The organism is Streptomyces mexicanus (assembly GCF_902506575.1).
GTDB lineage: Bacteria > Actinomycetota > Actinomycetes > Streptomycetales > Streptomycetaceae > Streptomyces > Streptomyces mexicanus.
Genome location: NZ_LR732544.1, coordinates 776,332 through 829,194, shown reverse-complemented (window position 1 = coordinate 829,194; position 52,863 = coordinate 776,332). Strand labels below are relative to the sequence as shown.

40 protein-coding genes, 1 tRNA gene and 1 pseudogene are annotated in these 52,863 nt (G+C 73.4%); 22 read left to right on the top strand and 20 right to left on the bottom strand.

The features are described from left to right. The 6 genes from GV126_RS03780 to GV126_RS03755 form a co-directional block, all read right to left on the bottom strand. Positions 1-606: TerD family protein (locus tag GV126_RS03780; protein ID WP_236569867.1), on the bottom strand; the 606-nt coding region annotated here is incomplete at its 3' end. Between the two features lie 93 nt (positions 607-699). Further along, complete coding sequence (locus GV126_RS03775; RefSeq protein ID WP_159662656.1) at positions 700-1,689, bottom strand: zinc-dependent alcohol dehydrogenase family protein; 990 nt, start codon at positions 1,687-1,689, stop codon at positions 700-702. Further along, a complete protein-coding gene (locus GV126_RS03770; protein ID WP_159662655.1) occupies positions 1,686-2,522 on the bottom strand; it encodes a carbohydrate ABC transporter permease in 837 nt (278 codons plus the stop codon). Before GV126_RS03770 ends, GV126_RS03775 begins: the two co-directional genes overlap by 4 nt. Continuing rightward, positions 2,519-3,454, bottom strand: a complete 936-nt coding sequence (locus tag GV126_RS03765; protein WP_159662653.1) for a carbohydrate ABC transporter permease — start codon at positions 3,452-3,454, stop codon at positions 2,519-2,521. Before GV126_RS03765 ends, GV126_RS03770 begins: the two co-directional genes overlap by 4 nt. After that, positions 3,451-4,824, bottom strand: coding sequence for an ABC transporter substrate-binding protein (locus GV126_RS03760; RefSeq protein WP_159662651.1), 1,374 nt, complete (start codon positions 4,822-4,824; stop codon positions 3,451-3,453). The genes GV126_RS03765 and GV126_RS03760 overlap by 4 nt, the downstream gene beginning before the upstream one ends. A gap of 105 nt (positions 4,825-4,929) precedes the next feature. Next, positions 4,930-5,700: a DeoR/GlpR family DNA-binding transcription regulator gene (locus tag GV126_RS03755; RefSeq protein ID WP_028422678.1), complete on the bottom strand. Its 771-nt coding sequence runs from the start codon at positions 5,698-5,700 to the stop codon at positions 4,930-4,932. Positions 5,701-6,234: 534 nt separating this feature from the next. Between GV126_RS03755 and GV126_RS03750 the strand changes: the two genes are divergently transcribed. After that, positions 6,235-8,046, top strand: a complete 1,812-nt coding sequence (locus GV126_RS03750; protein WP_159662649.1) for an FG-GAP-like repeat-containing protein — start codon at positions 6,235-6,237, stop codon at positions 8,044-8,046. A gap of 280 nt (positions 8,047-8,326) precedes the next feature. Here the strand turns inward: GV126_RS03750 and GV126_RS03745 are convergent. After that, a pseudogene (locus tag GV126_RS03745) lies at positions 8,327-8,767 on the bottom strand (NAD-dependent epimerase/dehydratase family protein); the annotation flags it as partial. 441 nt (positions 8,768-9,208) lie between these two features. Between GV126_RS03745 and GV126_RS03740 the strand changes: the two are divergent. From GV126_RS03740 to GV126_RS03710, 7 genes are all read left to right on the top strand, one after another. Next, the gene (locus GV126_RS03740) at positions 9,209-10,330 is read left to right on the top strand and encodes a PQQ-dependent sugar dehydrogenase (RefSeq protein ID WP_159662647.1); all 1,122 of its coding nucleotides are present in this window, start codon (positions 9,209-9,211) and stop codon (positions 10,328-10,330) included. Between the two features lie 71 nt (positions 10,331-10,401). Then, positions 10,402-10,542, top strand: coding sequence for a pyrroloquinoline quinone precursor peptide PqqA (gene pqqA / locus GV126_RS03735; protein ID WP_159662645.1), 141 nt, complete (start codon positions 10,402-10,404; stop codon positions 10,540-10,542). 9 nt (positions 10,543-10,551) lie between these two features. After that, the gene (gene pqqB, locus GV126_RS03730) at positions 10,552-11,466 is read left to right on the top strand and encodes a pyrroloquinoline quinone biosynthesis protein PqqB (protein ID WP_159662643.1); all 915 of its coding nucleotides are present in this window, start codon (positions 10,552-10,554) and stop codon (positions 11,464-11,466) included. Continuing rightward, positions 11,463-12,251 (top strand): pyrroloquinoline-quinone synthase PqqC, encoded by a 789-nt coding sequence (pqqC, locus tag GV126_RS03725; protein ID WP_236569865.1) that lies wholly within the window; start codon positions 11,463-11,465, stop codon positions 12,249-12,251. Before pqqB ends, pqqC begins: the two co-directional genes overlap by 4 nt. After that, positions 12,251-12,520, top strand: a complete 270-nt coding sequence (gene pqqD / locus GV126_RS03720; RefSeq protein WP_185946907.1) for a pyrroloquinoline quinone biosynthesis peptide chaperone PqqD — start codon at positions 12,251-12,253, stop codon at positions 12,518-12,520. The genes pqqC and pqqD overlap by 1 nt, the downstream gene beginning before the upstream one ends. After that, positions 12,517-13,686, top strand: coding sequence for a pyrroloquinoline quinone biosynthesis protein PqqE (pqqE, locus tag GV126_RS03715; RefSeq protein ID WP_159662639.1), 1,170 nt, complete (start codon positions 12,517-12,519; stop codon positions 13,684-13,686). Before pqqD ends, pqqE begins: the two co-directional genes overlap by 4 nt. Before the next feature lie 114 nt (positions 13,687-13,800). After that, a complete protein-coding gene (locus GV126_RS03710; protein ID WP_201299796.1) occupies positions 13,801-14,268 on the top strand; it encodes a winged helix DNA-binding protein in 468 nt (155 codons plus the stop codon). Between the two features lie 114 nt (positions 14,269-14,382). Here the strand turns inward: GV126_RS03710 and GV126_RS03705 are convergent, their stop codons facing one another. Together GV126_RS03705 and GV126_RS03700 are read right to left on the bottom strand one after the other, a co-directional pair. Continuing rightward, positions 14,383-15,597, bottom strand: coding sequence for a carboxylesterase family protein (locus GV126_RS03705; protein ID WP_159662635.1), 1,215 nt, complete (start codon positions 15,595-15,597; stop codon positions 14,383-14,385). Between the two features lie 5 nt (positions 15,598-15,602). Continuing rightward, positions 15,603-17,096, bottom strand: coding sequence for a Gfo/Idh/MocA family protein (locus GV126_RS03700; RefSeq protein WP_159662633.1), 1,494 nt, complete (start codon positions 17,094-17,096; stop codon positions 15,603-15,605). Between the two features lie 360 nt (positions 17,097-17,456). Here GV126_RS03700 and GV126_RS03695 point away from each other — a divergent pair, with 360 nt between their 5' ends. The 9 genes from GV126_RS03695 to GV126_RS03660 all read left to right on the top strand — a co-directional run bounded on the left by GV126_RS03695 (position 17,457) and on the right by GV126_RS03660 (position 30,064). Further along, positions 17,457-20,453, top strand: a complete 2,997-nt coding sequence (locus GV126_RS03695) for a beta-galactosidase (protein WP_159662631.1) — start codon at positions 17,457-17,459, stop codon at positions 20,451-20,453. Between the two features lie 133 nt (positions 20,454-20,586). Beyond that, on the top strand, positions 20,587-21,114 hold the full coding sequence (locus tag GV126_RS03690; RefSeq protein ID WP_159662629.1) for a MarR family winged helix-turn-helix transcriptional regulator: 528 nt from the start codon (positions 20,587-20,589) through the stop codon (positions 21,112-21,114). A 68-nt stretch (positions 21,115-21,182) separates the two neighbouring features. Next, a tRNA-Pro gene (locus tag GV126_RS03685) sits at positions 21,183-21,256 on the top strand. Between the two features lie 456 nt (positions 21,257-21,712). Further along, positions 21,713-23,947, top strand: a complete 2,235-nt coding sequence (locus GV126_RS03680) for a penicillin acylase family protein (RefSeq protein ID WP_159662627.1) — start codon at positions 21,713-21,715, stop codon at positions 23,945-23,947. A gap of 314 nt (positions 23,948-24,261) precedes the next feature. Next, positions 24,262-24,384, top strand: coding sequence for a hypothetical protein (locus tag GV126_RS37105; protein WP_268977394.1), 123 nt, complete (start codon positions 24,262-24,264; stop codon positions 24,382-24,384). Positions 24,385-24,480: 96 nt separating this feature from the next. After that, the gene (locus GV126_RS03675; RefSeq protein WP_159662625.1) at positions 24,481-25,365 is read left to right on the top strand and encodes a glutathione S-transferase C-terminal domain-containing protein; all 885 of its coding nucleotides are present in this window, start codon (positions 24,481-24,483) and stop codon (positions 25,363-25,365) included. Positions 25,366-25,537: 172 nt separating this feature from the next. Next, the gene (locus tag GV126_RS03670; RefSeq protein ID WP_159662623.1) at positions 25,538-25,687 is read left to right on the top strand and encodes a hypothetical protein; all 150 of its coding nucleotides are present in this window, start codon (positions 25,538-25,540) and stop codon (positions 25,685-25,687) included. A gap of 352 nt (positions 25,688-26,039) precedes the next feature. After that, positions 26,040-27,260 (top strand): GDSL-type esterase/lipase family protein, encoded by a 1,221-nt coding sequence (locus tag GV126_RS03665; protein ID WP_159662621.1) that lies wholly within the window; start codon positions 26,040-26,042, stop codon positions 27,258-27,260. A gap of 113 nt (positions 27,261-27,373) precedes the next feature. Then, positions 27,374-30,064, top strand: a complete 2,691-nt coding sequence (locus GV126_RS03660) for a SpoIIE family protein phosphatase (protein ID WP_236569864.1) — start codon at positions 27,374-27,376, stop codon at positions 30,062-30,064. Positions 30,065-30,309: 245 nt separating this feature from the next. Here GV126_RS03660 and GV126_RS03655 read toward each other — a convergent pair whose 3' ends face one another. The 4 genes from GV126_RS03655 to mdlC form a co-directional block, all read right to left on the bottom strand. Beyond that, positions 30,310-31,740, bottom strand: coding sequence for a condensation domain-containing protein (locus GV126_RS03655; protein WP_159662617.1), 1,431 nt, complete (start codon positions 31,738-31,740; stop codon positions 30,310-30,312). A 209-nt stretch (positions 31,741-31,949) separates the two neighbouring features. Then, positions 31,950-33,191, bottom strand: coding sequence for an MFS transporter (locus GV126_RS03650; RefSeq protein WP_159662615.1), 1,242 nt, complete (start codon positions 33,189-33,191; stop codon positions 31,950-31,952). A 53-nt stretch (positions 33,192-33,244) separates the two neighbouring features. After that, the gene (locus tag GV126_RS03645; protein ID WP_159662613.1) at positions 33,245-34,699 is read right to left on the bottom strand and encodes a benzaldehyde dehydrogenase; all 1,455 of its coding nucleotides are present in this window, start codon (positions 34,697-34,699) and stop codon (positions 33,245-33,247) included. 75 nt (positions 34,700-34,774) lie between these two features. Then, the gene (gene mdlC / locus GV126_RS03640) at positions 34,775-36,355 is read right to left on the bottom strand and encodes a benzoylformate decarboxylase (RefSeq protein ID WP_159662611.1); all 1,581 of its coding nucleotides are present in this window, start codon (positions 36,353-36,355) and stop codon (positions 34,775-34,777) included. A 94-nt stretch (positions 36,356-36,449) separates the two neighbouring features. On the opposite strand from mdlC, the gene GV126_RS03635 reads away from it, so the two are divergent. From GV126_RS03635 to GV126_RS03625, 3 genes are all read left to right on the top strand, one after another. After that, positions 36,450-37,403: a LysR family transcriptional regulator gene (locus tag GV126_RS03635; RefSeq protein ID WP_159662609.1), complete on the top strand. Its 954-nt coding sequence runs from the start codon at positions 36,450-36,452 to the stop codon at positions 37,401-37,403. Between the two features lie 191 nt (positions 37,404-37,594). Then, positions 37,595-39,277 carry an aa3-type cytochrome oxidase subunit I gene (gene ctaD / locus GV126_RS03630; RefSeq protein WP_159662607.1) on the top strand — a complete coding sequence of 561 codons (1,683 nt, stop codon included), beginning with the start codon at positions 37,595-37,597 and terminating at the stop codon, positions 39,275-39,277. Beyond that, the gene (locus GV126_RS03625) at positions 39,274-39,642 is read left to right on the top strand and encodes a cytochrome C oxidase subunit I (RefSeq protein WP_159662605.1); all 369 of its coding nucleotides are present in this window, start codon (positions 39,274-39,276) and stop codon (positions 39,640-39,642) included. The genes ctaD and GV126_RS03625 overlap by 4 nt, the downstream gene beginning before the upstream one ends. Positions 39,643-39,766: 124 nt before the next feature. On the opposite strand, the gene GV126_RS03620 is transcribed toward GV126_RS03625, so the two are convergent. From GV126_RS03620 to GV126_RS03590, 7 genes are all read right to left on the bottom strand, one after another. Further along, entirely contained in the window at positions 39,767-40,369 is a 603-nt protein-coding gene (locus GV126_RS03620) for a GTP-binding protein (protein WP_159662603.1), read from the bottom strand. Further along, entirely contained in the window at positions 40,350-40,721 is a 372-nt protein-coding gene (locus GV126_RS03615; RefSeq protein WP_159662601.1) for a DUF742 domain-containing protein, read from the bottom strand. Before GV126_RS03615 ends, GV126_RS03620 begins: the two co-directional genes overlap by 20 nt. Further along, positions 40,714-41,139 (bottom strand): roadblock/LC7 domain-containing protein, encoded by a 426-nt coding sequence (locus GV126_RS03610; RefSeq protein WP_159662599.1) that lies wholly within the window; start codon positions 41,137-41,139, stop codon positions 40,714-40,716. Before GV126_RS03610 ends, GV126_RS03615 begins: the two co-directional genes overlap by 8 nt. A gap of 12 nt (positions 41,140-41,151) precedes the next feature. Continuing rightward, positions 41,152-43,878: a sensor histidine kinase gene (locus GV126_RS03605; RefSeq protein WP_159662597.1), complete on the bottom strand. Its 2,727-nt coding sequence runs from the start codon at positions 43,876-43,878 to the stop codon at positions 41,152-41,154. A gap of 260 nt (positions 43,879-44,138) precedes the next feature. After that, the gene (locus GV126_RS03600; RefSeq protein ID WP_236569863.1) at positions 44,139-45,329 is read right to left on the bottom strand and encodes an FAD-dependent oxidoreductase; all 1,191 of its coding nucleotides are present in this window, start codon (positions 45,327-45,329) and stop codon (positions 44,139-44,141) included. A gap of 65 nt (positions 45,330-45,394) precedes the next feature. Beyond that, the gene (locus GV126_RS03595) at positions 45,395-46,960 is read right to left on the bottom strand and encodes an amino acid adenylation domain-containing protein (RefSeq protein WP_159662593.1); all 1,566 of its coding nucleotides are present in this window, start codon (positions 46,958-46,960) and stop codon (positions 45,395-45,397) included. After that, positions 46,957-48,909, bottom strand: a complete 1,953-nt coding sequence (locus tag GV126_RS03590) for a polyketide synthase (RefSeq protein ID WP_236569862.1) — start codon at positions 48,907-48,909, stop codon at positions 46,957-46,959. Before GV126_RS03590 ends, GV126_RS03595 begins: the two co-directional genes overlap by 4 nt. A gap of 753 nt (positions 48,910-49,662) precedes the next feature. On the opposite strand from GV126_RS03590, the gene GV126_RS03585 reads away from it, so the two are divergent. Together GV126_RS03585 and pgm are read left to right on the top strand one after the other, a co-directional pair. Further along, positions 49,663-50,709: a GAF domain-containing protein gene (locus tag GV126_RS03585; RefSeq protein WP_159662589.1), complete on the top strand. Its 1,047-nt coding sequence runs from the start codon at positions 49,663-49,665 to the stop codon at positions 50,707-50,709. Between the two features lie 240 nt (positions 50,710-50,949). After that, positions 50,950-52,590, top strand: coding sequence for a phosphoglucomutase (alpha-D-glucose-1,6-bisphosphate-dependent) (gene pgm, locus GV126_RS03580; protein WP_159662587.1), 1,641 nt, complete (start codon positions 50,950-50,952; stop codon positions 52,588-52,590). Positions 52,591-52,863 lie beyond the last annotated feature (273 nt).

The window sequence follows — 52,863 nt, the reverse complement described above, 5'->3', positions numbered from 1 at the left end:
CGGGGTGACCTGGGGCTGCATCGCGGGCGGCGGGGTCACCGGCTGCGACGGGGTGCCCGGGTGCGGCGGGGCCACCGGCTGCGGCGGGGCGGCCGGCTGCGGTGCGGCGGCCGGTTCCTCCACCGTCACGCCGAAGTCGGTGGCGATGCCGGCCAGCCCGTCGGCGTACCCCTGACCGACGGCCCGCGCCTTCCACTGGCCGTTGCGCAGATAGATCTCCATGACGAGCAGCGCCGTCTCCGGGCCGAGCCGCGGCGGTGTGAAGGTGGCCAGCACCGAGCCGTCGTCGGCGTTGCGCAGCGTCGCCGTGGGCTCGATGCCCTGGAAGGTCTGCCCGGCCGCGTCCGGGCTGGCGGTGACCACGATCTTCTCGATGCCCGGCGGCACGGCGGCCGTGTCCACGATGATCGTGTCCGGGGCCGCGCCGCCGCCCGAGCGGTAGGTCACGCCCGGGCCGGCTGGCTGGTTGTAGAAGATGAAGTCGTCGTCGGAGCGCACCTTGCCGTCGGCGGTGAGCAGCAGGCCCGACACGTCGAGCCGCACCGGGGCCGCGACGTCCACCGCCACGCGCACGGCGGAGAGAGGGATGTTCGAGCCAGGGGTCATAGCTGTCATGTGAGGCGTAACGAACGGGGGCGCTTTACCGTTCCCTTACCTGCCGAACGGGTGACTCCGCCCCCGCCGCCCCTGCCGTGCGCCCTACGGCACCACCACGATCTTCCGTCCCACGCCCGCCGCGAACTGCTCCAGCGCCTGCGGGTAGTTCTCCAGCGGGATGCGGTCGCTGATGAAGCCCTCCGGGTCCAGCACCCCGTTCGCGAACAGCTCGGCCGCCCGCTCGTAGCTGTGCAGGACCGCCATGGAGCCGGTGATGGTGATCTCCTGGTTGTAGATGCGGTACGGGTCGATCGTCACCCGTGTCGCGTAGTCCGCCACGCCGAACTGCAGGAAGGTGCCCGCCTTGGCCACCCGGTCCAGGCCGTCCTGGATGGCCGCCGCGTTGCCGGTCGCGTCGATCACCACGTCCCAGCCCTGCGGCCGGTCCAGCTCGTCCGCGTTCGCCGCCGACGCCGACACCCCCAGCGCCCGCGCCGTCTCCAGCCGCTTGGCGTTGACGTCGACCACGTCCACGCTCGCCGCGCCCGTGCGCTTGGCCAGCTCCAGCATCATCAGGCCCATGGTTCCGGAGCCGTAGATGAGGACGTGGGCGCCCAGGCGCGACTGGAGCACGTCGTAGCCGCGCACGGCGCACGACAGCGGCTCGATCAGGGCCGCGTCCTCGGTGCGGACGTGCTCGGGCAGCTTGACGCAGTTCGCCACGGGGGCGACGGCGTAGCGGGCCGCGCCGCCGGCCGTGGTGACGCCGATCGCGGCCCAGCGTTCGCACAGGTTGTTGTGGCCGGTGCGGCAGTAGCGGCACTCGTGGCAGTACAGGGAGGGGTCCACCGCCACCCGGTCACCGGCCGCGACCTCGGTGACCTGCGTGCCGACGCCGACCACCACGCCCGCGAACTCGTGTCCCGGCACGATCGGCAGCTTCGGCGCGAACTCCCCTTGCAGGATGTGCAGGTCCGTCCCGCACAGCCCGCAGGCGGCGACCTCGACGACGACCTCGCGCGGTCCCGGCGTCGGGTCCGGGACCTCGGTGACGACGGCGCGGCCCACGGACTCGATGACGGCGGCCTTCATTTCACGGCTCCCAACGACAGGCCCTGGACCAGTTTGTCCTGGGCGGCGAACCCCGCGGCGAGCACCGGCAGGGAGATGACGAGCGACGCGGCGCACACCTTGGCCAGGAACAGGCCCTGGCTGGTGATGAAGCCGGTCAGGAAGACGGGGGCGGTCTCGGCGACCACGCCCGTCAGGACCCGGGCGAACAGCAGTTCGTTCCAGCTGAAGATGAAGCAGATCAGGGCGGTGGCGGCGATTCCGGGCAGGGCGATCGGGGCGACCACCCGGGCGAGGATCACCGGCAGGCGGGCCCCGTCCACCCGGGCCGCCTCGATGACGGCGACCGGGACCTCGGCGAGGAAGGACTGCATCATCCACACCGCGATCGGCAGGTTCATCGAGGTGTACAGGACGACCAGCAGCCAGATGTTGTCGAGCAGCCCGGCGTTCTTGGCGAACAGGTAGATCGGCAGCAGGCCCGCGACCACCGGCAGCATCTTGGTGGACAGGAAGAAGAACAGCACGTCCGTCCACTTCTTCACCGGCCGGATCGACAGCGCGTACGCCGCCGGCAGCGCGAGGAGCAGGACGCACAGCGTGGAGACCACCGACGCCACCGCCGAGTTGACCAGCGCGGGCCAGGGGCTGGCCCCGCCGCCGCTGCCGAAGAACTCCCGGTAGCCGTCCAGCGTCAGCGACGCCGCGAAGGACGGCGGGTTGGTCGCGGCGTCCGCCTCGGAGTGGAAGGACGTCAGCGCCATCCAGGCGATGGGCAGGAAGAAGACGATGCCGGCCAGCCAGGCCACCAGGCCCAGCCCCCTGCGGCGGACGGCGCTCGGCACGGCGCTCATGCGGACACCTCCTCGCGGAACAGGGACGACACCACGCGCAGGGCGAAGGTCGCGATGATGATCGAGCCGATGACGACCAGGACGCCCGCGGCGGAGGCGAGGCCGTTCTCGTGGGCCTGGTAGAAGCTCTGGTAGACGGTGTAGGGCAGGTTCGCCGTGCCCAGGCCGCCGGAGGTGATCGTGAACACCGCGTCGAAGTTCTGCACGATGTAGATCGAGCCGAGCAGGGCGCCCAGTTCCAGGTAGCGGCGCAGGTGCGGCAGGGTGAGGTGGACGAAGATCTGCCAGTCGCCGGCCCCGTCCACCCGGGCGGCCTCGATCTGCTGCTGGTCCCGGCTCTGCAGCCCGGCCAGCAGGATCAGCATCATGAACGGCGTCCACTGCCACACCAGCGAAGCCTCGACGGCGAGCAGCGGGGTGTTCGACACCCAGTCGGGCTGGGGGCCGCCGACGTAGTGCAGCAGGCCGTTGAACAGGCCGTACTCGGGGTTGTACAGCACGTGCTTCCACAGCAGCGCGGCGGCCACCGGGACGATGAGGAACGGCGCGATCAGCAGGGTGCGCACCACGCCCCGGCCGCGGAAGCGGCGGTCCAGCAGCAGCGCCAGCACCAGGCCGAGGACCAGGCTGGCCAGGACCACCGCCACCGTCAGCAGCACCGTCGTCCACACCGAGTGGCGCAGGTCCGCGTCGGTGAGGACCTGGCGGTAGTTGTCCAGCCCGGTGAAGTGCCGGGCCTTGGGATACAGGGCGTTCCAGTCGAAGAAGGAGATCACCAGCGTGGCCACGAACGGCAGCTGGGTCACGACGATCATGAAGACGAGCGCGGGCAGCAGCGGGGCCCGGGTGGCCCAGGCGCGCAGCCGGGCGGAGGGCTGCCGCGCGCCGCGCAGGGCGGGGGCGGCCACGGGGGCCGTGGTCGTGGCGGTCATCGTCCCTCGTACTCCTTGGAGATCTTCGCGGCGAGTTTCTGGGACTTCTTCAGGGCCGTCTCGACGGACTGGCGTCCGGCGACGGCCGCGCTGATCTCCTGGGAGACCTTGGTGCCGAGGTCGGTGAACTCGGGGATGTCGACGAACTGGATGCCGGGCGCGGGCCGCGGCTGCACGCCGGGGTCGTTGGGCCTGGCGCTCTCGATGGCCTCCTTCGTCATCTCCTGGAAGGCGGCGGCCTCCTTGCGGTAGGCGGGGTTCTCGTAGGTCGAGGCGCGCTTGCCCGCGGGCACGTTCGACCAGCCGGCCTGCTCGCCGACCAGCTGCTCGTACTCCTTGCTCGACGCCCAGGAGACGAACTTCCAGGCCTTGTCGGCGTTGCGGGAGGCCTTCTGGATGCCCCAGGCCCAGGTGTAGAGCCAGCCGGAGGACTTCGTGCGCTCCACCGGGGCGGGGACGTAGCCGATCCTGCCCCGGACGGGGGAGCCCTCGGCCTCCAGGGAGCCGGCCGCGCTCGTGGCGTCGTACCACATGGCGACCTTGCCCTGGGTCAGGTTGTTCAGGCACTCGGCGAAGCCGGACTGGGCGGCGCCGGACTCGCCGTGCGCGCGGACCAGGTCGACGTAGAACTTCGTCGCCTTCACGAACTCGGGGGAGTCCAGGTGCGCCTTCCAGTCCTTGTCGAACCAGGTGCCGCCGAAGGTGTTGACGACCGTGGTCAGCGGGGCCATCAGCTCGCCCCAGCCGGGCAGTCCGCGCAGGCAGATGCCGCGCATGCCGGGCCGCGCGCCGTCCACCTTCGCGGCCAGGTCGGCCACCTGCCGCCAGGTGGGGTGGGCGGGCATCGTCAGGCCCTTGGCCGCGAACACGTCCTTGCGGTACATCAGGAACGACGACTCGCCGTAGAAGGGCTCGCCGTAGAGTTTGCCGTCGTCGGCGGTGAGCGACTCGCGCATCGGCTCCAGCACGTCCTGCTGGTCGAAGCCCTTGTCCTGGGCGACGTAGGAGTCCAGCGGGTGCAGCCAGCCGTTGCGGGCGTAGATCGGTATCTCGTAGTTGGACAGCGTGGCCACGTCGTACTGGCCGGCCTGGTTGGCGAAGTCCTGGCTGATCTTGTCGCGGACGTCGTTCTCCGGCAGCACGGTGAAGTTCACCTTGATGCCGGTCTCCTTGGTGAAGTGCGCGGCGGTGAGCTTCTGCAGCTGGACCATCTGCGGGTTGTTGACCATCAGGACGTTGACGGAGTCACCGCCGGACCCCGCCCCGCCCGCGCCGACCCAGCAGCCGGAGAGCAGCGGGGCGAGCAGCGTCCCTGCGGCGGCCAGCGCGAGTGTGGCTCGCGGCGGCCGCCGTCGGCTCTGGGTTCGCATGGATCGCTCCTGGTCTAAGGGGACGTAAAGGTGCTTGAACGTAGGTATGCGGAGGTAACGGGCAGCGCCGGGTGTGCGGCACACCGGCAGGCGGGCGGCGGCCGTTCAGACCCGGACGACCTGCGGGCCCAGCAGGGCGTAGCGGTGCGCCTCGGACGCCGGGAGAAGGGTGCTGGTCACGATCGCCTCCAGCGCGCCGACCTCCGCGAACCGGCAGAAGCTGACCGCGCCGAACTTGGTGTGCACCCCGGCGAACACCGTGCGCCGCGCCGCCCGCATCGCCTGCGCCTTCACCTCGCTGACCGCGGGATCGGGTGTGGTCAGCCCGTGCTCGCGGGAGATGCCGTTGGCGCCGATGTAGGCGAGGTCGAGGACGAACCCGGCCAGCATCTTCGTCGTCCAGTGGTCCACGGTGGCCAGCGTGCCCGCGCGCACCCGGCCGCCCAGCAGCAGCACCGAGACGTTCTCCGCGCCGGCCAGGGCGCCCGCGACCGGCAGGGAGGCGGTCACCACGGTCAGCGGCCGGTCCCGGGGCAGCGCCTCGGCGATGAGCTGCGGGGTGAAGCCCTCGTCGACGAACACGGTCTCGGCGTCCCCGAGGAGTTCGGCCGCGGCCGCCGCGATGCGCCGCTTCTCGGGCACGTGGCTGGTGGCCCGGAAGGCGAGCGTGGTCTCGAAACCGGCGCTCTCCACCGGGTAGGCGCCGCCGTGGGTGCGGCGGACCAGCCCGTGGTCCTCCAGGGCGCGCAGGTCCCTGCGGACGGTCTCCTTGGCCACCCCCAGCTCGGCGGCGAGCGTGGTGACGTCCACCTGGCCGGTGGCCCGGGCGACCCGCACGATCTCCCGCTGCCGCTCCTCCGCCGTCCGCGCGCCCATGGCCGACACCTGCCTCCCGTGCCTCGTTGCCCGTTCGGGCCTCGGGGGACAGTTCTACTGCGGTCACGCGGCGCTGACCAGGTCTGTTGCGGGCCCGATACTGCCCGGGTGTGCCCGTTTGCCATGCGCTGTGCCCGCCGCGGACCTGCACGGCTGCGGGTGCGCCGGGTGGGAACGGGCAGCGCGGATGCCCGAATGCGGTGGCGGGCGGGCCCGTTCGGTGCCCGCCCGCCACCGCGAACGATCGTTTTGCGCCGCCACCGGGGTCCTTCGACCCGTCCGGGGCCGACGCGCCGCCGCCTCGCCCGTATCCGGGGCCGACGCGCCGCCGACACGCCCGCATCCGGGCCGCGCGCCGCCGGCACGCCCGCATCCGGGCCGCGCGCCGTCGGCACGCGCCGTCCGGCGGCAGGGCTGCGCTGAGGTGACGTGGCCGTGAACGGCGGTCGTACAACCAGTCGGTCGGGTCGAGGGTCGCACTGGACGGGGCGCAGGCACTGCGTTCCGCACCCGTTCGCACAGGAGGAACGTTCCTTGGTCTCCCGACACACCGGCCGGCGCCGTCTCGGCGCCGCCGTCGCCACCGTTCTCGCCGTCACGGTCGGTGCGGGCTCACTGGCCGCCGCCCCGGTGGCCGCCACGGAGGCCCCCGTCGCGACGCAGGGGGCGAGCGGTCTGCTCCCGATGGTGCCCGGCGCCACGCCGGCGTCCGCCGGCTCCGAGGGCTTCCTGGTGCGCGTCCCCCACGACGGCGAGGAGAGCAAGCTGCGCTGGGTCGCCTACGACGGCGGCGCGACACGCGACAAGCTCGTCTACACCATCGAAGGCATCGCCGACACATCCGGGGACATGGTCGTCACCTCGAGCGACCTGTACGGAACCGAGGCGGTGGACATGTCCACCGGCACCTCCTTCCGCATGCGGTCGGTCCCGGACGGACCGGACAGCTTCTACGCGGGCGCCGCGGGCCGGTCCCTCTTCGTCCGCGGCGCCTCGAAGCTGTGGCTGCAGACCGGCGACACCGAGCCGCGCGCCGTGCAGGGCCTGCCGGAGACGGCCTCCTACGACCGGGTGCGGCCGGGTGACGCCACGCACGGCCTGCTCACCACCCGCACCGCGGAAGGCGGACAGCGCATCGGGCTCATCGACCTGACCGATGCCGGCCTCACCTACCCCTACCCGCAGCAGGCACGCAACCCCGTGGTCTCCGGCAGCCGGCTGGCCTGGGTCGAGGACGACACCGCCACGCACACGCTCCGCGCGGTCGTCCGTGACCAGGCGACCGGTGCCCGCACGGTCGTCCCCCTGCCGGGGACCACGGCAGGCGCGGACCTGAAGATCGGCCTGCTCGGTGACTGGGTGACCTACGGCACCACGGCCGTTCACCTCGGGACCGGGGAGAAGCTCGCACTCCTGGACCGTGCCGGTGCCGCGTTCACCGTGCCCGACGGCACCGCGCAGATCGTCCAGGGCAGCCACGCCGTCCAGGGCCAGGGTATCTTCCGGGTCTCGCTCGGCACGGACGGCCGGCCGGCCGTGCGGCTGCTGGCGCACGCCGGCACGCCCACCTCCGCCCTGCACGACGTCGACAACGACGGTGCCGCCGACCTGTTGGGCCGCGACACCTCCGGAGTGCTGTGGCGCGACAGCCCCGAGGACGGACGCCCGCGGGCGCGGATCGGCGGCGGCTGGCAGATCTACGACAAGATCGAGGCCGTCGGCGACATCGCGGGGGCCGGGAACCCCGGCTTCACCCCCGAACTCGTCGCCCGGGACGGGGACGGTGTGCTCTGGCTGTATTCGGGCCGGGAGGACGGCGGCTTCACCAGGCGCGTGCGGATCGGCGGTGGCTGGCAGACCTACACCCACCTCACCGGCGGCAGCGACCTCACCGGGGACGGCCGCCCCGACGTCGTCGCCATCGACAAGGCGGGCGTTCTCTGGCTCTACCGCAGTACCGGCGAGACCTCCCGCCCGTTCGAGGCCCGCAAGCGCATAGGTCACGGCTGGGACATCTACAACCAGCTCAGCGCCGTCGGGAACCTCGCCGGGGGACCCGCGGGAGACCTCGTCGCCCGCGACAAGGACGGTGTCCTGTGGCTCTACCTCGGCAAGGGCGACGGCACCTACACGCAGCGCACGAGGATCGGCGGCGGCTGGCAGGTCTACGCGCAGTTGGTGGGCGCCGGCGACGTCGACCACGACGGCAGGGCCGACCTCTTCGCCCACCGCCCCGGCACGAAGACCGTGTACCTGTACTCCGGTACCGGCGACTGGCGCCGGCCCTTCGCGGCCCGCGTCGTCTCCGACGCCCAGAGCGGAAACGCGTACAACCACATGAGCTGAACCGGAAGCCCGGCCGGGCGCGGCACTGCCGCGCCCGCAGCGGCCGCACGCGGGAACGCGCTACGGCCTAGGGTCTGTCCGGCGGATCAAGTCGCAGGGATCTCACGGCGACTGATCTGTCCAGGTGAGCGGGGCATGGTGCGTCCCTGTGCAAGGCGGAGGAGGGAGTCGACGCGGAGCGTCGGCGAGTGACGACAACGCCGCCTGGGGGTACCCCCTGCTCGAAGAGCTTGGGGGAGTGCCAGGCCCCGCGTCTGCGGCATGATCCGCCGGACAGGCCCTAGTGCGGCCAGATCGGCGGGTCGGTGACGAAGTGGCCGCCCAGACAGGCGTGCGCCGGGTTGTCCGGGTCCAGTTCGCCCTGCTCGGCGATCAGCTTGGCGGCGTACGGCTCGGAGTCGTCCTGCGGCTCGTAGCCCAGCGCCCGCGCGCTCGACAGGTCCCACCACAGGCGGGTGTTGGCGGAGGAGCCGTAGACGACGGTGTGGCCGACGTGCTCGGCGGTCAGGGCCGCGTGGAAGAGGCGGGCGCCGTCGGCCGGGCTCATCCACATCGAGAGCATGCGCACGCTGGTCGGCTCGGGGAAGCAGGAGCCGATGCGCACCGAGACGGTCTCGATGCCGTGCTTGTCCCAGTACAGCTGGGCCAGGTCCTCGCCGAAGGACTTCGACAGGCCGTAGTAGGTGTCCGGGCGGCGCGGGGTGTCGACGGGCCCCCGGGGCCGGCCCCGCCACGGTACCCGGGGTCACGGAAACAGCGGCGCCGCGCGGCGCCGCTCCGGCCGGCTGCGCCCCGCCGCAGGACAGGCCGCGCTGACCCGGCGTACTCCGTCCGGCCCTTCCGTACGGCGGCGGGTCACTCGTGGGAGGGACACCTCGGCGCCGGTGGACCGGCGGCGGACGGACCGGCCCGCAAGCTTCCTGCTGTCCGCAGTCCCGGCGCCGGGAAACGGCCCCTCGCCAGAAGGGGCGATTCCGGCGGCCACTGCTTCAGGGGGCGCCCGAACACTCCGGAAAGGAGCCGTCGCGCCGCTCGGCCCGCCCCTTTTCCCTCGGGCCGACCGCGCTGCGGCGCGGCACTGAGCAACCCCCTCGTATCGCACGCGGCCGGGTCGTCCCCGGCGGGGACCACGCGGCCGCGCCACGACAGGAAAGGCATCAGGATGTCACGCTTGGCGCATTCGGCGGTGCATCGGGTCCGCCCGTACACGGCCGCGCTCACCGCTGTCGCCGCCGTCACGGCTGTCGGCGTGTCCGGGCCGTCCGCGACGGCCGGCCAGCCGCACGCCGGTCCCCGTGCGAGCGGCAAACCGTCGGGGATCAGCAAGCTCGCGGACGACTTGACGACCCCCTGGGGGATTTCGTTCCTCCCGGGTCGCAACGCGGCCCTGGTGACGGAACGCAACACCGGCGTGGTCTGGAAGGTCGCCTCCGACGGCGCCGAGAAGAAGGTCGGCACCGTACCGAACTCGGTGTGGGAGCAGGAAACCCAGGACAAGGGCGGCCTGCTCGGGGTCGCCGTGTCACCGACCTGGAACGGGACGAGCGACCAGGACGTCTTCTTCATGGAGACCACGGTCAGCGACAACCGCGTGGTCAAGATGCGCTTCGACGGCACCCGGCTGAGCGGCTACACCCCCATCCTGACCGGCATCGTCAGGGACACCCAGCTCAACGGCGGAAAGATCGCCTTCGGGCCCGACGGCTATCTGTACGTCGCCACCGGCGACGCCCGGAAGCGCAATCTCGCACAGGACAAGAAGTCGCTCAACGGAAAGATCCTGCGGATCACCAAGACCGGTGCGGCGGCCCCCGGAAACCCGTTCGGGACACGCGTCTACAGCTATGGCCACCGCAATCCCCAAGGACTGGCCTGGGACCGTGCCGGTCGGTTGTGGTCGACGGAGGTCGGGGAGGACACCTGGGACGAACTCAACCTCATCAAGCCGGGGAAGAACTACGGTTGGCCGACCTGCGAGGGCTCCTGCGCACGCGCCGGCATGACGAACCCGAAGATGGTCTGGAGGCCGGACGAGGGCGGTGTGCCCGCGCAGATCGCGGTCGTCGACAACGTCCTGTACGTCACCACGCTGAGCGGCCACCGGCTGTGGCGGCTGCCGATCGACGCCACCGGCGAGGACGTCGGACACGCGACGGCCTACTACAACCGCACCCACGGCCGGCCGCCGGCGCTGGCCCAGGGCCCCGGCGCCGACCAGCCCTGGATGGGCACCAGCGACCGCGGCACCAAGAAGGACCTCCTGCTGAAGGTGACCATCAAGTAACGGCCGCCTCCCCAAGGACCCCTCCCGCACCGGGAGGTCAACACCCCCTCGCAGAAAGGAAGGTACGCACCATGACCGAAGCCGTCGAGCAGGTCGAGCAGCCCACCCGGACCACCACCGAGGAGAGCGCCTCGACCGCCTGGCAGACGCCGGGGTACGCGGTCGTCGACACCGCGCTGGAGGTCACCGCCTACTCCCTCAGCGTCCGCTAGCCCCCCGTCATGCTGCTGCAGGTGCTCGGTACCGCGGCCGGCGGCGGCATCCCCCAGTGGAACTGCGCGTGCCCCGGGTGCTCCGGGGCACGCGCCCACCCCGGGCGACGCCGCCGACACGCCTCGTTGGCCGTCCGTGCCGACGAGGGCCGCTGGTACCTCGTGAACGCCACCCCCGACATCGGCGACCAGATCGAGGCGCACCCGGCCCTTCATCCGGGGCCCGGAGCCCGGCAGACGCCGATCGCCGGAGTCGTCCTCACCGACGCCGAACTCGACCACACGCTGGGGATCTGGCGGCTGCGTGAAGCGGACGGCCTGGAGATCCTCGCCACCGCCCCGGTCCGCGAGGCGGTCGACGGCCGCCTGCGCCTCGGCCCGGTCCTCACCCCGTACACCACCCTGACCTGGCGGGAGCTGCACGGCCGGGGGACACAGCCGCTCGGCCCCAGGGCGAGCGGACCGGCCGGATCCGGCCTGCGGATCAGCGCCGTGCCCGTCTCCGGCAAACGCCCCCGCTACGCCGCCGACGCACCCGAGGACGACACCTGGGTCGTCGCGCTGCGCCTGTACGACCCGGCCACCGGCCGGAGCGCCCTGTACGCCCCGGCCGTCGCGACCTGGTCGGACACGCTGCATCAAGCCGCCGCCGAGGCCGACTGCGTCATCGTCGACGGCACCTTCTGGGACGAGGAGGAGCCCCGCCGCACCGGCATCTCCTCCCGCACCGCCACGGGCATGGGCCACCTGCCCATCGACGGACCGAACGGCACCGCCGGCATCCTCGCCACGCTGCCCGGCCGCTGCCTGTACACGCACCTCAACAACACGAACCCCCTCCTCGACCCCGCCGCGCCGGAGCACAAGCGGCTCGCCCGGCTGGGCCTCGCGGTGGCCGACGACGGAATGGTGATCGAGCTGTGACCACGCCCCTCGCCCCGCCGCTGAAGCCCTGGAGCCGCGCCGAGTTCGAGGACCGCCTGCGCGCGGTGGGCCAGGACAGGTACCACGACCGTCACCCCTTCAACCTGCGCATGCACGAGGGCGACCTCACACCCGAGGAGGTGCGCTGCTGGATCACGAACCGCTTCCACTACCAGCGCCACATCCCCGTCAAGGACGCGCTGATCATCGCGAAGCTGGACTCCTCGCGGCTGCGGCGCATGTGGCTGCGGCGGATCGAGGACCATGACGGGCGCAGCGAGGGCGAGGGCGGCATCGAGCGCTGGCTGCGGCTCGGCGAGGCGGCCGGGGTCGACCGCGAGATCCTGCTCTCGGGGCAGAGCGTGCTGCCGGGCGTCCGGCTGGCCGTGGAAGGGTACGTCAACTTCTGCCGCCTGCGCTCGACCTTGGAGGCCGTCGCCGCCTCGCTGACCGAGCTGACCGCTCCCGATCTGATGCGGCTGCGCATCGAGGCGTTCGAGCGTCATTACCGCTGGATCGCGCCGGACGGGCTCGCCTACTTCCGCGCCCGCGTCGACCAGGGCCGGCGCGACAGCGCCGAGGCGCTGGACCTGGTGCTGGAGTGGGCCCGCACCCGCGAGGAGCAGGAGAAGGCCGTGGCCGCGCTCCGCTTCAAGTGCGATGTGCTGTGGACCCTGCTCGACGCCGTACAGGAGCACACCCGCCAGGTGGAGTTCGCCGGGACGGAGGCGTCCGCCGGGCCGGACGCGATCGCCGGGCAGAGCGGCCCTCGGGAGCGGGTGTGATGCCGCGAACCGTCGCCCCGTGGCGTCCGGCGCTCGCCCCCGCGCTGATGCTGCGGCACGATGCCGTGCGCGGCAGGGACCTGCTGGTCCTGCCGGAACGCGTGGTCGTCCTCGAAGGGCACGGCGGCACGGTCGTCGGCCTGTGCGACGGCACCCGCACCGTGGAGGGCATCGTCGGCGAGCTGGCCGACCGGTTCCCGGGTGCGCCGGTGGCCGACACCGTCCCTGCCTTTCTCGACAGCCTGCGGCAGGAGGGCTGGCTGACGTGACCACCTCCGTGAACCCCGGATCCGGCCGGGAGCCCGCGCCCCCGGGGGCGCTGCTCGCCGAACTCACCCACGCCTGCCCGCTGCACTGCCCGTACTGCTCCAATCCCTTGGAACTGGCCCGCCGTTCCACCGAGTTGAGCACCGACGAGTGGACGGACGTCCTGCGGCAGGCCGGTGAGATGGGCGTCGTGCACACCCCCCTCTCCGGCGGCGAGCCGCTGCTGCGCCCCGACCTGGAGCGGATCGTCGCCGCCGCCGAGGGCGCCGGGATCTACACCCAGCTGGTCACGAGCGGCACCGGGCTGGACGAGGCCCGGCTGGCCGCGCTCACCGCGGCGGGGCTGCGCAGCGTCCAGCTGTCCGTCCAGCACGCCGATCCGCGGGCCGCCGACCGCATCGCCGGACGCCCGGCTTCCTTCGCCGCGAAGGAGCGGGCCGCGGCGCTCGTGCGCCGGGCCGGACTTCCGCTCGGCCTGAACGTCGTGCTGCACCGCGACAATCTGGACGCCGTGGACGCCCTCATCGAGCTGGGTGTGGCCTGGGGCGCGGACCGCATCGAGCTGGCCAACACGCAGTTCTACGGCTGGGGCCTGCTCAACCGGGCCGCGCTGCTGCCCACCCGCGACCAGCTGGCCCGCGCCCGGGAGACCGTGGAGCGCAGGCGTGAGCAACTCGCCGGCCGGATCGACCTGGTGTGGGTCGTCCCCGACTACTTCGACGGCGTCGCCAAGCCCTGCATGGGCGGCTGGGGAGCGGTCTCCCTCACCGTCACACCGGACGGGACGGTCCTTCCGTGCCCGGCGGCGGCCTCCCTGCCGGACCTGGACCCGCCCACCGTCCGCGACCACCCGCTCGCCTGGATCTGGGAGCACTCCGCGGCCTTCAACCGCTTCCGCGGCACCGAGTGGATGACGGGTCCGTGCCGGAGCTGTGCCCGCCGGGAGGAGGACTTCGGCGGCTGCCGCTGCCAGGCGTTCGCGCTCACCGGCGACGCCGCCCGCACCGACCCGGCGTGCGCGCTCTCCCCGGACCACCACCTCGTCCGCGAGCCGGCCGACGCGGGCCGGTCCGAGCCGCCGCCGTACGTCTACCGCCGCCCCGGGGCGGTACCGGCACCGGCACCGCCCTCGCCACCGGTCCCCACCGCCGTCGCGGCGGAGGGCTGAGGCGGGACCCGCGTGGCATCGCGTCCCCGCTGCCCTACGCCTTGACCTCAAGCAAACGTGAGGTCCTACGGTCGTCGCGTTCCGATCACCACCGAGGGAATGCGGAGGGGACGTGTGAGCGTGGAGATCAAGGAATACCCGACGGACGAGCTGGCCGCTCAGCCCATCGGCGCGTGGAGCGGTGAGGTGTACCGCCGCGTGGTGGGGGCGCTTCGGGCACAGTTGGCGGTGGAGGACCTCACCCAGCCGCACTGGTGGACGCTCAACCACGTCGCCGGGGAGCCGGGCAGATGGACGCGGGCGGCGTTGACCGAGCGGCTGACCCCGTACGACGACCAGGGCATCGACTTCGACGGCGTCTTCGACGACCTGGTGGCCCGCGGGTGGCTGACGGAGGGCGAGGGAGGCGGCATGACGCTGACCGAGGCGGGTCAGGCGGGGCGCCTGCGGGCCCGGGAGCGCAATCTGCGGGTCCACGAGCAGACGCACGAGGGCGTGGACACGGCCGACTTCGTGACCACGATCAATGTGCTGCGCCGCATGGTGGCGAACCTCGGGGGCGACGGCAACCTGCCTGACTGATCCCCGCCAACCTGCCTGACTGCCCCCCCCCGCCGGGCGACCGCCCTCCCGCGGCCCGGCGCCCGGCCGCGGGAGGGCGGCCCGGGTGCTCCCGTGGTGCGGGAGGCTCCCGCACTACGGAACCGGCACCAGCGGCGCGGGCAGGGGGCCGGGATCGCCGGTCCGGGCGAAGGAGGCCCACACCGCGCGCACGGCTCGGCCGAGCGCGTCGACCTCCGCCCAGTCGGCGTCACCGAGCATCGGCGCTCCCTTCCAGGCGTCCTCGGACCCCAGCAGCAGCGGCAGCTCGACGCAGTGCGTGGCGCCGAGCCGGGAGCCGTGGGGACGCCAGTCGAGCCGGTACCCGTGGACCCGCGCACCGGCCCGGCGCAGCCGCGCCCGCAGATCGGCGTACGGCACCTCGAAGGCGCGCCGCGTCCGGTCGGCCACGTCGCCGTCGTCGCCCGCGTCCGGCGGGAACGCCGACATCTCGTCACGGTTCCACCCGTACAGCACGTCCAGGCCGCGCGCGCCGGCGTCGAAGCAGGCGCCCGGTTCCCGCAGCGGGTCCGCCCCGGACACGGGGGTGAACGCCGGCGCCAGCCCGCTTCCGGTGTGCGCGGAGTGGGCGGCCGCGGTGCGCCGTTGCGCCGTGACGACGGCCTCGGCGGGCGTCGTGAGCGGGTCGGCGCCCAGGTGGCCGGCGAAGAGCCGGCCGGTCTCGCGCGCCTCGGCGGCGGGGCGGCAGGCGAAGTCCAGCGGCGCGCTCTGCAGGACGGCGCGGTGGAACAGCCCGCGCGCCTCGGGGACCTCCAGCAGCACCCGGATCGACAAGGCGCCCGCCGACTGGCCGAACACGGTGACGTTCTCGGGGTCCCCGCCGTACTCGGCGATGTGGTCCCGGACCCAGCGCAACGCCTCCATCTGGTCGAACAGGCCGAGGTTGCCCTCGCTGACGCCGTCGAGGACGAGGTAGCCGAGGGCGCCGAGCCGGTAGTTCACGCAGACCACCACCACCTCGCCCTCGGCGGCGAGCGCACCGCCGTCGTACCAGTCGAGCAGCCCGGCGCCGCTGCTGAAGCCGCCGCCGTGGAACCAGACCATGACCGGCCGTGGCCCGCCGCCGCCCGCGGGGGCGGTGACGGAGAGATGGAGGCAGTCCTCGCCCTGCGGCCACCGGTCCTCGTCGTGCGGCGGACCCATCACCGCTTCGAGCCGGGAGGGCGGCTGCGGGCAGATCCGGCCGCTCACGGGGCCGGTGTCCCCGGCGGTCACCGGCCGGGGGCGGGCGAAGCGCTCCGCGGTGGCGTACCGGAGGGGACCGCTTCGGACGACCTCGGTGCTGCTCATGGCTCTCACTCCCGCTCTGCGTTCGGCCGGGGGCCGCGTGCCGGGTTCCGTCCCTGGGTCCGCGTGCCCGGTCCCGCCCCTGGGGCCTGCGCGCCGGGTCCCGTCCCCGGCCCGTGTTCCTGTCCGTGGCCGGGTACCTGGATCCGCACCGGGTGAGACATGCGGCGAGCGCCGGCGGGGGCCGCCGCCTCCGGCGGGACGGGGGCCAGCCGTGTGCCCTCGTCCGTGAGGGCGACCGGCGCGCCGGTGCGGGCCGAGCGGTCGGCGGCGACGCCGGTCAGGACGCTGCGCAGCCCGTCGCGGTAGCCGGCCCGGCGCCCCGACGGGTCGGCCCCGGTGCGGCGCAGGACGTCGTCGAGCATGAGGGCGTCGCCGCCGCCGTGTCCGCCCTCACCGCGCACGACGGTGATCTCCTCGGGCCGCTTCCAGTGCTCCTGCACGGTGAGCCGTTCGTGGCCGCCGTCGTCCTGGTCGCCGGCGGCCGTGGGATCGATCGCGGTGCCGGGCGGCGTCCACAGCCGTTCGCAGACCTCCAGCTCCAGCCGGCCCCGGGTGCCGGTGATGGCCACCCGGTAGCCCTCGCGGGGGGCGTACGCGGTCAGGGAGTACGTCAGCACGGACCGGTCGGCGTAGCGGACCAGCACGGACATGGTGTCGTCGATGTCGACGCCCTCGGTGAACGGGTCCAGGTCGCGGTGGTAACCGTCCTCGTGCTCGGCGTCCAGGTACAGGGCCTTCAGGCGGGGGTCGGCGCTCAGGTCGAGCAGGAAGGGATCGCTGCCGAGCGTGGGCGCTCCGTGGGCGCGCGGCGGGCGGGGTGCGGCGGACCGGGCGGCTCCCGCGGCGCCGTCCCCGTAGAAGCGGCGGTCGGTCTGGGCGAAGACCTGCACCGGGTGGCTGCCCAGCCACCAGTTGACGAGGTCGAAGTGGTGCGTGGACTTGTGCACGAGCAGGCCGCCGGAGTTCTCGCGCCGGCGGTGCCAGCGCCGGAAGTAGTCGGCCCCGTGGACGGTGTCCAGCATCCATTCGAAGTGGACGGCGGTCACCTCGCCGATGCGTCCCGCGGACAGCAGCTCACGGACCGCCGTGTTGCGGGGCGAGTAGCGGTAGTTGAAGGTGACGACGAGCTGCGCGCCGCTGCGCTCGGCGGCCTCGGCGATGCGGGCGCAGCCCTCCTCGTCCACGGTGAGGGGTTTTTCCACCACCACGTCGACACCCGCGTCCAGGGCCGCGCACACGTAGGCGGCGTGCGTGGCGTCGGGGGTGGTGACGACGACGGTGTCCGCCGAGGCGAGGACCGTGTCCAGGTCCTCGGGGCCGTAGCAGGGCACGGCCGGGTGTCCGGCGGCCCGTACACGGCGGTTGTAGTGGTCCATGCGCGTGCGGTTGGTGTCGCAGAACGCGACGAGCCGGCCGGTGTCGCTCCAGTCACCGAGCAGCGCGTCCACGTACAGCTGCGAGCGGTGGCCGAGCCCGATGACCGCATAGCGGCGGTGCATGGTGTGCTCCTCCCGGACCGACGAGGGCCTTTGGAACGATTCAGTGCGTGAGCCTAGGGCACGTTCCGTGCTCTGCACAGGACCCTGCGTCGTGATCCTTCTCAACGCTCTCCCTCCGCGGCTGTCTGCTGACGACCGGTTGACTGCCGTGTCGCCGCCGTGATTACTTGCTGCGGCGCGCGTTCGTTCTCGTTGATTCCCGTTCGATTCACGGGGATTTTGTTGGTCTCCGGTCGAGGAACCGGACCCGAACCGGACCCGATCCTCCTCCGCACCGCCCCGAACGCACGCCTTTCGTACCGCCCGGAACGGACGGACGTCCGTACCCGCCCCGACCACCGTCACCGAGGAGAACGACCCGTGGAACTGTCCCGTCGTGCCTTCACCGCTCTGACCGGGGCGGCAGCGCTGACCGCAGCGCTGCCGGCCACCGCCTGCGCCCAGGCGGCGCCGGGCCACGGCCTCGCCCACGCCGACGGGGTGCGCGCCGACGGTGCCGCAGCCGCGCGGCGCACCGTCGCCTTCGACCGGTACTCGCTCCTGGTCGACGGGCGCAGAGTGCCCCTGTGGTCGGGCGAAGTGCACCCCTTCCGCCTGCCGAGTCCTTCCCTGTGGCGGGACGTGCTGCAGAAGATGCGGGCGAGCGGCTACAACGCGGTTTCCGTGTACGCCTCCTGGGCCTACCACTCGCCGGCGCCCGGCCGCTACGACTTCACGGGCGTACGCGATCTGGGCCGGTTCCTCGACCTGGCCGCCGAGGCCGGGCTGTACGTCATCGCCCGGCCGGGCCCGTACATCAACGCCGAGACGGACGGGGGAGGTTTCCCCGGCTGGCTGGCCGTCACCTCCGGCCGTGCGCGCACCAGTGACCCGGAGTACCTGAAGTACGCCGACGAGTGGCTCACCGCCGTCGACGCGGTGATCGAGCCGCGGCTGTACACCAAGGGCGGGGGCACGGTCGTCCTGTACCAGCTGGAGAACGAGTACGCCTCCTACGTCACGAGCGCGACCGGCCGCGACTACATGGCCCACCTGTACGCGAAGGTCCGCGCCGACGGCATCGACGTGCCGCTGTTCCACAACGACAAGGGCCGCAACGGCTACTGGGTCCCCGGCTCCTTCTCCACCGGTGAGGAGAGCGGCCGTTACCTGTACGCCTTCGCCGGCTACCCCTCCGCGAGCGGAAACCCGCCGGACTGGGGCTACTTCGGGCCGGGCGGCGCCAGGGGCGGCTCCACCGCCAGCCCCGACACCCCCGGATTCCTGGCCGAGTTCGCGGGCGGCTGGTTCGACTGCTGGGGCGGGGCCGTCTTCGGCGGCAAGGGCTACGCGGGCTCACGGGCCGAGCGCGACGCGGCCTACGAGCGCCGGTTCTACCTGACCAACCTCGCCAACGGCATCAAGATCCACAATGTGTACATGACCTTCGGGGGCACCTCCTGGGGCTGGCAGCCCGCCCCCGTCGTGTACACCTCCTACGACTACGGGGCCGCCCTCGACGAGGCCCGCAACCTCACCGCCAAGATCCCGCCGATGAAGCAGATCGGCTCGATGCTCGCCTCCTTCCCGGACCTGGCCCGGCTGGACCGGGCCGAGGACACCGCCGCGAGCAGCGCGGACGTGCGCGTCTACCACCTGGCCGACCCCGAGCGCGGCTCGCACCTGTACTTCCGGCGCAACGACACGAGCCGCGACGCCACCTGCACCCTGCCGGTGACGACGGTCGCCGGCCCCCTGACCGTCCCGGCCGCGGGCGGCGGCCTCAAGGTCGCCGCCAAGGACATGAAGGTGCTCGCCACCAACCTGTCGCTGGGCCGGAGGGCGCTGCTGTACAGCACCGCCCAGCCGATGTGGCGGGCCACCGGCCCCGAACGGGACCTCGCCGTCCTCACCGGCCGCCCCGGCGACCCGGTGGAGATCGTCCTCAAGAGCCGTCTCCGCCCCACCGTGACGACGACCGGCGGCAGCGCGCAGGCCGTCCACGACGCGGCCGCGGGCACCCTGCGGATCAACGCCGTCCTCGACGGCCTGACCCGCCTGCGCATCGAGGGCGGCGACCAGGACGTGCCGTTGCTGCTGCTCCTGGCCGACGACACCGCGACGGCCACGCTCTGGCCCCGCACCACGGGCGACGGCGCGCTGCTCGTCAGCGGACCGGCCCTGGTGCGCGACGCCCGCGTCGACGGCGCCGCCGTCCACCTCACCGGCGACACCACCGCCCCGAGCGAGCTGGAGGTGTGGTCGCCGGAGCGGATCCGCACCGTCCTGTGGAACGGCCGGCGCGTCCCCGTCACCGCCACCGCGTCCGGCGGCCTGGCAGCCCGGAGCCGGCTGGCGGGCCCGCGCGCCCTGTCCCTGCCCGACCTCACCGACTGGCGGTACGCCCCCGAGAACCCCGAGGCTCAGCCGGGCTTCGACGACACCGACTGGCGGGTCTGCGACCTGACGACCACGCACAGCACCACCAAGGTGCCCGCCGGCCAGCCCGCCGTCCTCTTCGCCGACGACTACGGCTTCCACTACGGCGACGTCTGGTACCGCGCGACGGTGACCGACGCGAGCAGCGCGCAGACCCTCGCCCTGACCTACCAGGCCGGCACGCTCGGGCTGCTGATGGCCTGGTGGGACGGCCGGCCGCTCGGCACCCACCGCCTGCCCGTGCCCACCAAGGACCAGGCGACCTGGAGCACCTGGTCGGACACGGCGGCGTTCACCGTGCCCGCCGACCTGCGCGGCGCGGGCCCGCACACGGTGGCCGTGCTGGTGCGCCGCATGGCCCACGAGGAGGACGGCGGCGCCAACGACGCCTTCAAGTCGGCCCGCGGCCTGACCGCCGCCACCCTCGACGGCGCCCCGCTGACCTGGCGCATCCAGGGCGCCACCGCCGCCGACCCGGTGCGCGGACCGCTCAACACCGGGGGCCTGTACGGCGAACGCCACGGCTGGCACCTGCCCGGCTACCCCGCCCGGACGTGGGCGCCGGTGCCCCTGCCGCACACCGACACCCGGCAGGGCGTGGCCTGGTACCGCACCGAGTTCCCCCTGTCCGTCGACCGCGGCACCGACGCCTCGCTCGGCCTGACCTTCACCGACGAGGCGAGCCGGCCGTACCGGGTGCAGATCTTCCTCAACGGCTGGAACCTCGGCCAGTACGTCAACGACGTCGGCCCCCAGCACACCTTCGTCCTCCCCAACGGCATCCTCGACACCCGCGGCACCAACACGTTGGCGCTCGCCGTCCTGTCCGACGGCACCGCGCCCGCCGGTCCGCCGCGGCCCGCCCTCACCGTGCTGGGCCTGGCGGCCGGCGGCGTCCCGGTCGAGAAGGTCGCCTCGCCGGCGTACCGCCGGGGCTGAGCACCCGCCGGCTCCTGACGGCCGCCGAGCCCGGTACGGGCAACCGGGACCCCGCACCCTGTGGGGTCCCGGGACGGCCTGGCATGGCACCTGCAAATACTTGCGCAACGCAACGATATGGTAGCCTGGGGGTATGCCCACTGCATCGCCGCCCCCCGGCCCCGTCTCGCCCGAAGTGGCCGAGATCGAGCGCGCACTCACCCGGATCACCTACCTGAGCACGCGGGCCCGGCAGCACGACAGACTGATGGGCCTGGCCGGGGTGCCGCTGGACCGCGCCGCGGTCGCGCTGCTGCGCCAGATCGCCGACAGCGAACCGCAGCGGCCCGGTGAACTGGCCAACCGCCTGGGCGTGGAGGCCTCCCACGTGACCCGCACGGTGCAGCAACTGGAGAAGTCCGGGTACGTCACCCGCGTTCCCGACCCCGACGACCGCCGCGCCCAGCGCATCCGGCTGACCGGGCAGGGCCGCGACGCCATCGCCCGCATCCGCGAGGCCGGTGCCCGCGGCATGGAGGCCGCCCTGTCCGGCTGGTCCGCCGAGGAACTGCACCAGCTCGCGACCCTCTTCCACCGCATGGTCGACGACTTCCTGGCGTATGCGAAGGACATGGACGCCGAGCACGACACCGCCGCCGGGACCGTCCCGCGCACCGCGTGATCGAGTCATCCGCTCGGGTGCGGTAAAGTTGATCCGCGCGATCACGCGGACCACCGCGGGGCGCGCAACGGGACGTGGCGCAGCTTGGTAGCGCACTTGACTGGGGGTCAAGGGGTCGCAGGTTCGAATCCTGTCGTCCCGACTCGTGAGAGTCGCAGGTCAAGGGCCGGTTTCGGAGAATCCGAAACCGGCCCTTGACCATTCTTGGCGACCTGTCGGGCACCCGTGCTCCTGGACCGGTGCCAGCGGGGCCGTGGCCGCTGCCGACGGCCGAACGGGTGCTGCCGGCGGCCGTGTGCCACCGCACCGCGCCGTCAGGACGGCCTTGCCGGTGACCTGTGGGGTGCGGAGCACCTCGAGTGAGAGATGCGGTCTTGTCAGTGAGCGGTCACCCGGATAGGACTGTCCTGTACCTGGTCACCGGGCGGTGACACCTGTCACACGTCGGCTGCTCGGCGATGCCGTGTGCGCGGAGGGGAGCGGTGACGTGAGTCCGGTCGACGCCACGGCGTGACAGCCGCCCGGATACGCGGTGCCAGGAGCCGCCTTCTTCCTTCGGGCTCGGCCCGTCGAGGCTTGGAGGAAGGTGGAGCAGCTCATGCATCATGCGCAGTTCACGGGGGTGAGCCGACGCCGCGTCCTCGGCACGGCGGCCGTCGCCGTCGCCGCCGCGGCCCTGCCGGCCGCGACGGCTCAAGCGGCAGCACCGGCGGACTCCGGGTCCACCGCAGCCCGTTGGCGCAGGCACGTGGAACGTGTGACGATCACCCGCGACGACTGGGGCGTCGCGCACGTGGTGGGTGAGAGCGACGCCGACGCCGTCTTCGGGATGATGTACACCCAGGCCGAGGACGACTTCAACCGCGTCGAGACCAACTACCTGGTCGCTCTCGGCCGTCTCGCCGAAGCCGAGGGCGAAAGCGCGCTCTGGCAGGACCTGCGTCAGCGGCTCTACCTCGACCACGAGGAGCTGAAGAAGGCACACGCGCGCTGCCCGGCCTGGCTGCGGGCGCTGACGCAGGCGTGGGCGGACGGCCTGAACTACTACCTCGCCACCCATCCCGAGGTGCGCCCCCGAGTCATCCGCCGCTTCGAGCCCTGGATGACGCTGAGTTTCTCCGAGGGCAGCATCGGCGGCGACATCGAGTCCATCCCGCTCAGCCGGCTCGAAGCCTTCTACAGCGGGCGGAGCCTGCCGATGACCGAGGAGGAGCGAGGTCTGGCGTTCCGGGAGCCCACCGGCTCGAACGGCATGGCGATCGCGCCGAGCCACACCCGCGACGGTCACGCGCTGCTCCTGATCAACCCGCACACCAGCTTCTTCTTCCGCGCCGAACAGCATGTGACCAGCAAGCAGGGACTCGACGTCTACGGCGCCGCCACATGGGGCCAGTTCTTCATCTACCAGGGCTTCAACGCCCACACCGGCTGGATGCACACCTCCAGCGGCATCGACAACATCGACAACTTCGCCGAGACGATCGTGACCGGAGACAACGGCAGGCGCTGCTACCGCTACGGCGACGAGCTGCGCCCCGTGACGACGAAGCAGGTCGTCCTCCGCGTGCGCACCGAGGACGGCGGCCAGGAGGAGCGCCGGTTCACCACCTACGCCACGCACCACGGTCCGATCGTGCGTGAGGAGGACGGCAAGTGGATCGCGTGTGCGCTGATGAACAAACCCGTCGACGCCCTGAAGCAGAGCTATCTGCGCACCAAGACGCGGGACTACGACGAGTACATCGGTGTCGCGGAACTCAAGGCGAACAGCTCCAACAACACCCTCTTCGCCGATTCCAAGGGGGACATCGCCTTCCTGATGCCGCAGTTCGTGCCGAAGCGCGACGACCGCTTCGACTACCTGAAGACCGTCGACGGCAGTGACCCGGCGACCGACTGGCAGGGCCTGCACAGCCTGGCGAGCATGCCCCGGGCCGTGAACCCGAAGAACGGCTGGGCGTTCAACACCAACAACTGGCCCTGGACCGCGGCGGGGGACGACAGCCCGCACGCGGCCGACTATCCGCGCTACTTCGACCGGGCCGGGGAGAATCCGCGCGGGCCTCAGGCGATCCGGGTGCTGAGCGCGCGCAAGGACTTCACGCCCCGGACGCTGATCGACGCCGCCTTCGACCCGTACCTCACCGCGTTCGCCCGGCTCGTCCCCGGTCTCGTGGCCGCCTGGGACGCGCTGCCCCGGGGCAGCGCGCGCAGGAAGCGGCTGTCCGCCCCGATCGCCCTGCTGCGCGACTGGGACACCCGGTGGTCCGCCGAGTCGACCGCCTTGTCGGTGGCCGTGTTCTGGGGCGAGGACCTGTGGGCCATGACGGCCCAGGCGGCGGCGGACGCCCAGATGTCCGGCTGGGACTACATGGCCGACCGTGCCACGGACACCCAGCGCCTCGACGCCCTGGCCACGGCAGTGGCCCGGCTGGAGCGGGATTTCGGCAGCCAGGACGTGCCCTGGGGCGACATCAACCGCTACCAGCGCAACGACGGCGCCATCGTCCAGGACTTCAGTGACGACAAGCCGAGCGTGCCGATCCCCTTCACTTCGTCACGCTGGGGATCGCTGGCCTCGTTCGGGGCCAAGAGCTACCCGGGCACGAAGCGTTACTACGGCACCAGCGGCAACAGCTTCGTCGCCGTGGTGGAGTTCGGGCCCCGGGTGCGTGCCTGGGCGGTGACGGCGGGCGGGGTCAGCGGCCACCCCGACTCGCCGCACTTCGCCGACCAGGTCGAGCGCTATGCGAGCGGCAACCTGCGACCGGTCTACTTCCATCCCGACGAGCTGGCAGGCCACGTCGAGCGCAGGTACCGACCGGGCGACTGACCCGGCAGGGGGTCGGAGCGGGCAGGGTGGCGTGCGCATCACCCTGCCCGTACCGGAAGGTCGGGCCGCGCCCGCCTGGCGCGCCCGGCACGACCGGTGAGGCCCGTGCCGAAACGCGGAATGCCACTGCTTGCGGAAATGGGCGCGCGAAAGGCGGTCGCCGTCCCCGGCGGTGCGCGGCGGAGCCCGGCGCCCGCCGCGCCGGATGTCCTCAGGGTGGACCCCGCCGTCCCGCAGGCCGAGATCCGCCCTTGACTGCGTCATCCGGCGGATCGACACTCCATGAAGGAATCCTAGTGAACGGGTAGGGAATCATGGGGCGTCGTGAGCCGGTGACCGGCCGGGTGGGCCGTACGCCCCGGCCGGCGCTCCTTCTGACCTCCCGCCGCCACATCGACCTGCTGCGCGTCTGCAGCGCGATGAGCGCCCTCGGCTGAGCCGCGCCCCGGCCGCGCCGCCGACGGCGACGGCCCCGCCCCCCCACCGTCTGAGCAGCACGCCCGTTCCGCGCGTGCCCGTACCCGGGGAGACCCATGTCCGTCACACCGCTGGCCGCCCACCGCTCCGCACCGTCCGTCCCGGCCTTCCGCGGGCGCCTGGGCAGGGACCCGCGCAGCGGCCACTGGGCCGTACCGCGCCGCTACCGGCTCCACGTGTCCACCGCCTGCCCCCAGGGCCTGCGCATCGCCGTCACGCACAGCCTGCTCGGCGTCGGCGACAGCTGTCCGCTGACCCTGCTGCCCGCCGTACCCGACGGCCCGGACGGCGGACACACGGCGCTGCGCCCCCTGTACGAGGCCGGGGCCCACCACTACCCGGGACCGGCGCTGGCGCCGGTGCTCGGCGACGACTGGTCCGGCCGGATCGTCAGCAACCACGCCCCCGACATCATGCGCGACCTCGACCGGTACTTCGGCGACGGCCGGGCCCCGCTGTACCCGTGCGGGGCCGCGGCGGACATCGAGGCCGTCGAGCGGCTGTGCGCCCAGGACGTCGACGAGGCCGCCCAGCGCGCCGGCCGGGCCGGAGACGGCCCCGCCGAGCGCGCCGCGGCCCTGCGGGTCCTGCTCGACGCGCTCGGTGACCTCGAGCGGCGACTGGCCGGCCAGGAGTACCTGACCGGTGATCAGCTCACCGCCGCCGACGTGACCGTGTGGGCCTCCCTGGTGCAGCTCGACACCGTGCACCGCCACCACCTCGACGCCGCCGCCGTGCACCGCATCGCCGACCACCCCGCGCTGTGGGCGCACGCCCGCCGGCTGACCGCCCACCCGGCCTTCGCCGCCCACCTCGACCTGGACGGCATCGCCCGCCGCCACCACGCCCGCTGCCGGGGCCTGGAGGCGGCCGGCGCGGCCGTCCAGATCCTCGACTGGGCCGCCCACGCCGGGGGTGCCCACGGCAGCCGGTTCTCATGAGGTGTTCCACCTGGTGGACCCGGCGTTGACTTTCCCCCGGCCAACTGACTTACTTACGGCCCAGAACGGTCATCGGGCCACCCGCGCACCGCACCGAGCCTCACCGGTCACCGCACCGGTCACCACGAGGTCCGCTGCGGATGCCAGGCCCCCGCAGCGACAGGTGACGGACATGGACGCAGCTTCCCGGACGGCCGCCGGCCGCGCCCCGGGCCGCGTCGCGCCGTCCACGCGCCTCCTCGTGACCGACCGCGCCGTCGACCTGCTCCGCGTCAACAGCGCGCTGTGTACCGCGCCGGGCCGTGCCCGCCGCCAGGGCTGACGACGTCCAGCAGCCCCGCCTGAGCCACGCCCGTGCCGCACACCGCCGCCGCGGCGTGCGGCGCGCCGCCCACCCCTGACCCGCGCGCGTCCCGCCGCGCGCCGCGTCCCGCGCACCGGCCCCGACCGCCGCCGCGGGCCGGCGCGCCCGTGCCCGGCCGCCGCGGCCCGGGGTGCCGGCGGGCTGGGCGCGGCCGGGCGGGCCGGCGCCGCCCCCGCCCGCCGCATGATCGGCGCCTGCGTGGCCGCGCTCAACGGCACGATCTCCTTGATCTCCACGGCCGGCGTGCTCACCGTCCTCCACCCGGTCCTGCTGCCGATGCTGGTCCTGATCGCGGCGCCGGCGGAAGCCCGTGAACACCGACCCCCGCTGGATCACCACCCCGCTCACCGCCGACCTCGTGCGCGGCGCCCTCGACCTGGAACGCACCGCGCACGGCCTCCTGCCGCACCGGCTCCCGGCGTGGGCCCGCGCCCAGTGCGCCGACCCGCAACTGGCCCTGGCCGAGGCCCAGCCCTCGGGCGTGCGCCTGGTCTTCCGCCCCCGGGCCCCCGCCGTCGAACTGGACACCCTGCCCACCAAGCGCCTCTACACCGGCGCCCCGCCGCGCCCCGACGGCGTGTACGACCTGCTCGTCGACGGGCGTCCGGCCGGGCAGGGCAGCGTACGCGGCGGCAACGTCCTGACCGTCGACATGGCCACCGGCGCCACCGAGCACCGGCCCGGCCCGGTCGGCACCCTCCGCTTCACCGGCCTGCCCGACCGCGCCAAGGACGTCGAGATCTGGCTCCCGCACAACGAGACGACCGAACTCGTCGCCCTGCGCACCGACGCCCCCGTGCAGCCGGCTGCGGCGAGCGGCCGCAGGGTGTGGCTGCACCACGGCAGCTCGATCAGCCACGGCTCCGACGCGGCGAGCCCCTCCACCACCTGGCCCGCCCGCGCCGCCGCCCTGGCCGGCGTGGAGCTGATCAACCTGGGACTGGGCGGCAGCGCCCTGCTCGACCCGTTCACCGCCCGCGCCCTGCGCGACACCCCCGCCGATCTGATCAGCGTCAAGATCGGAATCAATCTGGTCAACACCGACCTGATGCGCCTGCGCGCCTTCGGCCCGGCCGTCCACGGCTTCCTCGACACCGTCCGCGAAGGCCACCCCACCACCCCGCTGCTGGTCGTCTCGCCGATCCACTGCGCCCTGCACGAGGACACCCCCGGACCCACCGTCCCCGACCTCACCGCCCTCGCCGCCGGGCGGCTGCGGTTCCGGGCCGCGGGCGACCCCGCCGAGCGCGCGAGCGGAAAGCTCACCCTCGCCGTCGTCCGGGAGGAACTGGCCCGGATCGTGCGGCAGCGCGCGGCCGAGGACCCGTACCTCGGCTACCTGGACGGGCGGGCCCTGTACGGCGAGGCCGACGCCGCCGAGCTGCCGCTGCCCGACGGGCTCCACCCCGATGCCGCCACCCATCTGCGCATCGGCGAACGCTTCGCCGACCTGGCGTTCGCGGCGCCCGGTCCCTTCGCCGACGGGGTCCCGGCCGCACACTCCGGCAAGGATCTTGCGGACAAGTCGTGACGATATGGGGGTTTGGATGCTAGAAAGGCTCGATGGCAGACCGTTTGGGCCGTCTTCGACGTATATCGGAGCGGTCGCTGGTGGCGAGGGGCCTACGCAGCGTCGCCGGACAGATGTTCGTCTTGCAGGTGGCCCTTGTGGTCCTGCTCGTGGCCGCCGCTGTCTTCGCCCTCCTGCTCCAGTCCGAGCGGGACACCAGCGCCGAGGCCAAGCGCCGCTCCATAGCCGTCGCCGAGACCTTCGCGCACTCCCCGGGCATCCGCGCCGCGCTGCGTGAGCCGCATCCCACGACCGTGCTCCAGCCACTGACCGAGGCCGGACGCAAGGCCGCGGACGTCGACTTCATCGTCGTCATGGACACCCATGGCATCCGCTACACCCACCCCCTGCCCGACCGCATCGGACAGCGCTTCGTCGGCACGATCGGCCCCTCCCTGCACGGGCAGGTCCGCACCGAGAGCGTCCACGGGCCGCTCGGCCAGGAGATGCAGGCCATCGTCCCCGTCCAGGACCCCGACGGCCGGGTGGTCGCCCTGGTCTCCGCCGGGCTGAAGGTCAAGCACGTCACCAGCCGGGTGGACCGGCAGATCCCGATCATCCTGACCGCCGGGGCGGGCGCGCTCGGCGCGGCCACTGCCGTGACGGCCCTGGTGAGCAGGCGGCTGCGCCGCCAGACGCACGGCCTGGGACCGGACGAGATGACCCGGATGTACGACCACCACGACGCGGTGCTGCACTCGGTCCGCGAAGGCGTGCTGATCGTCGGCGCCGACGGCCGGCTGCTGCTCGCCAACGACGAGGCCGCCAGGCTCCTGGAGCTGCCCCCGGACGCCGAGGGCCGGCACGTCACCGAGCTGCCCGGCCTCGAACCCGAGACGGTCGCCCTGCTCGCCTCGGGCCGCGAGGCCACCGACGAGGTGCTGTTCGCCCGCGGCCTGCTGCTCGCCGTCAACCAGCGGCCCACCGACCGGGCCGGCGGCCCGGCCGGCACCGTCGTCACGCTGCGCGACTCCACGGAACTGCAGGCGATCTCCGGCCGGGCCGAGACCGCCCGGGAACGGCTCAACCTCCTCTACGACGCCGGCCTGGGCATCGGCACCACCCTCGACGTGACCCGTACCGCCGACGAACTCGCCCGGATCGCCGTCCCCCGCTTCGCCGACTTCGTCACCGTCGACCTCGCCGACGCCGTCCTGCACGGCGAGGAACCCGCCGCCACGGCGACCGGGATGCGCCGCGTCGCCGTACGCGGTATCCGGGACGACCACCCCCTCTACGCGTGCGGCCGGCCGATCGACTTCCCGTCCTCCACCCCCCAGGCCCGCGGCTACGGCACCGGCCGGCTCGTACGGATGCCCGACCTGTCCTCGGCGGCCGGCTGGCAGGCCCAGGACCCCGACCGGGCCCGGCAGATCGTGGACTACGGCATCAACGCGCTGGTCTGCGCCCCGATCCCGGCCCGCGGTGTCGTTCTGGGCGTGGCCACCTTCTGGCGCACCAAGGAGCGCGGCCCCTTCGACGACGAGGAGCTGTCCCTGGCCGAGGAACTGGTGGCCCGCGCCGCGGTCAGCATCGACAACGGCCGCCACTACGCCCGCGAACACGCCCTGGCCGTCACCCTCCAGCGCAGCCTGCTGCCGCGGGCCCTGCCCGAGCAGAGCGCCATCGACGCCGGACACCGCTACCTGCCCGCCCACTCGGGCGTCAGCGGCGACTGGTTCGACGTCATCCCGCTGCCGGGCGGCCGGGTGGCCCTGGTCGTCGGCGACGTGGTCGGCCACGGCCTGCACGCCGCCGCCACGATGGGCCGGCTGCGCACCGCGGTGCACAACTTCTCCACCCTCGACCTGCCCCCCGACGAACTGCTCAGCCACCTGGACGACCTGGTGGGGCGGATCGACCAGGAGGAGGCCGGCACCGAGGCGGCCGCCGCCGTCGTCGGCGCCACCTGCCTGTACGCGATCTACGACCCCACCACCCGCCGCTGCGCCATGGCACGCGCGGGACACCTCGCCCCGGTCCTGGTCAGCCCGGACGGCACCGCCACCTTCCCCGATCTGCCCTTCGGGCCGCCGCTGGGCCTGGGCGGCATGCCGTTCCGCACCGCGGAGCTGGAACTGCAGGAGGGCACCCAGCTCGTGCTGTACACCGACGGGCTGATCGAGGACCGCGGCCGCGACCTGGACGAAAGCATGGAACTGCTGCGCACGGCCCTGGAGGGCCACCCCGGCCGGACGCCCGAGCAGCACTGCCAGGCCGTGCTGGACGCGCTGCTGCCCGCGCGGCCCAAGGACGGCCCCAAGGACGACGTGGCCCTGCTCGTCGCCCGCACCCGCGTCCTGCCGCCCGACCGGATCGCCGACTGGGACGTCCCGCCGGACCCGGCCGCCGTCTCCCGCGTCCGCCAGGCCGCCTGCGCCCGGCTGGACGCCTGGGGCCTTTCCGACCTCGGCTTCGGCCTGGAACTGGTGCTGAGCGAACTGGTCACCAACGCCATCCGCTACGGCTCCCCGCCGATCCACGTGCGGCTGATCCACGACCGCACCCTGATCTGCGAGGTGTCCGACGGCAGCAGCACCTCCCCGCACCTGCGCTACGCCGCGACCACCGAGGAGGGCGGCCGGGGCCTGTTCCTCGTCGCGCGGACGACCGAACGCTGGGGCACCCGCTACACCCCCCAGGGCAAGGTCATCTGGGCGGAGATGGCCCTGCCCGGCACCGACGGCGCCGACGGCCCGCCGTTCCCCGGCCTGGACGCCTTCGGCGACCTCGACGAGCTGATCCGGGAGGACGACCTGCTCTAGGGCGTGTTTCGAAAGTCCCGTCTGGCCCGCGACGCCTGGCACGGCCCCTCGCCGCGTTGTCGGGATCGTCCGCGTACGCCCAGTACGCGGACGACCCTCCGCCTTGCGATGCACCGCGCCAGACGCCGCGGGCCCCGCCCTCCGGGCGGACGACGCTGCTTTCGAAACACGCCCTAGGAGTGCTCCGGGAGGGCCTGCTGCGGGCAGGAGGACCTGCCCCGGGAGCGGCTCCGGGAGGACCTGCTTCAGGAGCGGGCCACCGCGACGCTGCGGGAGCGGGCCGGGGGTGCGGGGGAGCGGGCCACCGAGAGGACCAGCTCCCGCAGCCGCTCGACGTACAGCCGCATGTTCTTGTACGCGATGTCGGTGTCCGGGTAGCGGCTCGCGAACTGCAGCCCCTCGTGGAGCCGGTTGATCCACGCGCACACCTGGTCGCCGTAGGACACCCGCAGCAGGCCGTAGGCCTTCAGCTCGCTCCACCGCTCGGAGCCGGGGATGGCGCGGGCGTCGACGAAGGAGACGATGGAGTACAGGTCGGGCGAGGTGGGGCGGAAGTCCGAGCCCAGCAGGCGCAGCACCCGGGCCAGCGGCATCCGGGCCAGCGACCGGTTGGCGCGCAGTTCGTCGCTCACCATCCGCAGCAGGGCGGGGAAGTCGGCGGCCTCGGTGGTGCGGATCTCCACCGGGGCGCCGCCGACGTACCAGCCGACGGAGTCCTGCCACCGGGACGTGCGGCGGGTGTGGAAGGGCACGACCGTGCGGTAGACCGGCTGCCCGCCGATCTCGTGCACGATCAGGCTCGTGGCGGCCAGCACGCCGACGAGACTCCCGCCGAAGGGCCGGCAGTACGCCTCGAAGCCGGCCGCGTCGTCGGCGTCCACGAGCATCTCCTGCAGCAGCCGCTGGCGCGGCAGCGGCCCGTCCGGGGCCAGGCCGAGGTCCACGGGGAAGTTCGGCAGCCGCCCGCCGCACCGGCCGATGAACCCCCGCCAGCGCGCCACGATCTCGTCCGAGCCGTCGATCTCGTCCGCGCTGGCCCGCTCGGCGCGGCAGATGTCGACATAGCTGGCCGCCGGCGCCGGCTCCGGCCGCCCGCCGCGCAGGCCCGCCGCGTACAGCGCGTGGATCTCGGCGGGGATCCGCTGCACCGAGTAGGAGTCGACGTTGCTGTGGTCGAAGGCCATGTACACGCTCGCCCCGTCGTCCCTGACCACCGCCGCGAACAGGAAGTTCGGCCAGCGCAGCGCGTCCGCCGTCACATCGAAGCGGTCCTGCAGGTAGCGCGCCAGCGCCCGCGCGTCCCGGAAGTCGCCGACCGTCTCGCGGCGCAGGGCCACGTCGTCCGCGTCGAGCGTGAAGCGCCGCATCTCCTCGCCCGCCCAGCGAAAGCCGCTGCGCAGCGTCTCGTGCCGCAGCATCCAGCCGCGCAGGGCCTCCTGCAGCACGTCCAGGTCCACGCTGCCCGGGATGTCGAACGCCGTCCCCAGCCAGGTCGGCACGAACAGGCCGCCCTCGCGCACGGACCGGGCCGTCCTGATGTGCGATTCCTGGATGTAGGCCGGCGGCCGGGAGTCGTCCGGCAGGCCGGTCGCGGTCTCCACCGCCGCGGGGTCGAGCGCGAACTCCACGAGCCGGCCGGGCCGGACCTCGCAGCGCTGGATGTCGGTCATACGCATGGCAGCCTCCGTCGCACAGGGGGATACGTCGCCCAGGGGATACAGGGAGCAACTGCGACGGAGGGTCCGGGGTTGCGGGATGACGCAGGGTGATCGCGGTACGGGGCCGTGGGGCACCGGTGGCGCGCGGGCCGCACCGGCATGCGGAAGGACCCCGAGCCTGTCTCGGGGTCCCTCCGGGGTACAGACGTGCTACAGGCGTGCGGGCCTCAGACGGCTTCTGGGGCCTCGGCCGCCCCGCGCGGCAGGGCCAGGACGGCGGCGAAGCCGCACACCGCGACCGCGGCGAAGAACCAGAAGCCCCACGGATGGCCGATGCCCGCCGTGACGAGGGCGCCGGTGATCGACGGGCCGACGATCGAGCCGATCCGGCCGATCCCGGAGGCCGAGCCGAGCGCGGTGCCGCGCACCGCGGCCGGGTAGAAGTTCGTCACGTACGCGTAGACCAGCACCTGCGCGGAGAAGACGAACACACCGGTGAAGAACACCACCACGTCCAGCAGCAGGTCGCTGTCCATCTTGACGCTCAGACAGGCCAGCATCACCACCGACACCGCGAACCAGCCCAGCGTGGTGCCCTTGATCCCGCGCCGGTCGGCGACGACACCGCCGAGGACGAGCCCGGCGACACCACCGACGTTCAGGATCAGCAACTGGGTGACGGCGGTCGGGACGGGGTAGCCGGCGTCGTTCATCAGCTTCGGCAGCCAGGTGTTCAGGCCGTAGACCAGCAGCAGACCCATGAAGGACGCCACCCACACCCCGATGCCCGCGCGCAGGTAGGCCGGCTTCAGCAGCTCCGTGAACGGCACCCGCTGCGCGCCGTCCGCCTCCTTGGCCCGGACGAACGCCTCCGACTCCGGCAGCCGGAACCACTGGATCGCGGCGATCACGAGACCGGCGGCGCCCAGGACGTAGAAGAGGACCTGCCAGTGGTCCGTCACCTGCAGCGCCAGCAGCGAGGTGATCACGGCCCCGGTGTGGTAGCCGGTCATGGTCAGCGTGCTGGCCCGGGCCCGCCGCTCGGCCGGCATGTGCTCGGCCATCATCGTCAGCGACACCGGCATGCAGGCGCCGAGGCCCAGCCCGGCGATCAGGCGCAGCGCCGCGAACATCGTCACCGAGCCGGCCAGCGGCACCAGCAGCGTGAACACGGAGAACAGCACCACCGAGCCGATCAGCAGCAGCCGCCGCCCGAGCCGGTCGGCCAGCGGGCCGACGCAGACCGCGCCGATGGCCACGCCGACCAGCGACAGCGTCGCGATCGTGGTGGCGTCACCGGCGGTCATGCCCAGGGGATGGGTGCGCAGCAGGACCGGGATGATCGCGCCGAGCACGACGAGGTCGTAGCCCTCCAGCAGGACGGTGATCCAGCACAGGGCGACGGTCCAGGCGTTGTGCCCGGTGGTGCCTCTCTGCGGCTCGGTGCGGGACGGGACGGTGGATGTCATGGACAACCCCCAGGGGACGGGTGCGGGCGGAAGGCGGGAGAGGGAGGCGGGGCTCAGAAGGGGTAGTCGGCGATGTCCGGGCGGACCGTGACCCACTGGGTCTCGGTGAACGCCTCGATGTTGGCCGCGGCGCCGCCGAACCGGGAGCCGGTGCCGGAGGCCTTGACCCCGCCGAAGGGCGCGTTCGGCTCGTCGTTGACGGTCTGCTCGTTGATGTGGACCTTGCCGGAGTCGATCCGGTCGGCCAGCTTCATCGCGGTGCCGACGTCGCCGAGGATGCCGACGGACAGCCCGTACTCGCAGTCGTCGACGATCCGCGCGGCCTCCTCGAGGGTGGAGAAGCCGATCACCGGCGCCACCGGGCCGAAGATCTCCTCGCGCCAGGCCGGCATGTCGGGCGTCACGTCCGCCAGGACGGTCGCCCGGTAGCAGGCGCCCACGATCTCGCCGCCCGCGGCGATCCTCGCGCCCGCCGCGACGGACTCGGTGACGAGGGAGTGCACCCGCTCCAGCTGGCGCCGGTCGATGATCGGGCCGAGCGCCACGTCCTCGCGGGCCGGGTCGCCCACCGGCAGCGCCCGAGCCTTCGCGGCCAGCGCGGCGGTGTACTCCTCCACCAGCGACTCGTGCACGATGTGCCGGCCGGTGGTCATGCAGATCTGCCCCTGGTGCAGATACGAGCCGAACGCGCCCGCCGAGGCAGCCTTGTGCACGTCCGCGCCGGGCAGCACCACCAGCGCGTTGTTCCCGCCCAGCTCCAGGTGGGCCCGCTTGAGCAGCCGGCCCGCCCGCTCACCGATGGCCCGCCCGACCGGCGTGGACCCGGTGAAGGAGATCACCCGCACCTCCGGGGCGTCCACCACCGCCTGGCCGACCGAGCCGTCGCCGGGCAGCAGGTGCAGCACCCCGGCGGGCAGCCCCGCCTCCTCGAAGATCCGGGTGATGACGACGCCGCCGCTGACCGCCGTGCGCGGATCGGGCTTGAGCAGCACCGCGTTGCCCAGCGCCAGCGCGGGCGCCACCGAGCGCAGCCCGAGGATCAGCGGGAAGTTGAACGGCGCGATGACGCTGACCACCCCGGCGGGGCGGCGGCGGGCCAGCGACCAGCGGGCCTCCTCGGAGGTCAGCACCTCGCCCTGCGGATGCGTGGGCAGCGACGCGCACTCGAAGCACTCGCCCACGGCGAGCCCCACCTCGAAGCCCGCCTTGGAGCGCACCGAACCGGCCTCGCGCACCAGCCAGTCCTGCACCTCGGCGGCGTGCTCGGTGAACAGCTCGCCCGCCCGCCGCAGCACCGCGGCCCGCTCCTGCGGGGAGGTCGCCGCCCACTCCCGCTGGGCCTGCGCGGCCCGGGCGGCGGCCCGCCTCACGTCCTCGGCGGTGGCCAGGCCCACGGTGCCCAGCTGGTCACCGGTCGCCGGCTCCACGACCGGCTGCTCGGCGGCCGCCTGGCGCCAGCCGTCGCTGAAGAACTTCTTGCTCCAGGCGTCGCTGTCCGGAAGGGCCATCGGTGTCCCCTTCTTCGTTCTGCGGTGAACGTCGTCGTTCTGCGGCCTGCGCGCGGGCGCGGGCCGAGGGTGCGGTCAGGACGGGGTGGTCAGCGCCGTGTCCACCTGGACGAGCCGCGGCCCGTCCGCCGGTTCGGCGAGCACCGCCCGCAGCTCCTCGGCGCCGCCGGCGTGCACGGCGCGCACGCCGTAGCCCTCCGCGATGCGGGTGAAGTCCAGTCCCGGGATGTCCAGGCCCGGCGCGTCCGGTACGCCGAGCAGGCCGCCGAACCAGCGCAGCGCCCCGTAGGTGCCGTTGCGCAGCAGCACGACCGTCAGCGGCAGGCGGTGCTGGGCGGCCGTCCACAGGGCGGTGATGCCGTAGTTGGCCGACCCGTCCCCGATGACGCCCACCACCGGCCGGTCGGGCCGGCCGAGCGCGACGCCGCCCGCGCCGGGCGGCCCGAACCCGAGGCCGCCGGCCGCCGGGAAGTAGTACGAGCCCGGCCGGCGCAGGTCCATCTGGCGCCACCACGCGGCGTTCGTCGAGGTCGACTCGACGACGTACGCCGTCTCCCGGGGCACCACCTCGCGCAGCGCGGCGAAGACCTGCTCCGGGTGCAGCCGGCCGCCCTCCGCGGCGGCCGGCTCGGGCACCGGACGGTAGACGCCGACCGGCTCGGCGGGCACGTCCAGGCTCTTGACCAGCAGTTCGATCACGGCGCCGGGATCGGCGACCAGCGCCTCGCCCATCGGCGCCCGCGCCGCCGCCGACGCGTCCTCGGTGACCTGGATCAGCCGGGTGCCCTCGGGCAGGTACCGGCCGGGCAGGTACTCGTGGTAGCGGAACACCGGCGCGCCCAGCACCAGCACCAGATCATGCCCCTCGAACGCCTCGCAGACCGGCGCGATCCCCGCGGGCAGCACCCCGCGGAACAGCGGGTGCCGGTTGGGGAAGGGCAGCCGGAACTGCGAGGGCGCCGCCCACACCGGTCCGCCCAGCCGCTCGGCCAGCCGCACCGCGTCGTCGAACAGGCCGGCCGCGTCGATGTCACCGCCCAGCACCAGCGCGGGCCGGCGCGCGGCCGTTACCTGCTCGACCAGCCGGCGCGCCTGCCCGGCGTCCGGGACCGCGGCACGCTGGACCCGCCGCTGAAGCACCTGAAGGCTGTTGTCGCCGGCCTCGGCGGCCCAGTCGTCGTACGGCACGGACAGATACGTCGGCCGGCGCTGCAGCTCCGCCTCGAACACCGCCTGCGCCAGGGCCCGCGGCACGTCCTCGGCGCACGCCGGCTCCGCCGCCCAGCCGACCAGCGGCTTCATCAGGGCGGGCGCGTCGACGTTGGCCAGGTTGGCCTCCGGGCCGACGGCCGGCCGCACCTGCTGCCCGGCCACCACGACCAGCGGGGTGCGCGCGGCCACCGCGTTGGTGAGGGCGCCCATCGCGTTCCCGGACCCGGAGGCCGCGTGCAGGTTGACCAGCACGGGCCGGCCGGTCGCCTGGGCGTAGCCGTCGGCCATGCCGACGACGGCGCCCTCGTGCAGGCCGAGGACGTAACGGAAACCGTCGGGCAGGTCGGCCAGGAAGGGCAGCTCGTTGGAGCCGGGGTTGCCGAACACGGTGGTGAGTCCCCGGCGCTGCAGGAACTCGTGGGCGACGCGACGTACGGAGGGCACAGACGTTCCTTTCCACGTGACGCACAGCACGCTAGGCAACGCCCGACATACCCACCAATAAATGTTCGGACGTCGCGATATAGAGTCGGTCGATATGAGGAACTTCGACCTCAACCTCGCCCGGGTCTTCGTCCTGCTGTACGAGACCGGCAGCGTCACGGCCACCGCCGAGACGCTGCACGTCACCCAGCCCACCGTCAGCTACAGCCTGGGCAAGCTGCGCCGGCACTTCGACGACGAGCTGTTCCGGCGCACCGGCCGCGGACTGACGCCCACCGCCGGCGCCCGCCGGCTCTACGACCCGCTGCGCCGCGCCCTCGCCGAGATCGACGGCACGATCCGCCAGTCCGACGCGTTCGATCCGCAGACCATGCCGGGCCGCTTCACGGTGGCGCTGACCGACCTCGGCGAGGCGACGTTGCTGCCGCGCCTGCTGGCCGCGGCCCGCGAGCGCGCGCCCCGGGTGTCGTTCACCGTCCGGGCCCTCGACGTGGACGACGCCGAACAGCAGCTGCGCCGCGGCGACCTCGACGCGTTCGTCGCCACCCCCGTGCTGACCTCCCACCGCACCGTGCGCATCCCGCTCTTCCAGGAGCGCTACGTCGCCATGGTCGCCGCCGACCACCCCCGCGTCCGGGGCGAGCGCGTCACCCTGGAGCAGCTGTCCGCCGAGCACCACGCGACGGTGTTCGGTCCCAGCGGGCACGTCGTGCCGCGTGCCGCGCTGGCCGCGCACGGCCTGCTGGACCGGGTGGTGGTGGAGGCCACCCGCTTCTCGATGCTGCCGTATCTGCTGGAGCAGACCGACCTGGTCGCCGTCGTCCCCGAGTACGTCGGCGAGGTGTTCACCGCCTCGCGCCGGCTGCGCCTGGTCCGGCTGCCCTTCGAGACCGAACCGATCGAGGTCGCCCTCTACGCCCGGCACGAGTCCTCGCGCAGCCCCTCGCAGCGGTGGCTGGTGCAGTTCATGGCCGAGGTGCTGGGGGAGCGGGTCAGCCGGGCGCAGCTGCCGCCCTACGCCGTCGACCCGGAACCGTCCGGCCGCTGAGCGCGCCCCGCACGGGCGCCCCCAAGTAGGCCGACGGGGTGCATTCGGGCGGGCGTTGGGCCATCTCGGGGACGGTCGGCCACGTCTTCGGCGGGCTAGCCGCGAGGATGGTGCCGAGCCCTGCGGGATCCCCGCGGAACTCACGCGTCCAAGCCTTGAGAGCACTCGAGAGAAAGCGTGTCACGGGCCGCATGACAGACGTTCAGCACCCCACGCGGGACATCGCCGCTCCGCCCCGTCGTCGCCTGCGGCCCGGAGCCGTGGTGGTCACATGGGTGACGACCACCGATCACAAGAAGATCGGCTCGCTGTACCTGACCACCTCCTTCCTGTTCTTCCTCTTCGGCGGCATCCTCGCGCTGGTGATGCGGGCCGAACTGGCCCGGCCGGGCCTGCAGATCATGTCCACCGAGCAGTACAACCAGGCGTTCACGATGCACGGCACGGTCATGCTGCTGATGTTCGCGACGCCGCTGTTCGCCGGTTTCACGAACTGGATCATGCCGCTGCAGATCGGCGCCCCGGACGTGGCCTTCCCCCGGCTGAACATGCTGGCCTACTGGCTGTACCTGTTCGGCTCGCTGATCGCGGTGGCCGGCTTCCTCACGCCCAACGGCGCGGCCGACTTCGGCTGGTTCGCGTACGCGCCCCTGAACGACTCGGCGCACTCGCCCAACGTCGGCAGCGACATGTGGATCATGGGCCTGGCCCTGTCCGGTTTCGGCACGATCATGGGCGCGGTCAACTTCATCACCACGATCGTCTGCATGCGCGCACCCGGCATGACGATGTTCCGCATGCCGATCTTCTGCTGGAACGTGATGCTCACCAGCGTCCTGGTGCTGTTCGCGTTCCCCGTCCTGGCGGGCGCGCTGCTGGTGCTGGAGGCGGACCGCAAGTTCGGCGCCCATGTGTTCGACCCCGCCAATGGCGGCGCCATCCTGTGGCAGCACCTGTTCTGGTTCTTCGGCCATCCCGAGGTCTACATCATCGCGCTGCCGTTCTTCGGCATCGTCACGGAGATCATCCCGGTCTTCACCCGCAAACCCATCTTCGGCTACATGGGCCTGGTCGGGGCCACCATCGCCATCTCCGGTCTGTCGGTGTCCGTGTGGGCCCACCACATGTTCCCCACCGGCGCCGTGCTCCTGCCGTTCTTCTCCTTCATGTCGTTCCTCATCGCGGTGCCCACCGGAGTGAAGTTCTTCAACTGGATCGGCACCATGTGGCAGGGCACGCTCTCCTTCGAGACACCGATGCTGTGGGCGACCGGCTTCCTGGTGACCTTCCTGTTCGGCGGCCTGACCGGAGTGCTGCTGGCCTCTCCACCGCTGGACTTCCACGTGACCGACAGCTACTTCGTGGTCGCGCACTTCCACTATGTCGTCTTCGGCACCGTCGTCTTCGCGATGTTCGCCGGATTCCACTTCTGGTGGCCGAAGTGGACCGGCAAGTTGCTCGACGAGCGGCTGGGCAAGATGACCTTCTGGATGCTGTTCGTCGGCTTCCACACCACGTTCCTGGTGCAGCACTGGCTGGGCGCCGAGGGCATGCCCCGCCGCTACGCCGACTACCTGGCCGTCGACGGGTTCACCGCGCTCAACATGGTCTCCACGATCGGCTCCTTCCTGCTGGGCCTGTCGGTGCTGCCGTTCTTCTACAACATCTGGAAGACGGCCAAGTACGGCCCGAAGGTCGACGTCGACGACCCGTGGGGCTTCGGGCGCTCGCTGGAGTGGGCCACGTCCTGCCCGCCGCCGCGCCACAACTTCGTCACCCTGCCCGTGATCCGCAGCGAGTCCCCGGCGTTCGACATGAACCACCCCGATGTCTCGCTCGTGGACAAGCGGGAGAACCTGGGCCTGCCGGGATGACGGACGCGGCACGCGCCGACCGCGAGCCGGGCCACCCGGCCGCCCTGGCGAACCAGGTGGAGGGCTACCTGCTGTGGCAGGCCCGCGTCGCCGAGGCCGAGGGGCGGGCCCGTGCCTTCACCGAGCCGCTGCACTGGCTGACCGGCGCGCAGCGCGAGGAGATCGAACAGCACTACGTCCGCGACTGCCTGGTCCGCGCGCGGGCGGACCTGCAGCGCGTCGCGGACCGCTGCCGGGCGCTGCGCGGCGAGTACGAGGAGCGCTACCGTCACCTGCGCGCCCGCTGCGTGGCGTGCGCCGTCGCCGGGATCGCCGTCGCCGTCGCGGCGGCGCTGCTGCTCACCGCCACCGTCGCCCACCGCTGATCCGCCGACCGGGGCGGCGGACCGGACCGTGGACCCCGCGACGACCCAGGGCCGCTACGACACCACCGCGGCGCGGCCCGCAGGCACAGCGACACCGTCGCGGCCCGCGCTCACCGGGCCACGCTCACAGCGCCACCGGGCGGGCGGCCGCCCGGTGGGCCGCCGCCTTGGCACGCGCCGCCTCCAGCACCGCGAGGAGCACCTGCTTGCTGGAGGCCCGCTCCCGTACGTCGCACAGCACGACCGGGGTGGCCGGATCGAGGTCCAGGGCGGCCCGCACCTGCTCGGCGGTGCAGTCGCGCCGGCCGTGGAAGCAGTTGACGCCCACGGCGAACGGGATGCCGCGCTCCTCGAAGAAGTCGATCGAGGCGAACGACGCCTCCAGCCGCCGCGTGTCCGCGAGGACCACCGCCCCGAGCGCGCCCGTGGCCAGGTCGTCCCACATGAACCAGAACCGGTCCTGCCCGGGCGTGCCGAACAGGTACAGCACCAGTTCCGGCGCGATCGTGATGCGGCCGAAGTCCATCGCCACGGTCGTGGAGGACTTGCCCTCCACTCCGGACAGGTCGTCCACACCGAGGCTCGCCTCGGTCATCCGCTCCTCCGTCTCCAGCGGAGGCACCTCGCTCACCGCGGCCACCATGGTGGTCTTGCCCACCCCGAAACCGCCCGCGATGAGGATCTTCAACGCGGTCGGCATGACCGGGTCAGAGTTGACGGATACCATCCATCACCCTTTCGATCAGTTCCACGCTCGGCCGGCTCTCCTGCCCGGGCGGCGACTGCACGATGATCAGCGAGGCGTCCAGCAGATCCCCGCACAGCACCTTCACCACGCTCACCGGCAGATCCAGCAGAGCGGCGATCTCCGCGACCGCCATCGCCCGGTCCCGGCACAGCTCCAGGATCCGGTCCGCCTCCGGCTCCAGCCCGGATGCCGACTCCCGCACGGAACGGGCGACGACGAGCGTGATCAGGGTGAACGCGTGCTGGCTGTGCCGGGTACGTCCGCCGGTGATGGCGTACGGCCGTAAGTAGCGCCCGGCCTCCTCACCGTCGTGCCCGCGCGGTTCAGGCATCCTGGACGGTGCCGCCGGACTGCACACGCGGCGCGGCCGTCAGATACTGGCCGACCTGCTTGACGAGAGTGCCCATCTCGTACGCCATCATCCCCACATCCACTTCCTCCGAGGCGAAAGCCGCCAGCCGGGCGCCCTTGCCCGCGGCCGTGACGAAAAGGAACGCCTTGTCCATCTGAATGACCGTCTGCTGCACCCGCCCGCTGTGGAAGTGGCGGGCCGCTCCGCGGGCGAGGCTGTGCACACCCGAGGCCACCGCCGACAGGTGCTCGGCGTCGTCGCGGAGCATGTCCTTGGACTTGCCGATCAAAAGGCCGTCTCCGGAGAGCACGATCGCGCAGCGGATCTCCGGTATCCGGTCCACCAGGCCGTCCAGAAGCCAGTCCAGCTGACGTCCGGTGGGAACCTGCTCAGTCATTGCGTAACGTCCTCACAGTTCATGGGCAGTGGGGCCTGCCCCGTCGCTTGGCCGCCCGTGCGCACCGTGCGGCGTGTCGTCGTCCTCGGACCTCCAGGCCCGCTTCAGCCCCTGGTGGATGGCGCTCATCGTGCGGGCCGACGCGTCCGGGGAGATGACGTCGTCGGAGCCGTCGTCGCCGTCGTCCGCGGCCTGGGCCGCCTCCTTGCGCAGCTGCTGGGCCAGGCTGGCTCCCCTGACCCGCTGCGGCAGCACCGAGGGCGTCGTCAGCGGGCGCGGGGCCGGTGCCCCGCCGACCGGCCCGGACGGCCCGGGGGGCTCGGCATCCGCACCGCGGGACCACTCGGGCGATCGGTCCGGCTGCCGTGCGGGTGCCGGACGGCTGTCCCGGGGCGGGAGAGGCGGCTGGCCGCCCGTGCCGCCGGGGACCGTCCGGTCCGGGGCCGCGCCCGGCGACTGGGCGCGGACCGGACCGGCGGAGGGGATGTCGCGTATCGTGCGGGCCGCCGGTGGAGGCCCTTGGGGCGCCGAGGGCGCGGGATGCTCCGACGCGGGGGGCAACAGGCCTGCACCTCCGTACTCGGGGAAACCACTGGGGTCGGGCAGCGACGTGTGGGTGATGACCTCCTCGCCGGCCGGGGCGGGCGCACCGGCCGCGGCCGGTACCGCCGGGCCGGCCAGGGCCCGGTGCCGCCCGGTGTCCGACAGCGCCACGCCGCTCGGGCCCTCGACGGCGCGGCCGGCGGCGACGGCCGCCGACTGCAGCTGGTCGACGACCGGCGAACCGGACTCCTCCAGCAGCTCCTTGGGCAGCCCCACCAGGGCGAGCGTGCCCCCGTAGTCCGATTCGCGCAGCACCACCTTGATGCCGTGCCGCTCGGCGAGCCGGGCCACCACGAAGTGGCCCAAACGCGGATCCTCGCCGAACACCGTCATGTCCACCCGCGGCGGATCGGCGAGCAGCTCGTTCGCGCGCTGCAGCAGCTCCGGCGGCATGCCCAGGCCCTGGTCCTCGATGTGCACCGCCAGGCCCTTGGCGACCCGGGACGCGCTGACCGTCACCTGGGTCTCGGGCGGCGAGAAACTGGTGCCGTTCTCGATGAGTTCGGCCAGCAGGTGCGTGACGTCGGCGACGGCCCGCCCGGCCAGGGAGATCCGCCGGTCCGCGGGCGTGTTCTTCACCCGCACCCGGGTGTACTGCTCGGTCTCGGCCACCGCGCCGCGCATCACGTCGGTGATGGCCACCGGCCGCGTCATGCGGCGGCTCGGCGGGGCGCCGCTGAGGATCATCAGGTTCTCCGCGTGCCGCCGCACCCGGGTGGCCAGGTGGTCGATGCGGAAGATGTCCTTGAGCAGGTCCGAGTCCTCGTGCTTGCGCTCCAGGTCGTCCAGCAGCGCGATCAGCCGGTGGATGAGCACCTGGGCGCGCCGGATGAGCTGGCCGACGACCTTGTCCGAGCCCTGCCGGCCCTGCGACTGGCGCACCGCGGAGTCCGTGGCGATCTGCGCCATGCGGTCGATCGCGGATGCCAGCCGCCCGATGTCGTCGCTCGCCTGCTGCCGCCAGGGGGCGAGCACGGCCGGGTCCACGCGTTCGCCGCGCTCGGCGCGGGACAGGATCTCGGCGAGCCGGAAGGACGCCACCTGCTCGGCTCCGGCCCGCAGATCGGCCAGGCGTGCGGTCAGCGCGTCCAGCTCGGCGAGCCGGTCGAGCGTCGAGCGCCGGGCGCGCAGCGCCAGCACCGCCGCGGCGGCCAGCGCGGCCAGTGCGGCCGCCGTGCCGAGCAGGGTGGTCGTCAGCAGTTCACCGGCGTGGTCCGAGGCGCGGTCGGCCACGGCGTCCAGGGACTGGCTGCCGGCGGACCGCAGGCCGCTGACAACGCTGTCGGCCGCCGCCGGCCACTGCGCCGCCCGCTGCGGCAGCGCGGTGCCCTGCCCGCCGCCGACGGCCTGCTCGACCGCGTCCACCGCGGCCCACTGCGCACCGCCGGTGATCCGCCCGTACGCCGTCCGCGCCGCCCCGGGCAGATCCCGCGCGGTCAGCTCCTCCTGCGCGGCCTGCCGCAGCGCCGCGTACTGCCCGAACCGGGCACGGTCGGCCTCGGCGATGCGGTGCGCCGGAAGGGCCGCCGAGACCAGCGCGTCCTCCCGCGAGAGCATCTCCGTGATCCGGGCCAGGGCCAGGGCCGCGGTGCCGCCGCGCCCCAGCTCCGCGTCGTCGCTGCGCACCGCCGCGCTCAGCAGGGCCAGGCCCTGGGAGGCGGTGTCGGTGTAGTAGGCGAAGGCGTCGGCGGACGACAGTGTGCGCGCGTCGATGTGGGACCTGCGCTCGGCCAGCGGGCGCAGCGCGGCCTCCAGCGCGGCGGCCCGGCGCCGCAGCGTGTCCGTGTCCGGCCCGGACGCGTGCCGGCGGTAGGCGGCGAGTGCCGCGTCCGTCTTGCGGCGGGCCGCCTCCAGCTCCGTGCGGGAGGTGCCGGTGCGGTCCGCCTGCCACCGGGCGGTGAGCCGGCGCTCGTCCTGCAGCCGCGTCAGCAGTTCCTGCGCGGGCCGGGCGAGGGAGGAGACGTGTCCGGCGTCGGTGTGCAACCGGACCTGCTCGTCCACCAGCCCGGCCGCCGTGTATCCCCACAGGCCGCTGACACAGACCGCGGGGATGACGAAGGGGAGGACGAACGAGGATCGCAGTGATCTCGGGAGGGCGGCGCGGTGACGCGTCCGCCGGTCGCGGGTGCCTGGCATGTGATCCCTCGTACAGCAGCGGTTGCAGCGGTTGCAGCGGTGCGGACAGGAGTGCGCGACATCCGACCATCCCCGCGTCGTGGCCTGGTGGCTCACCGTGATCGAAGTCGGCGCGTGCTGCACGCTATCAGGATCATGGCGCAGCGTCATATGCGATGCGGGGCAACTGGCCTGTACCTTTGCCCGAGTTGGGGGGCGGTGGCCCCCGTTCGCGTCCGGCCGGTGCCGCGGGGCGGCATCCGGGCGGGTGGCACCGCGGATCACAGCAGGGCGAGCAGCCGCGGTGTGTACAGGGCGTCGGCGGAGACGATACCGGCCACCATGTCCAGGTAGATCGCGGTCAGTTCGGCATCCGACTGCACCGCCCGCAGCAGGGACAGCCGCTGCTCGTGGGGGTCGAGCCGGGCGGCGCCGAGGGTCGCCTCGTAGCCCGGCAGCAGCCGCCGCCGCTGCTCCTCGGCGAACCGGCCCAGCGCGGCGTCCAGGCGGGCGGGATCGCCGTCCAGCGTGCCGGACACCGCTTCCACCAGCGCCTCCACCTGCCCGAACGCGTCGCTGATGCCGCGGGCCGTGATCGAGTCCTTGTGGTGGGCGGCGTCGCCCACGAGAACCCAGCCGGCCCCCGCCGCCCGCCGGAAGAAGTTCTGCTGGTCGCCGCAGGCGTGCAGGCGCTCCACGGGCCTCGCCCCGGCCAGCCGGTCGTGCAGCGCGGGCGCGGTCAGGCGTATCTGCTCGCGGTAGGCGCGCTGCGCGTCGGTGCGGACCTCGGCGAAGCGGGTCTGCGGGAAGTAGGCCAGCACGAGGGTGGCCGCGTCATGGGTGGGCACGGTCGCCACCCAGCCGCCGGGCCGTTCGTACAGCTCCAGATCGGCGGGCACGTCCTGCCAGTACGTGTAGTAGGCGCAGGTCAGCCGGGGGTCCTGCACGGTGTACGGGGCGGCCGCCAGCCGGGCGACGGTGGAGCGCATCCCGTCCGCGCCGATCACGAGGCGGGCGCGTTCGGTGAAGGCGCGGCCGCGGTGGACGGCCGCGACGCCGGCCACCCGGCCGGTGTCGTCGCGCAGCAGGTGCGTCACCCGGCAGTGCTCGCGGTACTCGACGCCGGCCGCGACGGCCGCGTCGACCAGCAGGGCGTCCAGCACATGGCGCCGCGGGGCGAACCCCGCGCGCTGCCCCTCCACGCCCCGGGCGCAGCCCTCGATGTGGACGTCGGCGACCTCGTACACCGCCCGCTCGATGGGCGGGCAGCCGGTGGCGCGCAGCCGCTCCAGCAGGCCCCAGCGGGCGAGGGCGGCGACACCGGGCTGGTGGATCAGGTGCGTGGAGAGCGTGTCGGAGCCGTACGCCGCCTTGTCGAGCAGGAGCACCCGGTGTCCGGCCCGGGCCAGCAGCAGGGCGGTGGGCGCGCCGGCGCAGCGCGCTCCCACCACGATGGCGTCGTACATGCACATGCCTCACAACAGACGTCGGGAATCGATGAGTCGCGGGTCCTCGGGGAAGGGCGGACGGACCCGCGTCAGCGCGGGCGCTCCAGCTCCGCGAGCAGGGCCCGGCGGTCGAGCTTGCCGTTGGCGTTGAGCGGCAGCTGGTCCAGGACCGTGATCCGGGCGGGCATCATGTACGGCGGCAGCCGCTCGCCGAGCGCGGCGTAGAGAGCCTCGGCGGGGCCGGTGCCGCCGACCGCGGCCCGCAGTTCCGCCTCGCCGTCGGCGGCCGGCACGGTGACGGCGACCGCGTCGCGCACCCCGGGCAGCGCCCGCAACGCGGCCTCGATCTCGCCGAGTTCGATCCGGTGGCCGCGGATCTTGACCTGGTGGTCGGTGCGCCCCAGGTGGACCAGCAGGCCGTCGCGCACGGTGACCCGGTCTCCGGTGCGGTACCAGTCCTTCTCTCCGGGCGGACCGTCACCGGCCGGCCGGTGGTCCTCGGTGAGGAAGCGTCCGGTGTCCTGGGCGGGGTCGAGGTAGCCGGCGAAGCGCAGCGGGCCGCGCACGCACAGCTCGCCGGTGTCGCTCGGCCGGCCGTCCTCGTCCAGCAGCACCAGGTCCAGGTCCGGGTGGCCGGTGCCGATGGGCGCCGTCCCGTTGGGCGTGTGCGGCCAGTCGGCCACGTCCTCGGGGAAGCGGTAGGAGGTGCAGGAGATGGTCAGTTCGGTGGGGCCGTAGAGGACTTCCAGGCGGCTGCCGGGTGCGGCGGCCTGCCAGTCCCGGGCGGCCCGCAGGGTGAGCGGCTCGCCGCCGAAGACGCTCCAGCGCAGCGTCGGCATGCTGCCGGGGGCCAGGGTGCCCAGCCGGGAGGCGAACCCGATCAGGGACGGCACCGAGAACCAGTGCGTCAGCCGCAGCTTGTTCACCGTCGCCACCGGGGACAGCAGCTGGCCGCGCTCGGGCACCACGAGCGTGCCGCCCTGGGACCAGGCGACGAACAGGTCGTGCACGGACCCGTCGAAGGTCAGCTCGAAGGTCTGCGAGAGCCGGCTGCCCGGGCCGATGCCGTACCGGCCGGCGATCCGGTCCAGGTAGGCGCAGATGTTGCGGTGCCGCACCGGGACGCCCTTGGGCGTACCGGTCGAACCGGAGGTGAAGATGATGTAGGCGATGTCGTCCGCGCCCACCGGGCGCAGCGGCGTGGCGCGGTCCGGGGCGGGGCGCGCGCCGCCCGTGCGGGGATCCGGGCCGCTCGCGGCGGCGCGCAGCTCCTCGGGCCCGGCCGTGTGGACCGGCACGCCGAGATCCCCGCCGGTGTCCGGGGACTGGGCGAGGATCAGATCGAGGCCGGCCGCCGCGGCGATGCCGGCGGTCCGGGCCGCCGGGTGCTCGGGGTTGAGGGGGACGACGGCCGCGCCGGCCCGCAGGATCGCCAGGTACCCGGCGTAGGCGGTCACCGAGCGGGCCGCCAGCAGCCCGACCCGGCGCGGCGGGGTGCCGCCGGCCGCGGTGACCAGGCGTTCGGCGGGGCGCCCGGCGCTCTCGCGCAGCGCGCCGTAGGTCAGCACGGTCCCGCCGACCTCCGGGGCCGGCTCGTCGGGGTGGGCGGCGGCCGAGCGGGCGAAGTACCCGTAGAGGTGGTGCGCGGTGCTCATCGGGCCGCCGCCTGCAGCGTCCGCGTCCACTGCCGCAGCTCACCGACGGTGCGCAGCCGGCCCAGCTCCTCCGGGTCCACCTCCTGTCGGCACCGCTTGGCCAGCTCCACGACGATGCGCAGCTTCGCCAGCGAGTCGATGCCGATGTCGGTGAGCGCCGAGCCGTCGTCGAAGCCGGTGCGGGCGTGCTCCCGCAGGACCCAGCCGGCCAGGTCGTCGCCGTCGCCGTCCGCGGTGGGGGGTTCCTCGCCGGGCCAGTACCGGCGCGTCTGCCACGGGTAGCCGGGCAGCGGCACGTAGCGGCCCGGCTCGCCGAACACCGCCGTCCAGGCCGGCTCCTCGCCCGCGCAGTAGCGGTCGGCGACCGCCGACAGCGGGTGCCCGGCCATGCCCGGCGCGCCGGTGAGCGCCGCCGCGAGCTCCTCGTGGGTGCGGCCGACGACGGCTCGGCGGTGCGGGTGGTGGGTGCGCCGGGTGGCCGCGCTGTAGCAGATGTCGCGCAGCGGGTACGCCTCCCCGGCGCCGCCCGGGCGCAGGTAGCGGGCGTAGGCGGCGGCCAGGTCCGCCAGGGCGGCCTCGCTGTGCGCGGAGATCGCCAGGACGTACGGCCCGCCGTCCGCCGGCCGGGCGGCGGGCACGCGCGGGGTGTCGGCCTGGCGGAGCACGATGTGGGCGTTGAGGGCGGAGGAGCCCTGTCCGCTGACGCCGGCGACGGCCGGCCGGTCCAGTGTGGGCAGGTCCTGCAGCTTGGCCGGAAGGACCAGCGGCAGCCTGTCCCAGGGGACGTCCGGGTTGGGGGTGTCCACGTGCAGGCTGGCGGGTATCTGGCCGTGTTCCAGGCAGAGCACGGCCTTGATGAGGCCGGCCATGCCGCCGGCGGCCTCCGCGTGCCCGACGTTGGTCTTGACCGAGCCGACCAGCAGCGGCCGGTCGGCGGGCCGGCCCGCGCCGCACACCTCGCCCAGCGCCCGCAGCTCCAGCGGGTCGAGGGCGGGCGAACCGGAGCCGTGCGCCTCGACGTAGTCCACCTCGGCGGGGTCCACGCCGGCGTCCTCGTACGCCCAGCGCAACACGTCCACCTGGCCCTGCAGGGACGGGTTGAGCACGCTGTCGCTGGTGCGGCCGTCGTTGCCGACGGCGCTGCCCCGGATGACCGCGCGGATCCGGTCGCCGTCGGCGAGCGCGTCCGTCAGGCGCTTGAGGACGACGACGGCCACCGCGTCGCTGGGGGAGTAGCCGTCCGCGCTCGCGTCGCCGAACTTCGAGCGCCCGTCGCCGGCCATCGCGCCGGCGTGGGTGAGCACCAGTCCCTCGTCGGGGCGCAGCGCCAGGTTCACGCCGGCGGCCAGCGCCAGCGGGCTCTCCCCGGCGCGCAGGCTCTGCACGGCCTGGTGGACGGCGACCAGGGAGGACGAGCAGGCCGTGTCCACGACGACGCTGGGGCCGCGCAGGTCGAAGAAGTGGGACAGGCGCGCGGCCAGCAGGGAGCGGAAGTTGTTCAGCTGGGCCGCCGTCACCGCCTGCGGTCCGCGGCGCAGGGCGAGTTCGAGATGGTCGGCGCGGGTGTTGCCGACGAAGACGGCGGAGCGGCTGCCCGCGAGGTGGTCGGGGCGCTGCCCGGCGTCCTCCAGAGCGTCCCAGGCGGTCATCAGCAGCAGCCGCTGCTGCGGGTCGAGTTCGGTCGCCTCGGTGGCGGACATGCCGAAGAACTCGGCGTCGAAGTCGGCCACGTGCTCCAGGTATCCGCCGCGGCGGGCCGCTATCGTCCCCTGCCGGGGGGCGGGGGAGTGCAGGGCGTCCACGTCGTACCGGTCGCGGGGGGTCTCGCCGGTGGCGTCCACCGCGTCCCGCAGCAGGGCCCACAGCTCGTCGGGCGCGGACGCACCGGGCAGCCGGCAGGCCATGCCGATCACCGCGACCGACCGAGTGTCCACGTCGGACCTGTTCATGAGAGAACTCCGTTCATACATCGCCACGGTCCCTACGCCGTCGCGTAGTTGACCTTGCCCCATCGCACCTCGGCCCACGCGCGCGGCACCTGCCTGCGGCATAGGCCACACCGGCCCGGGCCCGCGCCGGCGGAACAGATCCCCGCGTACCGGGTGGAGCGGGCGCCTCCTCGTGCGGCCGGCCCGCCGCGCACCGTCACGGGCGCCTGGTTCAGGCCGACGGCGGGCCGCTCGGCCACCGGCGCATCGTCACGGCAGACGGCGCGATGCGTGGCGTAAAACCCACCCTGTGAGGCGGGGCCATCGGTCTCGTCGCGCCCGCTTCCCGGGCCCGGACCGGGGACCGTGCACCCGCCTCACCCTCCTCATATACGAACTGACATTCGATTGACGGGTCGAGCGGCGGTGGACCCGCCGATCTCGGCCACGCGTTCACCGCATGATTGTCGGATGGGAAATCGTTTCGGTACGACACCGGGTCCAAGAATGACGTGAAGTGATCGCTCTGGGTTGAAACATCGAAGACTTTGGACAGACTCACCGAATGCGCACCTCCGGCACCGCCGCCGGGATCCGGACGGAGACGCAAGGATCAGCACGCTGACCGGCGATGACCGGCTACGACCCGGGGAACGGTGACGCGCGGCGACCAAGTCACCCCGAGGGCCGCACCGTTGACGGTGCGACAGACGAAACCGGAATGACCGGGAGGGGTGATCCACCCGGCCCGGATCTCTGCTTTGATCTGACTTCATGGATCCCCTGTCAACCGAACAGCAGCGGGCCGCGGGCGAGCAGCGGACGCACCGGCTGAGGATGCTCAACCTCAACGCGGTCGAAGCGGAGGCGACCTTCGACCGTGTCGCGCGCCTCGCGGCCACCTTCACCCAGGCCCCCCTGGCCATGGTCAACTTCATCAACGACGAACGGCAGATGTTCCGCGGCATGTTCGTGCCCACCGGCTCCCCCGAGGACCCCGTGGACACCTCCGGCGGCATCCCGTTCGACCTGAGCAACCTCGCCCGGGAGGCCCCCGGCGACTACGGCTTCTGCCCCCACGTGGTCGCCCAGCAGTCCCAGCTCGCCCTCGAGGACGTCTTCGACTACCCGCGCTTCAAGGGCAATCCGCTGGTCAACGACCTCGGCGTGCGCTCCTACCTGGGTACTCCGCTGCGCGACAACACCGGCGTGATTCTCGGCACGGTCTGCGTGGCCGATTTCAAGCCCCGTAGCTGGGACCGCCAGCTGAGGCAGGGCATGCAGGAACTCACCGAGACCCTGCTGTCGGAGTTCAAGCTGCGCGACAGCCTGCTCGCCCAGCAGCAGGAGCTGTTCGCGGTGTTCGACGGCGCGCCCTTCCCGATCATGCTCACCGAGGGCCCCGACCACCTGCTGCGCTACGCCAACGGCAGGCAGGGCCAGGCCTTCGGCATGGTCCCGCAGTTCAGCCTCGGTCGGCAGGTGCTGCCCGGTCTGGCCCAGGTCGGCGTCTTCGACGCCATGGACGACGCGCTGCGCACCGGCCGGCCCACGAGCGTGTCCCGCGTGTCGCTGCGGACGTACGACTCCCCGGCGCCGCAGGACTTCGACTTCCTGTGCACACCGGTACGGACCTCGCCCAGCGCCCCCTTCAAGGGCGTCCTCACGGTGGCGATGAACGCCACCGCGCAGGGGCACGCCGGCGCCGAGCCACAGGCCTTCGCGGCCAACGTCCAGCAGCGTTTCGAGCAGCTGGGCGGCGGGGCGCTCGCCGACAGCGTGCCCGGCGGGTGGAGCGGCCGGCCGGGCGACGCGCGCTGACCCCGTCCCCGCCCGGTCGGCCGCGGCGGGGGGCGGGGCGCGTGCGCACCCTGCGGCGTGGCACCTCGCCGCGGGACGGGCGGACGGTCCGGCGCCCCGGGACAGGGGGGCGGGGCGCCCGGCCGGGGCGCCGTCCTCGCCCGTCGCCGCCGCTGCCGAGTCGGTGACGCCTTCCGATCCCGGGGAGGGGAAGATGAGATCGCGACCGGATACGCGATCGAATCATGAGGAGTAGGTGCCATGCAGCAGGAACGAGCGGGCAAGCCGGCCGGGCCCGAGGACCTCGTCGACGTGGCCCGGCTGGTGACCGCGTACTACGCGCTCCACCCCGACCCGGCCGACCCCGGCCAGCGCGTGGCGTTCGGCACCTCCGGGCACCGCGGCTCGTCGCTGGCCACCGCGTTCAACGAGGACCACATCGCCGCGACCAGCCAGGCCATCTGCGAGTACCGCGCCGCCCAGGGCACCGACGGCCCCCTGTTCCTCGGCGCGGACACGCACGCCCTGTCCGAGCCGGCCCGGGTCACCGCGCTGGAGGTGTTCGCCGCCAACGACGTCACCGTGCTCATCGACACCGCCGACGGCTACACCCCCACCCCGGCGGTCTCGCACGCCATCCTGACCCACAACCGAGGACGCACCACGGGCCTCGCCGACGGTGTCGTCGTCACCCCCTCGCACAACCCGCCCACCGACGGCGGCTTCAAGTACAACCCGCCGAGCGGCGGCCCGGCCGGCTCAAAGGCCACCTCCTGGATCCAGGACCGGGCCAACGAGATCATCGCCGCCGGACTGAAGGACGTACGGCGCATCCCCTACAGCCGGGCGCTGGCCGCCCCCGGCACCGGCCGCTACGACTACCTGGACGCCTACGTCCGCGACCTGCCGAGCGTGCTGGACCTGGACGCGATCCGGTCCGCGGGCGTGCGGATCGGCGCCGACCCGCTGGGCGGGGCCTCCGTCGCCTACTGGGGCCGCATCGCCGAACAGCACCGCCTGGACCTGACCGTGGTCAACCCGCTCACCGACCCCACCTGGCGGTTCATGACGCTGGACTGGGACGGCAAGATCCGCATGGACTGCTCCTCGCCGTACGCCATGGCCTCGCTGATCGAGCAGCGCGACCGGTTCCGGATCGCCACGGGCAACGACGCCGACGCCGACCGGCACGGCATCGTCACCCCCGACGGCGGACTGATGAACCCCAACCACTACCTGGCCACCGCCATCGCCTACCTCTACGCCCACCGCACCGAGTGGCCGGCCGAGGCGGGCGTGGGCAAGACCCTGGTGTCCTCCGGCATGATCGACCGCGTCGCCGCCGACCTCGGCCGCCGGCTGGTGGAGGTGCCCGTCGGCTTCAAGTGGTTCGTGGACGGGCTGGTCGACGGCTCGCTCGGCTTCGGCGGCGAGGAGTCCGCCGGGGCGTCGTTCCTGCGCCGGGACGGCTCGGTGTGGACCACCGACAAGGACGGCATCATCCTGGCCCTGCTCGCCTCCGAGATCACCGCGGTGACCGGCAGGACGCCGTCCGAGCACTACGAGGCCCTGACCGAACGCTTCGGCGCGCCCGCCTACGCCCGCATCGACGCCCCGGCCACCCGCGAGCAGAAGGCCCGCCTGGCCAAGCTGTCCCCGGCCCAGGTCGGCGCCGACACCCTCGCCGGGGAGCCGGTCACCGCCGTGCTCACCGAGGCACCGGGCAACGGCGCCCCCATCGGCGGCATCAAGGTCGCCACCGAGAACGCCTGGTTCGCGGCCCGCCCGTCGGGCACCGAGGACGTCTACAAGATCTACGCCGAGTCCTTCCGCGGGCCCGACCACCTCCGCCAGGTCCAGGACGAGGCCCAGCAGGTGGTCCTGGCGGCGCTTCAGGACTGACCTCCCGGACGAGCGCCCCGAGGCGTCGCCGACGGGCCGCGGCCGGCGCCCCGGGGGTCGCCATTCCCCCGGGCGCCGGTCGGGAGGAGCGCCGGCCGGGAGCACCGGCCGGGAGTGTCGTCCGCCCGCCGTCCGGCCGATGGTGAGCCACCTGCCCGCCGCCGGCCCGCGGTGAGCCCCCCGCCCCAGACCCCCCCCCCCCCCCCCCCCCGCACCCCCCCGGCGGCGGCCGCCCCCCCTCCCCCCCCCCCCCCCCCGCCCCCGCCCCCCCCC

What these genes read in the sequence shown, in the direction of transcription:
- GV126_RS03775 (WP_159662656.1), bottom strand. Translation starts at nt 1,689, where the DNA reads ATGAAGGCCGCCGTCATCGAGTCCGTGGGCCGCGCCGTCGTCACCGAG.
- GV126_RS03770 (WP_159662655.1), bottom strand. Translation starts at nt 2,522, where the DNA reads ATGAGCGCCGTGCCGAGCGCCGTCCGCCGCAGGGGGCTGGGCCTGGTG.
- GV126_RS03765 (WP_159662653.1), bottom strand. Translation starts at nt 3,454, where the DNA reads ATGACCGCCACGACCACGGCCCCCGTGGCCGCCCCCGCCCTGCGCGGC.
- GV126_RS03760 (WP_159662651.1), bottom strand. Translation starts at nt 4,824, where the DNA reads ATGCGAACCCAGAGCCGACGGCGGCCGCCGCGAGCCACACTCGCGCTG.
- GV126_RS03755 (WP_028422678.1), bottom strand. Translation starts at nt 5,700, where the DNA reads ATGGGCGCGCGGACGGCGGAGGAGCGGCAGCGGGAGATCGTGCGGGTC.
- GV126_RS03740 (WP_159662647.1), top strand. Translation starts at nt 9,209, where the DNA reads ATGTCACGCTTGGCGCATTCGGCGGTGCATCGGGTCCGCCCGTACACG.
- pqqA (WP_159662645.1), top strand. Translation starts at nt 10,402, where the DNA reads ATGACCGAAGCCGTCGAGCAGGTCGAGCAGCCCACCCGGACCACCACC.
- pqqB (WP_159662643.1), top strand. Translation starts at nt 10,552, where the DNA reads ATGCTGCTGCAGGTGCTCGGTACCGCGGCCGGCGGCGGCATCCCCCAG.
- pqqD (WP_185946907.1), top strand. Translation starts at nt 12,251, where the DNA reads ATGCCGCGAACCGTCGCCCCGTGGCGTCCGGCGCTCGCCCCCGCGCTG.
- GV126_RS03705 (WP_159662635.1), bottom strand. Translation starts at nt 15,597, where the DNA reads ATGAGCAGCACCGAGGTCGTCCGAAGCGGTCCCCTCCGGTACGCCACC.
- GV126_RS03700 (WP_159662633.1), bottom strand. Translation starts at nt 17,096, where the DNA reads ATGCACCGCCGCTATGCGGTCATCGGGCTCGGCCACCGCTCGCAGCTG.
- GV126_RS03690 (WP_159662629.1), top strand. Translation starts at nt 20,587, where the DNA reads ATGCCCACTGCATCGCCGCCCCCCGGCCCCGTCTCGCCCGAAGTGGCC.
- GV126_RS03680 (WP_159662627.1), top strand. Translation starts at nt 21,713, where the DNA reads ATGCATCATGCGCAGTTCACGGGGGTGAGCCGACGCCGCGTCCTCGGC.
- GV126_RS37105 (WP_268977394.1), top strand. Translation starts at nt 24,262, where the DNA reads ATGGGGCGTCGTGAGCCGGTGACCGGCCGGGTGGGCCGTACGCCCCGG.
- GV126_RS03675 (WP_159662625.1), top strand. Translation starts at nt 24,481, where the DNA reads ATGTCCGTCACACCGCTGGCCGCCCACCGCTCCGCACCGTCCGTCCCG.
- GV126_RS03670 (WP_159662623.1), top strand. Translation starts at nt 25,538, where the DNA reads ATGGACGCAGCTTCCCGGACGGCCGCCGGCCGCGCCCCGGGCCGCGTC.
- GV126_RS03660 (WP_236569864.1), top strand. Translation starts at nt 27,374, where the DNA reads ATGTTCGTCTTGCAGGTGGCCCTTGTGGTCCTGCTCGTGGCCGCCGCT.
- GV126_RS03655 (WP_159662617.1), bottom strand. Translation starts at nt 31,740, where the DNA reads ATGCGTATGACCGACATCCAGCGCTGCGAGGTCCGGCCCGGCCGGCTC.
- GV126_RS03650 (WP_159662615.1), bottom strand. Translation starts at nt 33,191, where the DNA reads ATGACATCCACCGTCCCGTCCCGCACCGAGCCGCAGAGAGGCACCACC.
- GV126_RS03645 (WP_159662613.1), bottom strand. Translation starts at nt 34,699, where the DNA reads ATGGCCCTTCCGGACAGCGACGCCTGGAGCAAGAAGTTCTTCAGCGAC.
- GV126_RS03635 (WP_159662609.1), top strand. Translation starts at nt 36,450, where the DNA reads ATGAGGAACTTCGACCTCAACCTCGCCCGGGTCTTCGTCCTGCTGTAC.
- ctaD (WP_159662607.1), top strand. Translation starts at nt 37,595, where the DNA reads ATGACAGACGTTCAGCACCCCACGCGGGACATCGCCGCTCCGCCCCGT.
- GV126_RS03625 (WP_159662605.1), top strand. Translation starts at nt 39,274, where the DNA reads ATGACGGACGCGGCACGCGCCGACCGCGAGCCGGGCCACCCGGCCGCC.
- GV126_RS03620 (WP_159662603.1), bottom strand. Translation starts at nt 40,369, where the DNA reads ATGGTATCCGTCAACTCTGACCCGGTCATGCCGACCGCGTTGAAGATC.
- GV126_RS03615 (WP_159662601.1), bottom strand. Translation starts at nt 40,721, where the DNA reads ATGCCTGAACCGCGCGGGCACGACGGTGAGGAGGCCGGGCGCTACTTA.
- GV126_RS03610 (WP_159662599.1), bottom strand. Translation starts at nt 41,139, where the DNA reads ATGACTGAGCAGGTTCCCACCGGACGTCAGCTGGACTGGCTTCTGGAC.
- GV126_RS03605 (WP_159662597.1), bottom strand. Translation starts at nt 43,878, where the DNA reads ATGCCAGGCACCCGCGACCGGCGGACGCGTCACCGCGCCGCCCTCCCG.
- GV126_RS03600 (WP_236569863.1), bottom strand. Translation starts at nt 45,329, where the DNA reads ATGTGCATGTACGACGCCATCGTGGTGGGAGCGCGCTGCGCCGGCGCG.
- GV126_RS03595 (WP_159662593.1), bottom strand. Translation starts at nt 46,960, where the DNA reads ATGAGCACCGCGCACCACCTCTACGGGTACTTCGCCCGCTCGGCCGCC.
- GV126_RS03590 (WP_236569862.1), bottom strand. Translation starts at nt 48,909, where the DNA reads ATGAACAGGTCCGACGTGGACACTCGGTCGGTCGCGGTGATCGGCATG.
- GV126_RS03585 (WP_159662589.1), top strand. Translation starts at nt 49,663, where the DNA reads ATGGATCCCCTGTCAACCGAACAGCAGCGGGCCGCGGGCGAGCAGCGG.
- pgm (WP_159662587.1), top strand. Translation starts at nt 50,950, where the DNA reads ATGCAGCAGGAACGAGCGGGCAAGCCGGCCGGGCCCGAGGACCTCGTC.